Below are 56,902 nucleotides of genomic sequence, written 5' to 3' on the forward strand. Positions count from 1 at the left end.
GGTGCCGCGCCCCGCAGGGCGCCGACGGTTGTGGGGGCGGTCGCGGCGGGAGCCCGCCGGGCGACCGGGCGGGGCGACCAGGTGGCGCCTCGCGTGCTCCAGGGCGGCGACGACGGTCACGGGCCGCGTGAAGCGGTCGTGGACGTGGAAGCCGTCCGGGCGTCGGGTGACCATCCCGGCGTACTCGCCGTCGGCCGTCGCGACCCACAGGTCGTCGTCGGCGCGGCGCAGCACGAGGTCTGGTCCGGGCGTGCCCGCGTCCGCAGGTGCGGTCGCCGGGCGGTCGAGGATGGTGGAAGAAGTGATGTGTCTCTGCTCTCGCTCCGCGCTCGTGGGGCGGAGATCGTCGTCGGCAGCGTCTGCTGCCGGGCGCCGCGGTCGTGCTTCGATGCCGAGGACCGAAGATCGTCGCGGGACCCTGCCCGCGACCTGACGCAGCCCTCAGGCTACACGACGGCGCGGACGAGTGGTCGCCCCGGGCGATGATGGGGGCATGACGACCTCATCCAGCCCTGCCCGGACCGCCCCCCGCACCGCGCGTCGCAGCGTCGCCGTCGTGAACGGCTACGTCGTGCCCGTCGCGTCCGACCCGATCGAGAACGGGACCGTCCTCGTCGAGGACGGGGTCATCACCGCGGTCGGCGCGGACGTCGTCGTGCCCGACGGCGTCCCGACCCTCGACGCGCGCGGCCGCTGGGTGCTGCCCGGCTTCGTCGAGGCGCACGCCCACATGGGCGTGATGGAGGAGGCCGAGGGCTGGGCCGGCAACGACACGAACGAGATGACCGACCCGAACGGCGCGGCGCTGCGCGCGATCGACGCGATCAACGTCGAGGACGAGGGCTTCCGCGACGCGCTGGTCGGGGGCGTGACGAGCGCCGTCGTGAAGCCGGGCTCCGGCAACCCCATCGGCGGGCAGACCGTCGCGATCAAGACGTGGGGCGGCCGCACCGTCGACGAGCAGGTGATCCGCGAGGCGGTCTCCGTGAAGTCGGCGCTCGGCGAGAACCCCAAGCGCGTCTACGGGGACCAGAAGAAGACGCCCTCGACGCGCCTCGGCGTCGCGAAGGTCATCCGCGCCGCGTTCGTCGACGCGCAGAACTACGCGGCCCGGCGTGACGCGGCCGAGGCGAAGGGCGAGCCCTTCGACCGCGACCTCGCGAAGGAGACCCTCGCGCGCGTCCTCGCGGGCGAGCTGTACTGGGACCAGCACACGCACCGCGCCGACGACATCGCGACCGCGCTGCGCCTCGCGGACGAGTTCGGCTACCGGCTCGTGGTGAACCACGGGACCGACGGCGCGGCCGTCGCGGACGTGCTCGCCGAGCGCGACGTGCCGGTGATCTTCGGGCCGCTGTTCACCTCGCGCTCGAAGATCGAGCTGCGCAACCGCGACATCGCGAACCTCGGGGCGCTCGCCCGCGCGGGCGTGCGCGTCGCGATCACGACCGACCACCCCGTCGTGCCGATCAACTTCCTCGTGCACCAGGCGTCGCTCGCGGTCAAGGAGGGCCTCGACCGGGACACCGCCCTGCGCGCCCTCACGGTGAACCCCGCGGCCTTCCTCGGTCTCGACGACCGCGTCGGAGCGCTCGCGCCGGGCCTCGACGGGGACGTCGTCGTGTGGTCGGGCGACCCGCTCGACGTGACGTCGCGCGCGGAGCACGTGCTCATCACCGGCACCGAGGTCTACACCTGGGACGCGACGGCGGCCGACGGGCGCGGCGCGGGCCGCGTCGTCGAGCGCGGCGAGCGCTTCCGGGCCTGACGCCGACGTCGACCCATCCCGCTCGCCCGCCACGCGCGGCGTCGCTAGCGTTCCCCCGAGGGCCGTCGCGCCCGCCGAGGGGGACGTCATGGCTCGGACCACCACCCCGCAGCACCCGGCCCGCCCCGGCACGGGGACCATCACCGCGACGTCGCTCGTCATGCTCAACGTCGCCGCGGTCGTCAGCCTGCGCGGCCTGCCCGCGGAGGCGGAGTACGGGCTCTCCTCCGCGTTCTACTACCTCCTCGCGGCGGTGTGCTTCCTCGCGCCCGTCGCCGTCGTCGCGGCCGAGCTCGCGTCCACGTGGCCCGAGGAGGGCGGCATGTTCCGCTGGGTCGGCGAGGCGTTCGGGAGCCGGTGGGGGTTCCTCGCGATCGCGATGGTCTTCGTCGAGGGCTGCATCTGGTTCCCGACCGTCCTCACGTTCGCCGCCGTCACGCTCGCCTACACCGGGCCCGACGCGCGGTCCGACGAACGGGTCGCGGACGACCGGCTCTTCGTCCTCGCGGTCGTGCTCGTCGTGTTCTGGGCCGCGACGCTCATCGCCCTGCGCGGCGCGTCCGCGTTCGCCCGGACCGCGCGCTGGGGCGGGATCGTCGGGACGCTCGTCCCCGCCGCGCTGCTCGTGGGGCTCGGCGCCGCCTACCTCCTCAGCGGCGAGCCGTCCCGGACCACGCTCTCGTGGGGCGCGTTCGTGCCCGACCTCACGCGCCTCGACAACATCGTGCTCGCCGCCGGGATCTTCCTGTTCTACGCGGGCATCGAGGTCAACGCGGTCCACGTGCGCTCGATCCGGCGGCCGGAGCGCACCTACCCGCTCGCGATCCTCGTCGCCGCGCTCGTGGCCGTCGTCGTGCTGACGCTCGGCACGCTGACGATCGCGGTCGTCGTGCCGCAGCAGGACATCAGCCTCACGACGAGCCTGCTCCAGGCGTTCGACCACCTGCTCGCCTGGGCGGGCATCGGCTGGGCCGGGCCGGTCGTCGCGGCGATGCTCGCGGTCGGCGTCCTCGCCGGTGTGACGACGTGGGTCGCTGGACCTGCCACCGGCCTGCACGCCGTCGCGCGGGCCGGCTTCCTCCCGCGGTGGTTCCACCGGACCAACGACCGCGGCATGGCGACGAACATCCTCCTCGTCCAGGCGCTGGTCGTGACCGTGCTGTCCGTCCTGTTCGTCGTCATGCCCTCCGTGCAGTCCGCGTACCAGCTGCTCAGCCAGCTCACGGTGATCCTCTACCTCGTGGCGTACCTCCTGATGTTCGCCGCGGTCGTCGTGCTGCGCCGCACGCAGCCCGACCGGCCGCGCCCCTACCGGGTGCCGGGAGGCCGCGTCGGGGTCTGGGCGGTCGGCGGGCTCGGGTTCGTCGCGTCGCTGCTCGCGCTCGTCACGAGCCTCGCCCCGCCCGGCCAGGTCGCGGTCGGCAGCCCGACGACGTACGTCGTGCTGCTCGTCGCGCTCGCCGCCCTCTTCGTGGCCCTCCCGCTGCTCCTCTACCGCGCCCGCACCCCCGCCTGGCGGGACGGCTCGTCGTCCTTCGCGCCCTTCACCTGGCAGTCCGCGGACGTCGCCCCTCGCCAGAGCGGTCCCGGCCCGCCGGGATGACGGGTGCGGTTCCCGTGGCGCGAACCCGCGCGGCGGCGGACCATCGGAACATGCCTACCCGACCCGCTCCCCGCCCTCGCAGCGCCGCGACCGGCCCGGTCGTCGGTCTCGTCGTCCTCGTCGGGGCGCTCGCCGCCTGCTCCGGCCCCGGCCCGGGCGACAAGGACGTCGAGTACGACTCGCTCGACGCGCTCCACCGCGCCGCCACGACCGCGGGCCTCACGTGCCTGTCGTTCACGACCGAGAGCACGGACACCGACGACGTCGAGCTGGGCGCGTGCGACGACACGACGCTCCTCGCCGTCTTCGCCGACGGGATCGCCGAGGACGAGTTCCTGACGTTCCTGCCGCGCCAGCCCACCGAGGAGGGGGAGGCCGCCCTCGCCGGGCCGAACTGGGTCGTCCTCGGCGACACCGGCGACCTGCTCGAGACCCAGGCGGGCATCGGCGGGCAGTTCCTCACCGACGAGTGACGCGGCGTCAGCCGCCGCCCGGGCCCGCCATCTGCCGCTGCGCGAACACCAGCCCGTACGGGAGCGCGGTCGCGGCCATGGCCCACGTGTGCGCCTGGCCGGGCTCCTCGCGGAGCTCGACGGTCTGGCCCTGGTCCTCGAGGTCCTGCGCCATCCGGCGCACCGTCGTGAGCGCCTCCTGCGGCGCGTCCGCGCCCGAGTCGAGGAAGACCGGCATCGGGTGCGTGAACGTCATGGTGGGCAGGTAGGTCGTCGGGGTGTTCGCGTCGATCTCCGCCTGCGTCGAGAGCATCGTCCGCTCGGGACCGGGTCCAGGGTTCCCGTAGGGCTCGATCGCGAGGATCGTCCCGTACCGGTCGAGGTTCCGCAGACCCACGTTGAGCGCGCAGAACCCGCCCGACGACATGCCGCCGATCACGCGGTGCTCGCGGTCCGCGAGCGTCGGGTACGTCGCGTCGACGGTGTCCACGACGGTCGTCGTCAGGTACGTCTCGACCTGCTCGCCGCCCGTCGTCGAGTCGAGGCACTCGGTGTCCAGCCCGCCCGGCCCCGTGCCGTTGACCGTGGGCGCGACGACGATCATCGGGTCGACGAGCCCGCGCCGGACGAGCACGTCCATCGTGCGCGGCACCCGTCCGGCGGCGAACCAGCTGCTCGGGTCGTCGGGCGACCCGTGGATGAGGTACACGACCGGGTACCGGGTCGAGCCGTCGGGGTCGAACCCCGGCGGGAGGTACACCCAGGCGTCCTCGTCCGCGATCTGCTCCGCCGCCGTCCCCGGGATCGGGAGCGTCCGCACCTGGCCCCGGTACGCGCCGCCCGGCGCGTCGGCCGACAGGTCGGCCAGACCCAGCGCGACGAGCTGCACCCGGGCGGCCCCCCACGTCGGGACGTATCCGGAGTAGGCGTTGGCACCGACCGCCAGCCCCAGCACGAACGACAGCGCACCGAGCGTCGCGAGAGCCGCCGTCGCGACGCGCGAGCGCCGCCGCCGCCGCGCCTCCTCGCCCCGGGCCTGCCGCTCGCGGAGCGCCCGGGCGCTGCGCCGCGCGCGGACCACGGCCCACGCCACCGTTCCCGCCCCGAGCACCGCGAGCACGACGGCGAGCGGGTAGCTCATGAGGTACGTCTCGGCGGGCTGCAGCTCGCGCAGGACGGCCGCGGGCAGGGCCGGGTCGGTGTCGGGGACGGGGAGGCCGGCCGCCACGGTCAGGACCGGCGCTGGGGCTTCACGAACGGGAAGGCGAGCGTCTCGCGGATCGACGCCCCGATGATCGTCATGTAGATGCGGTCGACGCCGAGCCCGAGACCGCCGGTCGGCGGCATGGCGAACTCGAGCGCCGAGAGGAAGTCCTCGTCGATCTCCATGGCCTCCGGGTCGCCCGCCGCCGCGAGGAGGGACTGCTGCGTGAACCGCTCGCGCTGGTCGATCGGGTCGATGAGCTCCGAGTACGCCGTGCCGAGCTCGGCACCGAACGCGACGAGGTCCCACCGCTCCGCGAGGCGCGGGTCGTGACGGTGCACGCGCGTGAGGGGCGACGTCTCGACCGGGAAGTCGGTGTAGAACGTCGGCTCGACGGTCTGGCCCTCGACGAGACGGTCGTACATCTCGTTGACCACCGCGCCGTGCGTCTCGTCCTCGCCCACCTCGATACCGAGCCGCGCGCACAGGGCGTGCAGCTCCGCGTCGGGGGTGTCCGGGGTGACCTCGGCTCCGACGGCGCGCGAGACCGCGTCGTGCACGGTGACCACCGGCCACTCGCCGTCGAGCCGGACCTCGGTGCCGTCGGGCCGGCGCGACACGGCGTCGCCGTGCACCGCGACCGCCGCCGCGACGACGAGCTCGCGCGTGAGGTGGCGCATCGTCGTGTAGTCGCCGAACGCCTGGTACGCCTCGAGCGACGTGAACTCCGGGTTGTGCGTCGCGTCGGCGCCCTCGTTGCGGAAGTTGCGGCCCAGCTCGAAGACGCGCTCGATCCCGCCGATCGCGAGCTGCTTGAGGAACAGCTCGGGGGCGATGCGCAGGTACAGGTCCATGTCGTAGGCGTTGATGTGCGTGCGGAACGGGCGCGCGTTGGCGCCCCCGTGCACGCGCTGCAGGATCGGCGTCTCGACCTCGATGAAGCCGCGCTCGACGAGCGACGAGCGCAGCGCGTGCACGGCGGCGGAGCGACCGCGGAGCGTCACGGACGACCGCGTGTCGAGCGCGAGGTCGACGTGGCGCAGGCGCATGCGCGTCTCCGGGTCGGCGAGCCCGCGGAACTTGTCCGGCGGCGCCTTGAGCGACTTCGACGCCATGACCCACGACGCCGCGTGCACGGACAGCTCCCCCGTCCGGCTGCGCGCGACGGTCCCCGTGACGCTCACCTGGTCCGCGAGGTCCACGACGCGCCGCCAGAGCGCGAGGTCGGCGGCGCCGTCGGCCGTGAGCATCACCTGGCGCTCGCGGTTCTCCTCGCGCAGGACGGCGAACACCACGCCCCCGAGGTCGCGGAGCCGCACGACGCGCCCCGAGACGGACACGTCGTGCCCGAGCAGCAGCTCGTCGACGTCGGCGAGCCGGTGCGTGCGCGGCACGGCCACGGGGTACGCGGGCATGCCCGCCGCCGCCAGCACGTCGAGCTTCGCCCGGCGGGCGCGCTCCTGGTCGGTGAGCCGGCGGGTCGGGACGTCGAGCGCGAGGAGCTCGTCCTCCTGCTCGCGCACGGCCGAGCCCAGGACGGCGTCGGCCGTCGCGACCTGCTGGTTCCCGGTCCCGCCGCGCGCGCCGGGCCACTGCGGCACGAAGCCCTCGGCCTGCCCCGCCGCGAGCGACACGGACGTGAGCTGGGCGGGGGCGGCGTAGCAGAGGTAGCGCGCGCGCCAGCGGGGCTCGTACTTCTGGTTCGAGCGGTACAGCTGGTCGAGCTGCCACCAGCGCGACGCCACGAGGACGAGGCGGCGCACGAAGCGCTGGAAAGGGCTCGCCGCGACCGACTCGCCCTGCTCGATCAGGCCCCGGAACATCGCGAAGTTGAGCGAGACCCGGTCGATCGCCATGCCCGCGCCCTCGCTCGCGAGCGTCGAGATCATGAGCTCCGTGACGCCCGGGACCGCGTCCGGGGACCGGCGCATGTAGTCGAGCGAGACGCCCTTGCGCCCCCACGGGACGAACGTGAGCAGGCCGCGGGGCTCACCGTCGCGGTCGTGCGCGGTGACGACGAGCACGCGCGGGTCGCGCGGGCTCCCGAGTCGCTCGAGGGCCATCGAGAAGCCGCGCTCGTCCTCGCCGTGCCGCCAGGCGTCGGCGGCCTGCGCCAGCGCCGCGAGCTCGTCGGCCGGGATCTCGCGCTGGCGCCGCAGCCGCACGGTGTACCCCTCGCGCTGCGGCCGCGCGACGGCGTGGCGCACGGACCGCATCGACGGGGACGCGAGGTCGAAGGAACGCGTCTCGACGATCGCCTCGTCCCCCATCGTGAGGACCGCGAGCCCGGCGTCGCGGTAGGCGCGCGCGCCCTTCTCGCTCGCGGAGAGCACGCCCGGCGCCCACCCGTGGCGCCGCGCGTACGCGAGCGTGCGCTCGATCGCGTCGGGCCACGACGCCGGGTCCCCGAGCGGGTCGCCCGCCGCGAGCAGCGCCCCGCTCACCACGCGGTACGACACGGCGGCGCGGCCGTCGCCGGAGAAGATGGCGTCGCGGTCGTCGCGCGTCGCGAAGTACTCCAGCGAGTCGTCGCTCGGGTGCTCCAGGAGCAGACGGCGCACCGCGAGCTCCTCGTCCGGGGAGCGCGCGGCGTCGCGCGGGCCGGTCCGCAGGAACACGAGCACCGCGAGCAGCAGCGCGGCGCCCGCGAGCAGGCCGCCGACGAGCGCGAGCCAGCCCGGCGCGACGCCGTCGATCGCGAACGGCTCCTCGTGGGGGGACAGCCCGACCGAGACGCTCAGCGCCCACCCGAGCCGCGCCGACTGGTCGGCGAGGCTCGACGGCACGACCTGGAGCAGCGCCCACACGACCCCGGTGGCGACCGCCAGCCCGAGCACGAGGACGAGGCCCGCCGACCACCACGCCCCCCGGGCGATGCGCGCGGGGAACGCGCGGCGCGCGGCGACGAGCACCACGACGAGGACGAGGCCGAAGACGCCGCCCGCGTACGCCGTCCAGTGCACGCCGTCGAGCACGCCCGCCGCGGGGTCGACCCGGTCGAGCACGACCGCGAGCAGCATGACGAGAGCGGACGGGAGCTGCCACACCAGGACGACGAACCACAGCGCCGCCCGCTGCCGGCGCAGGAAGCCGCTCGCGACGAGCCCGACCACGACCGCGGAGAACAGCGACGGGTACGACGGGACGTTCGTGACCGACAGGACCTCGGCGACCGGGCGCTCGGCGTGGTGCGCGACGGGGCGCAGGATCAGCGCCACGAGGAGCCACACCGCGTAGACCTGGAGGATGCGGCCGCCCCAGCGCGCGACCGTCTCGGCCCAGGGCGACGCGACGGCGGGCGGCGCTGGGGTGCGCCGTCCGCCGTCCGGGGTGGGCGTCTCGCGCCCGACGGTGGTGGTACCCGTCACGTGGTCTCCTCGGGGTCGTGCAGGGTGCGGGCGGGCGCCGGCGCGGGCTGCGCCGGCGGGTTGACGAGGACGTCGTCGGCGGTCTGCCGCTCCGCCGCGGTACGACGGTCCCACGCGGGCCGCCGCAGCGCGTAGAAGAGGAGCGGCGGGCCGCCGAGCACCACGACGACCCCGGCGACCACGATCGGGTAGGCGGTCTCGGACAGACCGCTGAAGCCGGACGGGCGGACGAACGCGAGCACGAACGCGGCCGCGCACGCGACGAACCCCAGCCCCGCGACGAACCGCATCGCGGGCGTGCGGTAGGTGCGGACGACGTCCGGCTTGGTGCGCCGCAGCCGGATCGCCGCGGCGAACATGAGCATGTACATCACGAGGTAGAGCGCCGCCGCCATGTCCACCAGCGCGATGAACGCGGTGTTGCCGTTCGGCACGAGCACGAAGAGCAGCGCGAGCAGCGTGACGATCCCGCCCTGCACCGCGAGGATGCCGACCTGGACGCCCGCCTTGTTGCGGCGCTGGAGCGCGGGCGGCAGCAGACCGGTCCGGGCCGCGGCGAGCAGGCCGCGCGACGGCCCGGCGATCCACGTGACGACCGACGCGAACGCTCCGAGAGCGATGAGGAGCGAGATGACCGGGGTGCCCCAGCTCATGCCCCAGTGGTCGAAGAACGCCTTGAACGCGAGGTTGATGCCGTCGGTCACGCCGAGCGCGGACTTCGGGACGGCCACGGAGATCGCGAGCGTCGGGAGGATGAAGACACCGAGGATCAGCACGGTCGCGATGGCGATCGAGCGCGGGAAGCCGCGCCCGGGGTTGCGCAGGTCGTTCGCGTGCACCGCGTTGACCTCCATGCCCGCGTACGCGAGCACGTTCGAGACGATGAGCACGATCGACGCGATCCCGGTCCACGGCGGGATGACGGCGGACGCCTCGAGCGTCGTCTCCGAGCGTTCGCCGGTGCCGAGCCAGACCGCGCCGAGCACGATGAGCAGGACGGCGGGCAGGATCGTGCCGAAGATGCCGCTCCACGACCCGACCTTGGCGAACAGGTTCCCGCCGGCGAGCGTGATGAGCGTCGACCCCCAGTACAGGACGAGGATCACGACGGCCGTGTAGAGGCCGTTCTGCGTGAGACCGGGGTCGCCCACGACGAACGACAGGCTCGCCGCGATGAACGCGATCTGCGTCGGGTACCAGACGACGTTCTGGATCCACTGGAGCCAGATCGCGACGAACCCGGCGCGCTCGCCGAACGCCTCGCGCACCCACGTGAAGACGCCGCCCTTCCAGCCGGTCGCGAGCTCGGCCGCGACGAGCGCCGTCGGGACGAGGAAGAGGATGGCCGGGACGATGAAGAGCGTCACCGAGCCGAGCCCGTACGACGCCATCGCCGGCAGCGAGCGCAGCGACGCGACCACCACCACGGTGAGCATCGCGAGCTGCACGACCGACATGAACGTCGTCGCGCCCGCGGCGGGCGCCCCGATGGCGGGCCCCGTGTGGCCCGGCGGCTGCCGGGAGCCGGGCGACCCGTACGGGTGCGGCCGGACGTGCGCCGCCGTCGGCGCGTGCGTGCCGTCGGCCCGGACGTGAGGTCCCGAGCCGCCGGGCGGATCCTGTGCTGCCCCCTGTGCCATGGTCCGTCCTTCCCGCGGTCGCCCGGGTCAGTGGTGGAAGTTGGAGCGCTGGCCCTCGGTCGGCATCGGGCCGGTGAGGGCGTCGAGGAGCGCGACCTCGTCGCGCAGGTCCGCGAGGAACGCGGACGCCAGGTCGTGGCTGAAGCCGTTGCGCACGACGACGCGCTGGACGGTGAGGTCCGTGAGGTCGTCGGGCATGGGGTACGCGGGCACGAGCCAGCCCTTGGTACGCAGCCGCTCCGACAGGTGGTAGAGGTCCCAGTTCTTCGTGTGGCCCTCGCGCAGGCGCCACGCGAACACGGGGATGTCCGAGCCGTCGTTCCACAGCTCGAACGCCGGCATCTTCGCGATCTCGCCGGACAGGTAGAGCGCGACGTCGCGCGACGTGCGCTGCACGGCCTCGTATCCGGTGCGACCGAGGCGCAGGAAGAGGTAGTACTGGAGGAGCACCTGCGCGCCTGGGCGCGAGAAGTTGAGGGCGAACGTCGGCATGTCCCCGCCGAGGTAGCTCACGCGGAACACGAGATCCTCCGGCAGCGACTCCGTGTCGCGCCAGACGACCCATCCGAGGCCCGGGTAGACGAGGCCGTACTTGTGTCCCGAGGTGTTGATCGACGCGACGCGGGGGACGCGGAAGTCCCACTCGAGGTCCGGCTGGAGGAACGGGGCGATCATCGCGCCCGACGCGCCGTCGACGTGGATGGGCACGTCCAGGCCGGTGGACTCCTGGATCCGGTCGAGGGCGGCCGCGATCTGCGTGACCGGCTCGTACATGCCCGTGTAGGTCACGCCCATGATGGCGACGACGCCGATCGTGTTCTCGTCCACGTACGTCTCGAGGTCGTGGCCGTCGAGGACCTTGTGGTCCTCGGAGATCGGGACGTAGCGCGCCTCGACCTCGAAGTAGTTGCAGAACTTCTCCCAGCACACCTGGACCGCGCTCGAGAGCACGAGGTTCGGGCGGTCGGTCGGCTTGCCGGCGGCGCGGCGCGCGTGCTGCCAGCGCCGCTTGAGGGCGAGACCGCCGAGCATGCACGCCTCGGACGAGCCGATGGTCGACGTCCCGATGGTGTGCTCCGGGTCGGGCGCGTGCCACAGGTCGGCGAGCATCGTCCAGCACCGCGTCTCGACGGCCGCCGTCTGCGGGTACTCGTCCTTGTCGATCATGTTCTTGTCGGCGGCCTCGAGGTACAGCCGCGCGGCGTGCTCGTCCATCCACGTGCCGACGAACGTCGCGAGGTTGAGCCGCGCGTTCCCGTCGAGCATCGCCTCGTCGTGGACGATCTGGTACGCAGTCTCCTGGAGGGACTCGTCCTCGGGGAAGCGGAACTTGGGCAGCGCCGTCGCCTCCCCGGGTCTGGCGAAGACCGGGTTGAGCTCGACGACGTCGGGTTCTCCGGTGTGCCTCTCGGCCCGGCGCGTGTTCGTGACCATGTCCGCCCCCTCGGGTTGGTGTGGCCGCGGACCTGCGGCCGCTCTCCCGACGGTACGACCGCGGTCCCGGGACCGCCTCTGGGCGGGTGAGATAGACAACACCTGTTGCTTAAGTGATTGCCTCGGCGTAGCGTCGAAGACGACACAGCGCACGGCACGACGCGGAGGAGGTGGCCGTGGACAAGCGCACCGCCCGCACCGCCGCGGCCCTGCGGACCGCGATCCTCGCGCTCGCCGCGGAGCAGGACGTCACCCGGCTCACGGTGTCCGCCGTCGCGGCCCGCGCCGGGATCAACCGCGTGACGTTCTACGACCACGCGTCGAGCCCGTCCGAGCTCCTCGCGCGCGTGCTCGGCACCGAGCTCGACGCGATCCGCGACCGGTTCTTCGCCGACGTCCGGGCCGCCGAGACGGCCGACGACGTCGCCGCCCGCTCCCGCGAGGTCGTCGACCGCTGGAGCCGCGCGCTCGTCGTGCACGTCGAGGCCCACCTCCCCGTCTACGAGCGCGCGCTGGAGGGCGGTCTCAGCGCGCCGCTGTTCCGGCTGCTCGCGAGCCACGTCACCGGCACGCTCGTCGAGCACCTGCACGCCCACCCGGGCCTCCTCCCGTCGGCTCCGGCCGGCACCGCGACGGGAGCCCCGGCCGGACCCACGACCACAGCGACGGCCGACGACGTCGCGGCGCTCGCGTTCGCGACGTACGTCGGCTTCGGCACGGTCGGCGCGCTCGAGGTGTGGCTCGCCACACCCGCTCCCCGTGACCCCGGCCTGTTCCCGCGGGTCGCCCGAGACGCCCTGCCGGCCTGGTGGACCACGCCGTCGCCCTGACGAGCCGTCCCCTCCGCCGGTCGACCGCGGTCCCCGGGCGGGCAGGTGCGCACCACCCGCGCGACGACGCCCCCGCTCACGAGGCGGGCCGACGCCGCCGTGCCCCGCAAGGAAAGGAGCCCCACCATGGGCAGCACTCCCGGAAGGGTGCAGAACAAGGTCGCGATCGTCACCGGCGGCACCGGCGGAATGGGCGTCACGAACGCGCGCGCCCTCGTCGCCGAGGGCGCGAAGGTCGTCGTCGCGGACCTCGACGACGCGAAGGGCGAGGCGCTGGCACGCGAGCTCGGCCCGGGCGCCCGCTACGTGCACCTCGACGTGACGAGCGAGGACGAGTGGGCGGCCGCCGTCGCGACCACGCTCGACGCGTTCGGGCGCGTCGACGTGCTCGTCAACAACGCGGGCATCGCCAACGGCGGTCCGATCACGGAGTTCGACGTCGCCGCGTGGCGCCGGATCATCGACATCAACCTCACCGGCACGTTCCTCGGCATCCGCGCGGTGTCGCCGATCATGGCGAAGGCCGGCGCGGGGTCGATCATCAACATCTCGTCGGTCGAGGGCATGCGCGGGAGCGCCGGCCTGCACGGCTACGTCGCCTCGAAGTTCGGCGTCCGCGGGCTGACGAAGTCCGTGGCGCTCGACCTCGGCCCGTACGGCGTGCGCGTCAACTCGGTGCACCCCGGGTTCATCTCGACACCCATGACCGCGTCGCTCAACCCGGACGACCTCCTCATCCCGCTCGGTCGCCCCGCGGCGCCCGAAGAGGTCTCGCGGATGATCGTCTTCCTCGCGAGCGACGAGGCGTCGTACTCGACGGGCTCGGAGTTCGTCGTGGACGGCGGCCTCATCGCCGGCGTCCCGTCGAAGAAGGGCCACGGCCAGCTCTGACCCGGCCACGGCGGGCCCGGTCGCGGCGGGCGGGGTCGCTCAGTGCACCGCGGCCGCGCACGCGACGCAGGTCCGCGCCGTCGGGCGTGCCTCCAGCCGCCCGGCGGCGATCTGCTGCCCGCACGCCGCGCAGACGCCGTAGGTCCCGGCGTCCAGCCGGGCGAGGGCGGCGTCGACCTCCTCGACCCGCGCGGCCGCGTCGCGCGCGAGCGCGTCCACCTGGGCGCGCTCGAACGCGATCGTCGCGCCGTCGGGGTCGTGCTCGTCGTCCGCGTTGGAGTCGCGCGACGCCTCGACGATGCCCGCGACCTCGGCGCGCAGCGCCCGCAGGCGCTCGGAGGCCTCCGCGCGCACGGCGAGCAGCCGCTCGCGCGCGAGGCGCGGGTCGAGCGGGTGGCCGGGGCCCTCGGGTGGTGTCGTCATCACCCTCCCCAACGCTCGGGACGGGGTGAAACCGTCCCGGACGGGCACTCCTGCCCATCACCGCGGCATGACAGCGGCGGTCCGCGATGGAAGAGTGGAACCGCCCGGCCACCCCGGGGCCACCGCGCGGACTCGCCCTCGCGGTGGGCGACCGACGGCGAGACCACGGGGGTCGGCATGAGCACGGTCGTCGTCTTCGAGGAGTTCGGCGGGCCCGAGGGCCTGCGGGTCGACGACGAGGAGATCGGCGCTCCCGGCCCCGGCCAGGTGCGCGTCGCGAACCGCGTCGTCGGCGTCAACCCCGCGGACCTCAAGCGGCTCGCGGGCTCGTTCGGTGGCCGCGTCCCCGGCGTGCTGGGCTTCGAGGCGGCCGGCGTGGTCGACGCCGTCGGGCCCGACGTCCCGGACCTCGCCCCCGGCGACGAGGTCGTGTGGCACGGCACGGGGGCGCAGCGCGAGCTCTCGCTCGTCCGCGCCGACCACGTGCGGCGCAAGCCGTCGTCCGTCCCCCTCGACCAGGCCGCGGTGCTGCCCGTCGCCGCGGCGACCGCGTTCTCCGCGCTCGTGCAGGCCGACACGGGCGAGGGCGACGTCGTGCTCGTGCACGGCGCGAGCGGGGGCGTCGGGTCCGCGGCGGTGCAGATCGCGACCGCGCTCGGTACGCGCGTCGTCGGGACGGCCTCGCCCGCGAACCACGACTACGTGCGCGACCTCGGCGCGACCCCGGTCGCGTACGGCCCGGGGCTCGTCGACGCGGTCCGCGCGCTGCCCGACGGCCTGGACAAGGTGAGCGTCGTCGTCGACCTCGTCGGCACGGAGGAGACCGTCGCCGCGACCGTCGCGCTGCTGGGCGAGCACCTCTCCCCCGCCGACGGCGACGAGCCGCCGAGCGCCGTGACCGTCGTCGGCACGGACGCCTCGCGCGCCGCGGGGATCGCCGACAAGGTCGACGCGAAGGGTGCCCTCGACGAGGTGCTCGCGCTCGCTGAGGACGGGCGGCTCCGGGCGGAGATCTCGGCCCGGTTCCCGCTCGCCGAGGCCGCGGAGGCGCTCCGCCTGGTCGCGGCGGGCCACGTGCGGGGGAAGGTCGTCCTCGACGTGGTGTGACGCGCCGCCTCGCTCGGTTGTGACGCTGAGCACAAGCTCGGCCCGCGAGCCGCGGGATTCCGCCGCTCCCGACCGCGCGCACCCCGAATCTCCTTGCGCCCCGCATGCGCCAGAGTGTGGAATCGTTAGCATGCGTAAGCTCCTTGCCGCCACCGCGGCGCTCTCCTGTGCCCTCCTGCTGGCGTCCTGCGCCTCGCCGACCGACCCGGCGAGCGACGACGCGGCGACCACCCCCGCGACCGAGACCACGACCGAGGCGGCCCCCGAGGTCACGCCGACCGTCGTCGCCGTCACCACGACGTGCAGCACCTTCTACGGGGGCGAGTACTCCGCCGAGCGCCTCGTCACCGAGACGACGCCGCTGCTCGCCACGCCCGACGACGAGGACGCCGCCGCCGCGATCTACACGACGCGCGAGCGCATCGCCGCGGTGCAGAACTTCGCCGACCCGGAGCTCCAGGAGAACCTCAACGGGATCAAGGCGCCCTTCGAGGCGGCCGTCCAGGGCGAGACCGTCAGCACGTCGAAGCTCCAGGCGTCGCTCGACGCGTTCCGCGCCCAGTGCGTCGAGGCCGGGTACGCGTTCGCGTCCTGACGCCACGCGCCGCGGTCCGGACGGCCCGTCCCTCGTCGAGGGGCGGGCCGTTCTCGCGTCCCGGGCCGCTCTCGCGCCCGGGCGCCGCTCTCGGTCCGGGCGCCCGGGCGCGCGGCGGGGGGCCGCCGCCCGTGGGACCATCCGACCATGCCCGTCGTCGAGTCCTCGCTCGTGGTCCCCGTCGACCCCGCGACCGCGTTCGCCGTCTCGCAGACGACGGGCGCCGTCCGCCTGCGCTGGGACCCCTTCATCCGCCACCAGCACTTCCTCGACGGAGCGACCGCGCCCGCGAAGGGCGTGCGCACCTTCACCCGGCACCGCAGCGGGCTGTCGATGGTGAGCGAGTACGTCTCGTACAACCCGCCGACCAACGTCGGCATGCGCATGGTCCGCGGGTCGTGGTTCTTCGAGAACCTCGCGGGCGGCTGGCGCTTCGCGCCCGACCCCGCCGGCAGCACGCGCGCGACGTGGCGCTACAGCTTCCGGTGCCGGCCGCTCTGGCTCGCCCCGGTCGCCGAGCGTGTCGGGTCGTGGGTGCTCCAGCGCGACGTCGACCGCCGCATCGCCGGCTTCGCGCGCGGGTGCGCCGACCCCGTCGTGCTCGACGCGGTGCGCGTGCCGCCGGGGATTGACAGCGGCTCAGCCCTTCCCGCACCGTAGTCACACGCACAGGGGAGTATCCCTCGACGACGTCTCGTCAGTCCGGTCGTTCCGCGACGACCCGGGGCGTCGGGCCCGCGGGCCGGGAGAGACCTTCGCTCGGAACACCGACGGAGGTCGTGTCATGGATGTCTCACCTGTCGTGTGGCTCGCGTCGATCGGCGTGATCCTCGGCATGCTGCTCGTGGACCTGGTCGCGCACCGGCGCGCGCACGTCATCGGTGTCCGCGAGGCCGTGGGGTGGTCGGCCGCCTGGGTGCTGCTCGGGGTCGCGTTCGGGGTCCTCGTGTGGCGGTTGTACGGGGCCGACGCCGGCCAGGCGTACTTCGCGGGCTACCTCATCGAGAAGTCCTTGGCCGTGGACAACGTCTTCGTCTGGGCGATCATCTTCAGCTACTTCGCCGTCCCGCGGGAGCTCCAGCACCGCGTCCTGTTCCTCGGCGTCGTCGGCGCGCTCGTGCTCCGCGGGATCTTCATCGCCGCCGGCGCAGCGCTCATCGACAGCCTTGGCTGGATCCTCTACCTCTTCGCCGCCTTCCTCCTGTGGACCGGCTACCGGATGCTGCGGCAGCGGGACGAGCACCTCGACCCCGACCGGTCGCGAGCTCTGCGCCTCTTCCGCCGCTACGTGCCCATGACCGACGCGTTCCACGGCCAGCGGCTCCTCGTGCGCACCGGCGGCGTCGTGCTCGCGACGCCGCTCCTCGCGGTGCTCGTGCTCGTGGAGGTGACGGACCTGGTGTTCGCCGTGGACTCCATCCCCGCGATCTTCGCCGTCACGGACGAGGCGTTCCTCGTCTTCACCGCCAACGCGTTCGCTCTGCTCGGCCTGCGAGCCCTGTACTTCCTGCTTGCCGACCTCATCCATCGGTTCGTCCACCTCAAGACCGGGCTCGCGCTGGTGATGCTGTGGGTCGGCGTCAAGATGCTCCTCAAGATCGACCTGTACGCCATCCCCACGGTGGTCTCGCTGGGTGTGATCGCGACGATCCTCACGTCCGCCGTGGTCGCCAGCCTCGTGGCCACGCGTGGCCAGGCACGCCGGACGCCGCCCGCGCCGGCCGAGCCGCCGTTCCGCCTCGCGACCGTCGAGGAGATGGCGCGCCTCGAGCCGCTGCTCCCCCGCCGGTCCAGGGTCCGGCGGTGAGCCGGTCGACGGTCACGCACGAGCGGACGGGCGGCGCGTCACCCCTGGCCCGACGCGACCGCGCCGCCACCGCCGGCTTCCCACACCTCACGGGTCAGCACGTACCGCCGGAAGACAGCGTCGCCGTGGACTGCCTCGCCGTCAGGGACGAACCCCCACCGGGCGAGCACGCGCTCCGGCCTTCTCGTGAGCGGGAGCTCGACGGTCACGCGCGTGAGGCCGAGGTCGCGGAACCCCCGCCCGAGCAGGGTCCGGGCGATCTCGGCGCCGCGGCCCCAGTGCTCGGGACGGAGCACCAGAGCGAGGTCGGGCACACCGTCCTCCGCCTGGAAGCCTCCCCACCCCGCGAGCACGCCGTCGACGAGCACCGCCCATGGGCCGTACCCGTCCGCGCGCCACTGCGCGTCCTTCTCCCGGACCCAGCGGCGCGCGGCCTCTTCCGAGAAGGTCGCCGCGAGCGGCATGTGGCGCGCGTTCCGCGGTTCGTTGAGCAGCCGGACGACGTCCGGGAGCGGGACCTCACCGAGCCGGACGAACGTGATCTCTGCCTGGCTGACCGTCATCACTCTCCTTCGTCGCCAGCGCGTCCGGCAGCCACGGGACGCACCGCGACGCTCTCATGCGGAGACGGCCCCGGGCCAGCGCCGAGGCTGATGACACGGCGGCACGAGAACGGGGTCGGCGACCGGGATCCCTCGGATCCGGTCGCCGACCCCGTTCCCGGTGGTCGTCGTGGCGTCAGGCGGGGGCGCCCACAGGTGCCTTCGTCGCCGACGGCGCTTCCTCCGGCGTCTCGTCCGTCGCCGTGGCGACGGTGGTCGGCTCGGACGACGCGTCGTCCTCGTCCACGAAGAGGTCCTCGGCCGTCGCGGCCTCGTACTGCTCGAGGTCGAGGATGCCCTCGCGCTTCGCGACGATCGTCGGGACGAGCGCCTGGCCCGCGACGTTGACCGCGGTGCGGCCCATGTCGAGGATCGGGTCGATCGCGAGCAGCAGGCCCACGCCCGCGAGGGGCAGGCCCACGGTCGAGAGCGTGAGGGTCAGCATGACGATCGCGCCGGTGAGGCCCGCGGTCGCGGCGGAGCCGACGACGGACACGAACGCGATGAGCAGGTAGTCGGTGATCGACAGGTCGATGCCGAAGATCTGCGCGACGAAGATCGCGGAGATGGCCGGGTAGATCGAGGCGCAACCGTCCATCTTGGTGGTCGCGGCCAGCGGCACGGCGAACGACGCGTACTCGCTCGGCACGCCGAGGTTGCGCTCGGTGACGCGCTGCGTCACGGGCAGCGTGCCGATCGAGGAGCGGGAGACGAACGCGAGCTGGATCGCGGGCCACGCGCCGCGGAAGTAGCTCGAGATCTTCAGGCCGTTGGTGCGCAGCAGGATCGGGTAGACGACGAACAGCACGACCGCGAGGCCGACGTAGATCGCGACGGCGAACCACGCGAGCGACGCGAGGGACGTCCAGCCGTACGCCGCGATGGCGTAGCCGATGAGGCCGGCGGTGCCGATCGGCGCGAGGCGGATGATCCACCACAGCACCTTCTGCACGATCGCGAGCGCGGAGCGGTTGAACGCGAGGAACGGGTCCGCCTTCTTGCCCGACTTGAGCGCCGCGATGCCGATGACGAGCGCGACGACGAGGATCTGCAGCACGTTGAAGTTCACCGACGTGCTGGCGCTCGCGCCGGCGTCGGTCACCTCGACCTGCGTGCTCGCGCCGAGGCCCAGGACGTTGCCCGGGATGAGGCCGTTGAGGAAGTCGAGCCACGTACCGGTCCGGCCCGGCTCGGAGGCCGCGTCGAGCGAGACCGACGCGCGGTTGCCCGGCTGGAACAGCAGGCCCAGGCCGATGCCCACGGCCACGGAGATCGCGGCGGTGATGGCGAACCACAGGAGCGTCTGACCGGCGAGGCGCGCGGCGTTGGTGACGGTGCGCAGGTTCGCGATCGACGCGACGATCGCGGTGAAGATCAGCGGCGGCACGACCGCCTTGAGCAGCGTCACGAACGACGAGCCGATCGTGTCGAGCGTCGTGGTGAGGCCGTTGGGGACGTCGCCCGCGGCGTCCTGCGGGCCCATGGCGAGCGCGAGGGCACCGAGCCCGACGCCGACCGCGAGACCGAGCAGGATCTGCACGCTGAACGAGGGGAACCGGCGCTTCTTCTTCGCAGGCGCGGCGGCCGGAGCCTGCTTCGCCTGCGGGTCGGCCTGCGGAGAGGCCGTCGAGGGGGTCGAGGACACGGAGGACCTTTCGGGGTGACGCGGGCGCACGAGCGCCCGCTCTCGGGAGAGGGGCTCGGGACGTCGTCGCGGGGCGCCGGCAGCAGCGCGGCCCGGGCGGGGACGCAGGCACGGAGGTGGCCTGCGGCCTGACGGGGGCGCGCCACGCGCGTCAGCGGCTCAGGTCGCGAGGCGACCCGGGGTCCTGACGGGTGTGCGGAGGCGGGAAGGCGTCAGCGGCGACGGGGGGTCAGCGACACAGCGCGCTGGCGACTCGACGGAGGTCGACGTCGCGGCGCTGGGTGAGCTGCCAGGCAGGCACGCTGACGAACACGGAGGTTCTCCCGGAACGGTGGGTTCTCGCTGGACGCGGGCAGACGGACGCCCGCGGCAACCGATCATACCCGCTCGTGGACAACCGTCCGGCGACCCGGCCTATTCCGGGGCGACGGCCAGCGCACGGCGGGTACCGGGGAGTCAGGCGTTCGGCGCGTCGAGGAAGGCGTGCATGAGCGGGCCTGCGGTGACGGCGCCACCCTCTCCCGTCTCGACGAACACCGCGACCGCGAGGTCCCCCTGCGTCGCGATCATCCACGCGTGGGACTGGCTGCCGTCGCCGTACTGCGCGGTGCCCGTCTTCGCGCCGGGCTCGCCCGGCAGGTCCTGGAGGATCGACGCCGAGCCGTCCGTGACGACGCCACGCATGAGCTCGCGCAGCGTCGCCGCCTCCTGCTCGGTGAGGGTCGAGGCGGGCTGCTCCTCGGCGACGGTCTGGACGTCCGGGTGGACGAGGACCGGGGCGACGGTGCGCCCGGCGGCGACGCTCGCGGCGACCGTCGCCATCGCGAGCGGCGACGCCTGGACCTTGCCCTGCCCGATCATCGACGCGGCGTGCTCGGTGCCCTGCGAGTCCGTCGGGACGTCGCCGAAGAAGGCGGGCGCACCGAGCTCGGACTCGACGCCCAGGCCGAGCGAGGCGGCGGCGTCGTGCAGCGCCTGCTGCGACACGGCCTCCCGCTGCCCGATCATCGCCGTGTTGCACGAGTTCGCGAACGCCGTCCGCAGCGGCACGTCGCCGAGCGCGGCCGTCGGGTACCCGGGCACGTTCTGGAACTCGCGGCCCTCGACGGTCAGCGTGGGCGGGCAGGAGACGGTCGTGTCCGGGGTGAGGCCCGCGCGCAGCATCGCGAGCGTCGTCGCGACCTTGAACGTCGACCCGGGCGCGTACTGGCCCGTCGTGGCGGTCGAGAGCCCCTCGCCCGCGGTCGAGCTCGCCGCCGCGAGCACCGAGCCCGACGAGGGCTGGATCGCGACGATCGCGCTCGGCCCCTGCCCGGCGAGCACGGTCTCGGCGGCGACCTGCATGTCCGGGCGCAGCGTCGTGCTCAGGGGCACGCCGTCCACCGGCTCGACGGAGAACACCTCGGTCGGCTCCGCGTCCGCGTCCGCCTCGCCCGGCACGACCTCGATCGACAGGCCCGGCACGCCGCGCAGCTGCTCGTCGTACTGCCGCTGGAGGCCCGAGATGCCGACCTGGTCGCCCGCGGCGACCGCGCCCTCGGACTCCTCGACGATCTCCGCCGTCGCGTCGCCCACGCGCCCGAGCAGGGGGCGCGCGAACTCGCGCGTCGGGGCGAGGGGGATCTCGTCGTCGATCACCGCGACGCCCTCGATGCCGCGCGCCGCGTCGACGTCGACGCCCGCAGTGTCCTCCGTGCGGACGGTGATGGCCTCGACGAACGCCTTCTCGCCGGCGCCCGCGACCCGCTGCGCGTACTCCTCCGGGTCCAGGCCGACGACGCTCGCGAGCGCCCGGGCCGCGCCGTCCCACTGGGCCGAGCCCACGCGCGTCTTGTCGACGCCGATCCGGAAGACGGGACGGTCCTGGACGATGGGGACGCCGTCGGCGCCGAGGATGCCCGCCCGGACCGCCGGCACACGGCTCACCGCGAGCCGGCCGCCCTGGCCGAGCTCGGGGACGAGGACGTCCGGCTCCCACACGACGTCCCAGGCGCCCGGGCCGTCCTCGCCCTCCCCCGGCTCCGCGAACGTGAGCTCGGCCGTGGTGGTGTACTCCCAGGCCTGGTCGCCCCCGACCTCCCAGCGGTAGGCGAGCGTCGCCGTCGCGCGGTCCCCCGCGTCGTCGCCCTCCTCGTCGACGTCCACCGACTCCACCTCGACCGTGCGCTCGTACGGCGCGAGCGGCTCGAGCACCGCCTCCAGGTGCCCCTGGACGTCTTTCGCGGCGCCGTTGCGGAACTCCAGCGCGCTCACGTCTCCCGCCGCGATGGCGTCGGCGAGCGCGGCCGCGGCGTCGGACGCCTCCGGGCGCTCGGGGGTGCACGCCGCGAGGGGCAGGGCGAGGACGGGGACGAGCGCCGCGGCCGTCGTCCAGCGGGCGGTCCTCCCGCGCCACCGGCCGTGCGTGCCGGACCGACCGTGGTCGTGCGCGACGCTGCTCACTCGTTGCTCCCCTGCTCCGTGCCGTTCGGGACGAGACGGACGCTACCCGACGGCACCGACGTGCCCGGCACCGACGGCCGGACCGGCCCGGTTCGTCCGCCGCTTCTTCACCTCCCGCGTCCCGCGGAGCCGCACCACGGCTCCCTCCTCCGCTCGCGCGCCCCGGTCCGCGGCAGGTGCGCAGAGGTGGGCGCGGGTGCTCGCCACGATCCCGCGGTGATCCTGCGCCTTTCCTGAGGAACCGGTGCGCCAGAGTTGAGGAGGACTCCGTACTTTTCGAGTCATGAGCCTCCACACCCCCGAGACGACCCCCGCCCCGCGCCGCGACAAGCGCCGCGCCTTCGCCGCGTTCGGGCTCGCAGCCCTCGCCGTCGGCGGCATCGGAGCGGCGCTCACCAGCGCCGCCTGGACCGACAACGCGTTCTTCACGGCGCCCGCGACGGCCGCGACCTTCGACCTCCAGGGGTCGCTGGACGGGACCACCTGGAAGGACTCGGCCGACCCGGACGCGATCGAGCTCGTCGTGCCGTCCGACGCCCTGGCCGACCTCCTGCCCGGCCAGACCCGCACGATCGACCTGTGGGTGCGCAACGAGAGCTCGGTCCGCGCCACGCTCACGTCCAGCGTCCGCTTCGCGTCGGGCTCGACCTTCACCACGAACCCCTCCGCGTCCGTCTCCGGTCTCGCCACGACCCTCGACGCCGCCGGCGGCACCTCCAGCGACCAGTTCCGGCTCACCGTCACGGCGCCGAGCGACTGGGCGCCGTCGAACCAGGGGGCCACCGGGACGCTCGTCGTCACGGTCTCCGCCACCGCGACGGCCTGACCCGGCGTCGTCGGACCCAGGAGGAGGAGAACCACCGATGCAGGTACTGCGGCGCGGCGCCGTCCTCGTCCTGTGGGTCCTCGCCGCCTTCGGGCTGGTGTGCGGGGCGGTGTGGGGCGCGACCGCGGTCGGCCTCATCAAGCCCCTCGTCGTGATCTCCGGCTCGATGGAGCCGGGGATCATGACGGGCGACCTCCTGGTCGCCCGGCCCGTCCCGGCGGCCGACGTGGCCGTCGGGGACGTGGTCAGCCTGCCGAGCGCGCTGACCGACGACCTCGTGACCCACCGGGTCGAGGCCGTCGAGCAGACGGGCGACGACCGCTACACGGTCAGCATGAAGGGCGACAACAACGCCTTCGCGGACGCCCTGGACTACACCGTCTCGGGCGACGTCTGGAAGCCCGCGGTCCAGCTCGCCGGCTGGGGCACCGCGATCGTGCGCCTGACGACGCCCGCCGTGGCGGTCCCCCTCCTCGTCGGACTGCTCGGCCTGCTCGGCCTCACCCTGCTCGTCCCGCCCGCACCGCGGCGGGAGCCGGTCCGCCGATGACCGGCCGGAGGACCGGCGGGCCGGCCGGGCAGCCGGCCGGGCGCCGCACGGTGAGCCTGCTCCTGGCGGTCCTGGCCCTCGTGACGGCGTCGTGGTGGGGGGTCGCGCACGCGGCCGTCGAGCCCACGACGGCCGCGTGGACGGACCAGGCCCGGGCCGCCGCGCCCGTCTCCGCCGGCCGGTGGCAGACGACGACGGCCGGCACGTGCGTCGCGCGCGGCGAGGGACGCACCGTCCTCTCCGGCTGCACGGTCCGCGGGATCTCGTTCGAGACGTGGGGCGAGCCGGGGAGCCAGGTCCGCAACTACTACGTGGCCTTCACGGTGCCCGCGGGCACGCGGTCGGTGTCCTTCGACGTCGACCTCCGCGCCGCGACCGGGCAGGACACCTCGTGGGAGTGGAGCGGCGCCCACGTCGTCGCCGGGGGCCAGTTCACCCCGCAGCAGGGCTGGACGTGCTCCGACCTGCCGCGCGTGCGCGGGGACGGCGCCGACTGGCAGAGCCCGATCTACTTCCAGGTCGCCGAGCAGGGCGGCGGAGGCGCGTCGGCCTGCCCGTGACGGGCACCCGCCTGGGGAGGACGTCAGTCCGGCACGACCGGGCTGATCACGTACCAGAGGCGCACGGACTCGTCACCGCCCGGCCCCGGCTCGTGGCTGATCTGCACCGACGTCTCGACGTCGCCGTTCGACCCGTTGATGCCGGTACGGGCCCGCGTCCCGCCCGCGCGCGACGCGTCGAGCGACGCGGGCAGGTCGTCGAGCCAGCGGTCGACCTGCGACCGGGGGAACCCCAGCACCTGCGCGTCGGCGACGAGCTGGTCGTGCACGGCCTGCCCGCCGGAGAGCGTGCGGAACACGTTGATCGCGCTCACGTACCCGCGCCGGGGCTGGATCGTCAGCTCCTCGGCCGTCGTGGTCCACGTGCCGTCGGGGAGCGTCAGCTCGACCTCGGCCGCGCCGTCCGGCACCTGCACGACGGCCATCGACTCGCCCAGCCCGACGGACTCCGCGGTGATCGGCCTGCTCACGTCCCAGCGCACGGTCTCGCCCCTCTCGATGTCGTCGATCGTCGTCGTGCCCGTCGTGCTCCCGCCGCCCTCGACGTCCCCGCCGCCCGGGGCGGTCGTCCCGCCCGGTCCGGTGGCCGCGTCGTCCGGGTCGCCGAACGTGACCGTGCACCCCGTCAGCACGAGAGACCCGGCGAGCGCGCCCGCGAGCAGGACCGCGACGCCGCGCCTCCGCGGCGACCCGGGCGCGCGACGGAACCCTCGGCTCACTGGTCCACGTCCACGTCCCACTCGGTCAGTCTGTCAAGGATGCGCCCGATGCGGGCGGGGTTCGTGAGCCGGTAGTCGGCGATCCGGTCGGAGACGTCGGTGCCGATGATCTGCGCCGCCTGGTCCGGGTGCTGCGTGACGAGCTGCTGGTAGGCGGGCAGCGTGTCGTTCGAGATGTACTCCCAGCGGGTCGCCTGGTCGGCGATGTTGCCGCCCGGCAGCGGCGTCTGGACCGTCACGGTGCCCTGGACGGGGTTGTCGAACGTGATGCCCGTGAACGGGATCCCGAGGTGCTCCGGCCCGGGCGTCTCGACGTTCACCGTGAAGGGGTCGTGCTGCGCGTACGTGCCCGCGCCGGGGATGGACGGCTCGCCGACGAGCGTCATGAGGTACGTGAACGCCTCGCCCGTGACCGGGTGGTCGCGCATGGTCTGCCAGTCGTCCGCGATGACCTGGTTCTGCTCGCGCCACAGGAGTGCGGTGTTGCCGTCCGCGAGCGCCTGCGCGTCGCCCGCGCGGCCGGCCTCGACGTCCGCCCACGCCTGGTACGCGGGCCCGTCGATGACACCGGCCTCGAGCAGCCGCTCCATCTCCTCCAGCCCGCCGTTCAGGTACGCCTCGTGCATGACGGCCTGGTCCACGAAGATCTCGCGCTGCATCGACAGGAACTGGTTCTCGTAGAAGCCGAGCTCGGCGTCCGACATGGTCGCGATCGCCTCGAGCGCCGCCCGGTCGACACCGGGCGGCAGCGCCCGGGCGCCGCTCGCGACGCCCTGCGCGAGCTGCCGCATCATGTCGAGGTCGAAGAACCCCGCGGCGAACGACGGACCGATCATCGCGGCCATGCCGGCCCACTGCATCCACGGGTTGTCCAGGTAGAGCTCGCCGTAGTACGTGTAGACGTCCTCGATGATCTCGCGGTTGGCCGACGCCCCCGCGGACGGGTCCCAGTCGGCGAAGTCGAACCCCGCCTCGCCTGCCGCGACGCGCGTCCAGTGCGTGACGGCGAGCTCCGCGAAGCCCGGGGAGTCGGGGTCGACGCCGAGGCGCACCATCTGGTCGTAGAGCGCCGCGACCTGCGCGTCCGTCGCGTTCTCGAGCCACGCGGCGCGCTCGTCCGCGTCCATCGCGGCGTACTCGCCCGGCGTCGGGGTGGGGACGGCCTGCTGCGGTCCGCCCGGACCCGACGAGGACGGACCGCCCGGGCCGGCGAGGGCGCCGCCGTCGGCGCTCGCGGACTCCTGCTGGTCGGCGTCCGTGGCGAGGCGGTCTGCCGCGGCGTCGAGGAGGCTCGCGGTGCCGGTGAGCGAGGGGCCGAGCGTGGTGGCCCACTCGCTGCGGAACTGCGCGGCGTCGGGCCCGTCCCACCGGGTCGCGGCGTCGACGACGGCCGCGACCTGCGCGCGGTGGGTCCGCAGCGCGTCGGCGCCGGAGCGCAGACCCGACGCGAGCGCGCGCAGCGCACGGACGTCGGCGCCCCACATCCCGCTCATGCCGTCCCCTCCCGCCCCTGCGCGTCCCCTCACGCGCACGCGTCGACACCTTCGTCCCCGACGGTCGCACGCCGACGGTACGCGGCCGGGTCCGCCGCCGCGATGGGGACAACTGCCCATGCGCGCGGGAGGCGGCAGTGCGGCCGCGCGCCTCAGCTCAGGCGGCGCTCGAGCCGGACCACCACCGTGTCGCCGACATCCTTGCCGAGACGCTTGCGCACGCCCGCGTTGAGCGACAGCATCAGCCCGCCCGACCCGGTCGGCATGAGCCCGACGTCGCGCAGCGCGACGTCGTCGACGGTCGCGTCCACCCGGACCGAGCGCAGCGACCCGAAGAGCTCGCGCGCCCCGGGCACCTCGACGCAGGGCCACGTGTCGCCCTTGACGTCGACGCCGACGGGCGCGGTGAACGTGTGGTCGAGGGTGACGGGCTCGAACGGCATGGCGGTGCTCCGGTGGGTCGTGCGGTCGTGGTCGGGGGTCTGACCGGTCGACGGCCGAGAACTCGTCGGTCGTCGTGGGGCCGAGATTCACGCGCCCCGCACGCACGCGCCCATGCGCTCGACCGCCTCCGTGAGCACGTCGACGCCCGTCGCGAGGTTGAGGCGCACGTGCCCCTGCCCGCCGGGGCCGAACCGGCGCCCGTCCTCCAGCGCGACGCGCGCGCGGTCGAGGAACCACCCCCGGGGGTCCGCGCCCGCCGGGCCGGGGAGCCCGCGCGCGTCGAGCCACGCGAGGTACGTCGCCTCGCCGGGCCGGTAGCGCACCGCGGGCAGGTGCTCCGCGAGCAGGTCGGCGAGGAGCCACGCGTTGCGCTCGACGCCGGCGAGGACGTCGTCGAGCCACGCCTCGCCGTGGTCGAGCGCCGCGACGTGCGCGAGCACCGACACGTGCTGGACGCCGTGGCTCGCCTCCTCGGGGATGCGCCGCAGGTCGTCGGCGGCGTCCGGGCCGGCGACGGCCGCCGCGGCCTTGAGGCCGGGCAGGTTCCACGCCTTCGACGCGGAGACGATCGCGACGGCCGAGCCCGCGCCGGGGACGGTGAGGAGCGGCGTGTGGGTCGTCGCCGGGCGCCCGTCGAGACCGGGCCGCGTGAGGGGCGCGTGGATCTCGTCCGCCACGACGCGCACCCCGTACCGTTCGGCGAGCGCCAGCCCGGCCGCCAGCTCCGCGCGCGTGTGCGCGGTCCCCGTCGGGTTCTGCGGGTTGCACACGAGCCAGACGGCGCGGCGCCCGCTCCCGGGCCCGTCGCCGTTCGCGGCGACGCCGGTCGCGTCGGCGAACGCCCGCTCCAGCGTGTCGAGGTCGAGCCGCCCGCCGGCGCCGAGCGGCGCGTCGACGACGCGTCGCCCCTCGTTCGCGGTGAAGCCGTAGAACGGCGGGTACACGGGCGGGTTGACGACGACCGCGTCGCCCGGGGACGTGAGGACGCGCAGCACCTCGACGATCGCGACCATGACGTCGGGCAGCGTGCGCGACGTCGCCGCGTCGAGGGTCCAGCCCCAGCGGCGCTCCGCGAAGCGCGCGTACGCCTCGCCGTAGGTGGTGCCGACGTCGTACCCGGTGTCGCCGGAGCGCAGGGCGGCCGTCACCGCCTCGACGACCGCGTCGCACGGTGCGACGTCCATCTCGGCGACGAACAGCGGCAGCACGTCGGGCGCGAAGGTGCGCCACTTCACCGACGTCCGACGGCGCAGCTCGTCGAGCGTGAGGACGTCCAACGGTGTGCGCATGGTGCCTCTCCTTCGGTGCGGCCGGCGACCGCCCGGCGGCAGGCCGGCGGGGCTGCTCCCGGACGGCCGGCTCGGCCCACCCTAGGCGGGCTCGGGCTCCGTCGCCGCGGGCGCGCCCTCCTCGGCCGCGGCGTTCGCGGGGCTCGTCGCGAGCACGACGCACCCGCCGACGGCGGCCAGCGTCGCCACGGCGGCGGGCACCGCCCAGCCCGACCGCACGACGTCGCCGAGCACGGCGAGGCCGACGATCCCCGGCGCGAGCACCTCGATCACGGAGACCGTCGCCGCCACCGTCCCGACGGCGCCGCGCTCCAGGGCGCGCAGGTACGCGAGCGCGCCCGCGACGCCGCCGAGCACGATCGCGAGGGCGAGCGGCTGGAGCACGGTGTCGAGCAGGTCGCCGGACGCGTGCGCGCCGCGCGCCGCCACCGCGGCGACCGAGTAGCCGAGGCCGCCGAGGACGGCGAGCAGCACGGGGTGCCCGCGCCGGTACGCGACGGCGGTGCCGACCGCCACGACCGCGGCGGCGACGTTGACCCAGGTCGTGAACCCGGCCGGCGGGTGCGTCGCGGGCTGCTCCCCCGCCGCGAGCGCCAGCACCACGAGCCCCGCCACGACGACGCCGATCATCACGAGGTCCGTGCGCCGCAGCGTCGCGCCGAGCACCAGACGGGCGAGCAGCACGACGGCGACGAGCGACGCCGCGACGACGGCCTGGACCACGAACAGCGGCAGGTGGTCGAGGGCGAGGAGGGAGAGGAGCCACGCGACGCCGTCGACCACGAGCCCGCCGACGACGAGCGGCTGGGCCACGGCCGCGAGGCCGTGGGCGCGACGCGTGGCGACGGCCTGCATGATCGTGCTCACCGCGTACAGGAGGCTCGCGGCCACGGCGGCGAGCAGCGCGAGGATCACGAGGCGTCCCCGGGACCGTGGCCCGCCGCGGGCGTGACGCGGGCCGCGCTCGCGGGCGCGCTGGGCCGGTCGGTCGGGGCGGGCACGTTCCGATCATCCGCCACGGCGACGCGCACCGCGCGGGCGGGACCTCGGCCCTCCGGACGTCCGGGCGAGGCGGTCAGGCGCCGCCGCGGGCGGCTGCGGCGGTCAGGCCTCGTCGCGCGCGGGTGCCGCGTCCCGGCGGCCGCGCGCGTGGGCGGGGCGCTCGTCGTCGTGCACCCAGCGCCAGACGCGCGTCACGACGAACCACACGACCGCTGCCGCGACGACCGCGATGACCACCTTCTGCAGGACGCCCGCGTACTCCTCGACGACGTGCCACTGCTCGCCGAGCGCGTACCCGGCGTAGACGAAGATCGTGTTCCACACCGCGCTGCCCGCGGTGGTGAGCGCGGTGAACTTCCACAGGGGCATGCGCTCGACGCCCGCGGGGATCGAGATGAGGCTGCGGAAGATCGGGATGAAGCGGCCGAAGAACACCGTCGCGCTGCCGTGCCGCAGGAAGAACTGCTCGGTGCGGTCGACGTCCTCGACCTTGACGAGCGGGAGGCGCTCCGCGATCCAGCGCGTGCGCTCGCGCCCGATGATCGCGCCCACCGCGTAGAGCGCGAGGGCGCCGACGACGGACCCCGCCGTCGTCCACAGGATCGCCTCGACGAGCCCGAAGCTGCCCTGGCTCGCCGTGAAGCCCGCGAGCGGCAGGATGATCTCGCTCGGCAGGGGCGGGAAGAGGTTCTCGAGCGCGATGGCGATCGCGGCCCCGACCGGGCCCAGCGTCTCCATGAGGTCGACCGCCCAGCCGGCGACGCCGTCGAGGGCGGGCTCCGCCGTCGTGGCGGCGGGCACGGCGGCCGTCAGGGCGGCGGAGAGTCCGGAGGGCATGGGTCACGAGCCTAGGTGAGCGGTCCGTGGCGCGAGCGCCGATGCGGCCCGGAGGGTGTGGAGGTCTCGTGCGGAGGCGCGGGACGCGCGGGGAGGCCGGCCGGATCAGCCGCGGACGAGCTCGTCCAGGCGACGGATCGGGCCCCAGGCGCCCGACTCGCTGTTCGACAGCACGACCACCGTCACGCCCGGCGCCCCCGCCGGCGGGAGCGCGTCGGCGCCGTCCAGCGCGTCCGCCGCGTCCGGGTAGTGGCGCAGGATCGCGCTCGCCCCCGTGTTGATGCCGTCCTTGTAGACCGAGCGCACGGACCCGTCCCCCAGCAGCTCGAACTCGAGCCCGAAGCCGTAGTGCACGCTCGGGGCGGGCTCGGCCCCGTCCGTGTCGTCCGCGCCGTCGTCGTGCAGCACCTGCGGGGTGAGGAACGCGCGCGTCAGGTCGGGCGGCAGGAGCTCGCCGGCACGCAGCGCCGTCCAGAACCGGGCGAGGTCGCGCGCCGTGGCGTGCGCGCCGCCGTCGGGCGAGCCGACGGGCGGGTAGGAGTAGACGTTCTGCCGCCACCCGGTGACGGGGCCCTCGTCGTCCGGTCCCTCGTGCACGGGCTCCCAGCCCTCCGCGACGTCCGGCTCGGCCTCGTCCATGCGGAAGAACCCGGAGCGGTCCATGCCCGCCCGCGCGAGCACGTGCTCGCGGACGTGCTCGCGGTACGGGGTCCCGGTGACGGACTCCAGCGCGAGGCCCGCGAGGACGTAGCCGACGTTGCAGTATCGGCACCCTCGCCGGGCGCGAAGTTCGGCTCCTTGTGGACGAACCCGGGTAGGAAGTCCGCCGTGCGCGTCACGGAGTAGCTCGGCCGGTCGACCCACAGCTCCTCGTACGACTCCCCCGCCTCCTCGTCGGCGTCGTCCGCGATGCCCGACGTGTGGGTCAGCAGGTGCCGGATCGTCACCTCGGGCGGGATCGTCGTGCCCGCGAGGTCCACGTGGTCGTGGACGCGGTCGTCGAGCCCGAGGCGGCCGTCGCCCACGAGCTGGAGCACCGCGACGGCGGTGAACAGCTTGGTGACGGACGCGACGTCGAACCGCGTGCTCGTGCGGACCGGGACGCCCCAGCGGCGCGACGCGACGCCGTAGGCGCGTTCGAGGAGCACCTCGCCGTGGCGTTCGACCCGCACGACGCCGGAGAAGTCGTCGGCGTCCGCGGCGGAGCGCAGGTGCGTGTCGAGGGCGGTGAGAGCGGCGTCGTCGAGCGCGGTCATGGCCCCGACCGTAGGCGGGCCAGGGTGCTCCCGGCCAGGGGATTGTTCCGGAGAGCCGTACGTCGTCACGGGTGGGAGCGCTGTCACGGTACCGTCGCCGCATGGCGACCTCGACGACGACCCCCGCGCTCGGCGTGATCCTCCCGCGCGAGCTCCCCGCCGACCTCATCGTGCCGTTCGCGCGTCGTGCCGAGGAGGTCGGGCTCGACGAGCTGTGGGTCGTCGAGGACCTCACGTTCCACGGCGGGATCGCGCAGGCCGCGACGGTCCTCGCCGCGACGGAGCGCCTCACCGTCGGCATCGGGATCCTGCCCGCCGCGACGCGCGCGCCGTCGACCGCCGCGATGGAGGCCGGCACGCTCGCCGCTTTGCACCCCGGCCGCCTGCACCTCGGGCTCGGGCACGGCATGCCCGCGTGGATGCGGCAGATCGGCGTGTGGCCCGCGAGCCCGCTCGCGATGCTCGAGGAGACCACCGCGACCGTGCGCGCGCTGCTGCACGGCGAGCGCGTCAGCGTCGCGGGCCGCTACGTCTCCGTCGACGACGTCGCGCTCCACGCCCCGCCCGCCTCGCCGCCGCCCGTGCTCGCGGGCGTGCGCGGCCCGCGGTCGCTCGAGGTCTCCGGCCGCGTCGCGGACGGGACCATCCTCGACATGCCCGTGACCCCCGAGTACCTCGCCGTCGCGCGCGCCGCGATCGACGCCGGGCGCGCGAGCGCCGGCGACGCGGCCCCGCCCGCGCACCGCGTCGTCGCCTTCTCCGTCGGCGCCGTGCACGACGACGTCGCGACCGCCCGCGCGATCGTCCGGCCCTACCTCGCGGTGCTCGGCGAGGCCGACTGGTCCGCCCAGATCGACCCGCTGCCCTTCGCCGACGACTTCCGCGCCCTGCGCGACGCGAGCGCCACCCCCGACGACTTCGCCGCCGCGATGCCCGACGCGTGGGTCGACGCGCTCGCCGTCGTCGGGGCGCCCGAGACCTTCCGCGCGCGGCTCGCCGAGCTCGGCGCGGGCGGGGTGTCGAGCGTCGTCCTCGTCGCCACGACGGCCGACCCCGCCCGGCCGGACGACCCGTTCAGCGCGCTCGACGCGCTCGCGGCGGTGACCTGCCCCGCCGCCTGACGGGAACCGTCGACCTGCGAGACCGCGCCGGAGAGCCGACCATGGGCAGGTGAGCGAGCACGCACCCACCTACACCGAGACGTGGCCCCTGCTGAGCCCGGGAGACCGCCGTCGGCTCGAGGAGCTCGACGACCTCGAGACCGACATCCTCCGCCAGCTCTCCGAGGCGTTCGCCGACGAGGTGGACGCCCCCACGCTCGGCGAGCTCCAGGTCGAGCGGCTGCGGGTCTACCGCGACGCGCAGGCCCGCGCGGAGCGGCAGCGGTCGCGCTCCTGACCGCTCAGTAGCGCCAGGCGCGCATGTCCTCCTGGTACGTGCGCTGGACCGTCGGGGACAGCAGGGTCGACGGCGGCAGGTCGCGGGGCGGGTTGTCGGCCGGGAGGCGCGTGGTCGCCGCGAGGGACGTGGCGTCGTGGAAGCGCAGCCCGTCCGGGAGGGGCGTGCGCGCGAAGGGGCCCGGCACCGCGTCGGCCGGTCCGCCCGGGAGCGAGAGCGCGAAGCCCCACTCCCCGAAGGAGGGGACGTTGACGGTCAGCGGCACGACGGTGCGCCCGGGCGCCGCAGCGCGGACCGTCGAGACCACCTGCCAGAACGCGTCGGGCGTGAAGTACGACGACGTCGCCTGCGTCGCGAACGCGCCGCCGGGCCGCAGGTGCGCGGCGACCATGCCGTAGAACTCCTGCGAGTAGAGCTTGGCGACGCGCTCGGAGGAGGGGTCGACGAGGTCGACGAGCACGACGTCGAACGTCTGCGCCGTGTCCTCGACCCAGCGGAACGCGTCGGCGTTGACGACCGTGACGCGCGGGTCGTCGAGCGCGTGGTCGTTCACGGCGGTGAGGAGCCGGTTCTCGCGGGCGAGATCCGTGACGGCGGGGTCGAGGTCGACGAGCGTGACCTCCTGGACCGAGCCGTAGCGCAGGACCTCGCGCGCGAGGAGACCGTCGCCCCCGCCGAGGATCGCGACGGACGCGGGCGCCGCGACGGACGTCATCGCCGCGTGCGCGAGCGTCTCGTGGTACCGCGCCTCGTCGACGGAGGAGAACTGCAGCTGGTTGTCGAGGTAGAGCCGCGTGTCACCCTGGTACGCGGTGACGACGACCTGCTGGTAGGCGCTGCGTTCCTGCGCGACGACCGGGTCCTGGTACATCCCCGCGCTGATGCGCGCCTCGAGCCACGACGACGCCGCGAACCCGGCGAGGAGCACGACGAGCGTGACGCCCGCGAGCACCGACCACCGCGGCGGGTGGCCCATGCGCGCGAGCATGAACGCCGCGACGGCGACGTTGAGCACCGCGACCGCGAACGCGGTGCGCACGAGGCCGAGGTAAGGGAGCAGCAGGAACGGGAACAGCAGGGAGGCGGCGAGCGCCCCGAAGTAGTCGAGCGCGAGCACCTTCGACAGCAGGGAGACGGAGCCCTCGCTCCCCCGTTCCTTGAGCACCGCGACGAGGAGCGGGATCTCGACGCCGATCGCCGTCCCGATCGCGAGCGACAGCACGACGAACACGACCCACGCGAGCTCGGTGGCGGCGTACGCCCAGAACAGCGCGAGCACCGACGTCCCGCCGAGGAGCGAGAGCACGAGCTCGTTGCGCACGAAGCTCAGCCCCGCGGTGCGCTGCAGGCGCGGCGCGAGGAGCGAGCCGAGGCCCATGCCGAACAGCGTCAGCCCGGTCGCGACGGAGAACGCGACGACCGAGTCGCCGAACAGGTACGACGCCGCGGTCCCGAGGATGAGCTCGTAGACGAGCCCGCCCACGGCCACGAGGAGCGCGGCGGCGAACACCGTCGGCCGGTCGAGGTGGCGCGCTCCCGACCGCCCGGCGGACGGGCCGGGGTCCGCCGCCACGTCGCCCCCGGGCGGGCCTCCGGGCGGGACCTCCTGCTGGTCGAGCACGGTCAGGAGCTGATCGTCCCCGCGATGATGAGGCCGATCGCCACCGCGAGGCCCGCGATCATCACGCCGAACGCGACGTTGTGCTCGTCGACGAGCTCGCGGTGCAGGTTGAGCCGGAACACCTTGTTCGCGACCACGAGCGTGACGAGCAGCAGGACGATGCCGAGCACCGAGTAGAGGACGGTCGAGAAGAAGGACCAGAGGAACGCCAGCGGGGCGGCGGCAGAGATCACGGGGTCTCCCGGGGTCGGGTCGTGGGACGGGCGGACGGGTGCAGGGGTTCGGGGGCGGGACGACCGGGCGCGGGGCGGGTCACTTGCCGAGCCCTCCGCCGCCCCCGCCGTAGACGGTGCGCCGCACGCACGTGCCGTCGTCGGTCGTGCCGACCTGGCCGGTGGTGGGCGACGTCGTGACGACGGAGCGGGGCGTGCACGACGCGCTGCCCGAGGCGGCGCGAGCCGCGCACGACCCGAGACCGAGCAGCACGACCGCCGCGACCGCGAAGGCGACGAACCGCCCGCCGGGGACCGTGCGCGGCGCGACGCGGCGGCCGAACAGGCGCTTCTGCTCGGCGCTGTCGAGACGGCGCCCGTGGTAGACGGACGTGACGGGGCCGAGCGGTCCGGTCGTGCGCTCGATCGACACGATCGCCCCGTGGGCCGAGAGGTCGACGTACTCGACCTCCTGCCCGACGGCGAACGGCTCGGCGAACTGCCCCTCGACGTGCTCGACGCGCCCCGTCCCGTGCTCGCGCACCGTGAGCGTGTGCTGCCGCCCCTCGAGAGTCAGCCCGAGGGTCCGGCCGGTCCGCAGGCCCGAGAGGTCGACGACGGGCGGCCACGGCTCCGTCGGTCGCAGGAGCGTCACGTCGCGCGTGTCGTGGTCGTACTCGACCCAGACGTCGGAGCCGTCGTGGGCGAGGAGCTGCCACTCCTCCCACGTGAACGTGGAGCCGCCGTGCACGGTCGAGAGCACGGCGACGGCGCGCGGCGTCGCGCGCTGCGGCGGGGCGCCCACGAGGTCCTCGCCGACGCGCATCGCGAGCCGCGGGCGGGGCGTCCGGCTCACGCGAGGCTCCGCACGGCGACCTCGGTGGCGCCGAGCTCCTCGGCGAGGAGCGCGCGCACGTCGTCCGTGAACGTGGCCGACGCCGGGGCGCGGCACGTCGTGAGGGTCACGTAGGCGGTGCCGTCCTCAGGCCAGGTGTGCACGGCGAGGTGCGACTCCGCGAGCAGCAGCACGACGCTCGTGCCCTGCGGCTCGAAGCGGTGGGACACCTCCCCCAGCGGCGTCATCCCGGCCTCGCGGACGATCGCGTCGAGGCAGCGGCGGACGGTCGGCTCGTCGTCGAGCAGCGCCGGGTCCGCGCCCGTCACGTCGAACACGTGGACGAGGTTGCGCTGCACGTCCACGCCCCTGTCGATGTCGGTCCTGTCGGCCGGCGCGGGCGAGCGCCCGCGGTCCGGTGGCCGCCGTCGGGCCGCGCACACCCTAGCCGACCTGCGGCGTCGGCCGACGGGCGGACCCGCCGCGCGAGACCGGCCGTCCGCCCGCACGGGCGGACGCCGTCCAGGGGGCGGGCGACGGCCGTTCGCCTACGATGCGCGGATGGATGCCGAGTGGTTCGTCGACGCCACGGCGCAGTGCGCCGTGGGTCGGCAGGCGCGCGAGGTCGCGTGGGAGCGGACGCCGCTGGGCCCGCCCGGCGAGTGGCCCGAGGCGCTGCGGCACGCCGTCCACCTGTGCTTCTCGACGCAGTTCCCCGTGATGCTGGTGTGGGGGCCCGACCTCACGCTGATCTACAACGACGGCTACGAGGAGATGCTCGGCACCACCAAGCACGCCGGCGCGCTCGGCGCCCCGGCGGCGGAGGTGTGGGCGGAGATCTGGGACGAGGTCGGGCCCCTGTTCGACGAGGTCCTGCGCACCGGGCGCGCGTCGTCGGACCGCGACCTGCACCTCGTCATGAACCGCTCGGGCTACGACGAGGAGACGTTCTTCACGTTCTCCTACAGCCCGCTCCGGGACGACGACGGCCGCATCGCGGGCGTGCTCGACATCTCGACGGAGACGACGCTGGCAGTCGTCAACCAGCGCCGCCTCGCGATGCTCGGGGAGCTCCAGGGCGCGCTCCCGACGACGTTCACCGACCTGGCGACGTTCGGCCGCCCGGTGCTCGACGTGCTGGCCGGGAGCCCCGACGTCGCACGCGCCGCCTTCTACGACGTGCGGGGCGGGCGACCCCGGGAGGTCGGGTCGGTCGGCCCGGGGCCGAGCGCCGCGGAGACCCGCCTCGTCGAGCGGGTGTTCCGGACCCGGCAGCGCATCGTCTCGCAGGGCCTCGTGGTCAAGCCGCTGCGCGACGCCCTGCGCGGCGGCGTGGCCGGGATCCTCGTGCTCCGGGCGAGCCCGATGCGCCCCTGGGACCGCGACTACGCGCGATACCTCGCCGGTCTGGCCGCGACGGTCGGGGCGGCGCTGCGCGACGCCGTGCGCCTGCGGACCACGATGGACGCGCTGCGGCTGCGTGCCGAGCGCTCGGAGGAGCAGACCGCGCAGATGCGCGAGGTCGCGCTCGCGCTCCAGCAGGCGGTGCTCACCGAGCCGCCCGAGCCGGACCACCTCCAGGTCTCCGTGCACTACCAGCCCGCCGCGCTCGACCGCGACATCGGCGGCGACTGGTACGACGGGTTCGTGACGCCCGACGGCGCGACGACCCTCGTCGTGGGCGACGTCGTCGGCCACGACCTCGCGGCGGCGGTGATGATGGGGCAGCTGCGCGGGCTCGTGCGCGCGATCGGCTACGACAGCGGCGAGTCGCCGGCGCACGTCCTCGAGCGCGTGGACGCGGCGGTGCAGGGGCTCGCGCTGGGGAGCGGCGCGATCGCGACGCTGGTCGTCGCGCGCATCGAGCAGACCGCGGAGCAGGTTCGCCGCGGGGCGCGGACGGTGCGGTGGACGAGCGCGGGGCACCTGCCGCCCATGCTCGTCCGCGCAGACGGCCGCGTCGACACGCTGACGCGGCGCAACGACCTGCCGCTGGGGCTCTCGCCGGGTACCGCGCGCACCGAGCACACGGTCGAGGTCTACCCGGGCGACACGCTCGTGCTGTACACCGACGGGCTCGTGGAGCGTCGCGGCCACAACCTCCGCGACGACCTGGTCGACCTCGCCCGCGCGCTGGAGGGCACGCACCGCGGGCCCATCGAGGAGGTCGTCGAGGCGGCGCTCACCCGGATGCTGCCGGGGCCGGGCGAGGACGACGTCGCGCTCGTCGTGCTCCGGGCGGGCCCTGCGGACGTCCCGGTCGCCGACCGGGCCGGGGCCCCGGCCGAGCGTGGCGCGCCCGTGGCCTGACCGCGGCGCGGCGGGTCCCGGGGTCTCACGAGGGGTACGACGAGACGTACGGCGAGGGGTCGCCCCCCGCCCGTGACGGGCGAGGGACGACCCCGGGGTCGGTGCCGCGCGGCGGCGCCGACCTGCCGTCAGCCGCAGGTGGTCGCGGCGTACGGCGCGACGACCTCCGTGCTGACCTGCTCGCCGTCGACCGTCGCCGTGGCGGTGACGGTCGCCTCGCCCGCCTCGGCGGACGGGGCGCGCACCGCGAACGACTGGTACGCGTTCGCCCCCGGGGCGACGGCGGTGACCGCCCTGGTCCCGAACGGCGTGGCGAGCGTGACGTCCACGGGGACGTCCTCGCCGTTCGTCGCGCGCACGGCCACGTAGGCCTTGCCCGCGAGGCAGCGGGTCTCGGCCGTCACGGTCACGTCGAGCGCCGGCTCCTCGCCGTCGTCGCCGGCGTAGACCTGGGCGACCTCGGCGTCGGACAGCGCGCGGTCGAAGACGCGGACGTCGTCGATCGTGCCGGCCCAGTAGTCGACGGGGTTGCCGCTCCACTGCCCGCGCCCGATCGTCAGCGGACCGGACGGCGTGGTGCCGCCGCACACGTCGGACTGGCCGACGAGGTCACCGTTGACGTAGAGCTTGAGCTTCTGGTCGGCCGCGTCGCGGACGCCCACGACGTGGTACCAGTCGCCCAGCACGGGCTGCACGACGTACTCCGCGCGCGGCTCGCCGTCGTAGGAGAAGGCCCACCGACCGCCCCCGCCGTACTGGAGGTAGAACGCGCTCGAGCCCGTGACCGAGTCCTGGCCGACGATCGTCGACCACGCGCCCCCGGGCGTCTTGTCGAGCTGGACCCACGCCGACACGGTGTAGGAGCCGGTCGTGTCGACCACGGGGCCCTCGGTCGCGAACGACTGGTTCGTGCCGTCGAGCCGGATCGCGGACCCGGTCTCGCCGTGCCCGGCGACCCACGTGCCGGTGCCCGACGCCGCGTGGTCGCCCACGCCGTCGGCCGCCGTCGTGCCCTGGCCCTCGTCGAACGACCAGCGGCCCGTGCCGGTCAGCCCCGGGGTGCCCGGGTCGACGGGCGCGGAGCCCTGCACCGCCGCGGCGACGACCCGCTCGTTGACGTCCTTGACGCGCGCGGCGTCCATCTTGAGCACGCGGCGGTCGTACGTCCAGAAGCCGTTCAGCTCGTTCTCGACGTCGGAGATCTCCGTGTACACCGAGCCCGACAGGTAGCACTGCGCAGGCCGCACGAGCTTCTCCGTGTTCTGCACGTACGCGTCGGTCAGGGCCTCGCTGTTCGCGACCCCGCCGTACGGGTTCGCCGAGACGCCCGGCCACATGTGGCCCGGGACGCTCATCGAGAAGCCGCCGTGCTCGCCGTCGATCGCGGCGCGCGTCGCGTCCGGCTTCGGCAGGGCCGGGCCGGTGTACTGGTGCCAGTCGATGATGTCGCCCGTCTTCGAGTCGCCCTTCGACGCGCAGCAGTTGTAGCCCGAGTGCGTGTTGAGGATCCGGCTCGGGTCGTAGGCGTCGATCGTGTTCCCGATCCGCGCCGTGTCGGCCAGGTTCCACTCGCCCCAGCCCTCGTTGAACGTCACCCAGCCGACGATCGACGGCACCGAGCGGTGCTGGTCGATGATCGTCCTCATCTCCTGCTCCCAGAAGACGCGCGACGCCGGGTCCGTGTCGCCGTTGTCGAACCACCCGCTCGGGATGTCCTGCCACACCATGAGACCCAGCGTGTCGGCGTGGTGGTACCAGCGGGCCGGCTCGACCTTGATGTGCTTGCGCACCGTGTTGAAGCCCAGGTCCTTGTGCGCCTGGAGGTCGAACACGTACGCCTCGTCGGACGCGGGCGTGTAGATGCCGTCCGGCCAGTAGCCCTGGTCGAGCGTCGACATGAGGAAGGTCTTCTCGCCGTTCAGCAGGATTCGCTGGACGCCGTCCACCTCGGACACCTCGATCGAGCGCATGCCCGCGTAGGACGCGACGGTGTCGGTCGAGTCCCCGTCGGTGAGCGTGACGTCGACGTCGTAGAGGTACGGGTCGTCGGGCGACCACAGGTGCGCGTCCGGGATCTCGACCGCGAGCAGCTCGTTCGCGGCGCCGGTCGCCGTCCCGACCTCGGCACCCTCCGCGTCCCGCACGACGGCGGTGACCTCGGCCGCGTCGGACGCGGAGGCCGACTGCGCGGTCACCGCGAGGACGCCGGCCTCGACGTCGGGCGTCGTGACGACGGCGTCGATCGCCGCGGCCGGGACGGGCTCCATCCACACCGTCTGCCAGATGCCCGACGTCGGGGTGTAGAAGATGCCGCCCGGGTTGAGCGTCTGCTTGCCGACGGCCTGGTTGCTGCCGTCCGTGGTGTCGACGACGCGCACGACGAGTTCCTGCTCCGTGCCCGCGACGAGCGCGTCGGTGACGTCGAACGAGAACGCGTCGTAGCCGCCGCGGTGCGTGCCGACCTCCTGGCCGTTCACGTACGCCGTCGCGACGTAGTCGACCGCGCCGAAGTTCAGGCGCAGCCGGTTGTCGCTCCCGACCGCCCAGTCCTGCGGGACCTCGAACGTCCGGCGGTAGAACATGTCGTCCTCGCGCCGCTCGATGCCCGACAGCGCGGACTCGACCGCGTACGGGACGACGATCTCCTCGTCGAGGTCGCGGCCGCTCGGCACGGCGTCGTCGGACTCCGCCGTCTCGAACTGCCAGACGCCGTTGAGGTTCTGCCACGCGTCGCGCGTGAGCTGCGGGCGCGGGTACTCCGGCAGGGGGTTGGTGGGGTCGAAGTCGTCGGCCCACGGGGTCTGGATCCGGAACTCGGAGCCGTTGGTCACCGGCAGGTTGAGCGACCCGACCTTCTCGCCGCCGACCGTCAGGTCGCCCTCGCCGTCGTAGACGAGACGTGCGGTCGACGCGCGGTCGACGGGCTCGGCGAGCGTGATGCCGAGGACGTCGCCCTGCGCCGCGACCTGTGCGACGGGCCAGGCGAGCTGGTCGACCTGGACCTTGAGGTGGTCGACGAGGCTCTCGTCGACACCGCCCGCGGCCCCCTGGAACGCCACGTTGAGGCTCGTGCCGTCGCTCTCGAGCGTGGCCTGCGCGGGGAAGACGACGAAGTCGTCGGGGTACGTGAAGGCGTCGGTCGGCACGATCTCACGGTCCTGCGAAGGGCTCTGCCACCGCAACCGGAGGTGCGCGCCACCCGTGTTCTGGAACATCTCCATGCGGAACGCGTACTCCTGACCCGCCTGGAGCTGGACCGGGGCGGACGTCTGCTCGACGTCCCAGTCGTCGACCCAGTGGTCGATGACGAGCTGGTCGTCGATCCACAGCCGGAAGCCGTTGTCGCCGATCGCGGAGAACGTGTACGCCTCGCTGTAGTCGGGCGTGATCTGCCCCGTCCAGCGCGCGGACGTGCGCTCGCCGCGACCGGTCAGCTCGGCGAACGTCGGGACGAGATTGGGAAACTCGATCCGCTGGTCGGGGATCGTGGCCTTGAGGTCGGTGAGCGGCCAGCCGGGGCCGCCGGACAGGAAGTACTCGCCCTTGAGCCCGTTGTCGAGGGCGAGGTCCTGGGCTGCGACGTCCTGCGTGGCCTCGTCGGTCGGGGCCGACGGCGTCGCGGTCGCCCCCGCCGCCGTCGCCACGGCCAGGGGCACCGTGAGCGCGGCGGCCAGTGCCGCCGCCAGGATCCTCGCCGGTCTGCCCCGTGGGGGTGCTACCGCTGTCATGGACTGCATCCGTGCTTCCTCCTCGTCGAGTGAATCCAGGGACTGCACGACGCGGCGGCGAACCGGGCACCGATGCTCCGGCGGTCGCCCTCCTTGGCGCACCGCACAACGTCTCCCCAGAATCAAACAACTTCCACCAGAAAAAGACAACAGGTCACAGCACAGAACAGGGGACCGCGGCCCTGGCGCGCGTCGGGGTGTGGACGGGCGGCGCTGGAGCGACGCGGGCGGCGTCGCGTGCGTCGCATCGCGCCTGCGGAAGAGGCCGGAGCACGGGAGCGCCCGGCACGCAAGACCCTCGGCCGGAGACCGAGGGCTGCGAAGGGGTCAGCGGTGGATGAGCGACGTCCAGTCGGGCGGCACGCGGTCGGCGGGGCCCGGCGACCCCTGCTCGGGCGGCCGGGACAGCGGCGCGGCGAGGTGCGGACCCTCGAGCACCTGCTCGGTCTCGAAGTCCCAGTACCACTCCTCGCCCGGCTCGAACGAGCGCATGACCCGGTGGCCGGTCTGGTCGTAGTGCGCCGTCGCGTGCTGCGCGGGCGACGTGTCGCAGCACCCCACGTGCCCGCACGTCGCGCACCGGCGCAGGTGCACCCACCAGCCGCCGGCCTCGTCGCACTCGGCGCACCCGGTGCCGCTCGGCGGCACCTCGACGCGCACGGCCGTCGCGAGCGCGGCCGCGAGCGCAGGGTCGTCGAGACCCTCGCCGTTGACGTTCGGGGCGCGGTCCGTCGTCACCGGGCCCCCGCCCCGGCGGCCCGGACGACCGGCGCCCACGCCTCGGGGTCGAGAGCAGGTGCGGGCTCGGCCGCAGCCCAGGCGCGGCAGTCGTCGATCGTCGCGGAGAGCAGCGCGCGCAGGCGCTCGTCCGGGTCGCTCACGCACGCCTCGGCGATGCCCTGCACGGCCGCGGAGATGATGCTCGGTGCGGCGTCGCGCACGAACCGCGTGGGCCGCAGGCGCGCGCCCTCGCAGAACCGCTGCGCCCACCGAGCGGTGCGCGGGCAGCTCGCGAGCGCGTCGGCCGACTCGGCGCTCAGCGTGCCCGCGGGGCGGTCGTCGAGGACGTCGAGCATCTTCTCGGCGCCGATGATCGCCACCGCGAGGGTCTGCTGCCGGTCCGCCGGGGCGATCGGCAGCGCCGTCACGGCGGCGCGCAGCGCGATGCGCACGTCCCAGTGCGGGTCGTCGCTCGTCAACCCGATGACGGACGGGATGAGCGGCGCGAGCTTCGGGCGCTCCGGGTCGACCGTGAGGTCGTTCACGGCGCGCGCGAGCATCGCGAGCAGCGGGTGCGTGCACCGTGGATGGTCGCTCCAGCGCTCTCCCGCGAGATACGACGCGAGCTCCATGAAGCACGCACCCTTCTTCGGGTTGCGGTGCTTGCCACGGCCCAGCATCGGCAGCATGTCGTAGGTGTCGGTCACGAGGTCACCCCCACAGCGGGTCCGGTCCTGCGTCCAGTCTGCGCCGGGGTCCTCCTGTTGGCAACGGGAGGAGTGACGCGGGTCACGTTCGTCGCTCGGTCCGGCCGTCCTCCTCCCGCGTGCGCCTGCCGGACCTCCGTCAGGGCAGTCAGAGCGCGTGCAGCTCCGGGACACGCCACGTGCCGTCGAGGACTTCCGCGCGAGGGCGGTAGAGGCGGACGAGAAAGTTCCACCGCTCCGGGACCGGGATCGTGTTCGGCGCGTCTCCCACCTCGGTGCGCGGGGCGAATCGCACGGTGACCCCGCCGTCCGGGTCGGGCACGGCCGTGACGCTGTTGACGCTGTAGACACCCTCGGGGTTCGGCTCGAAGAAGCCCTTCTCGTCGTAGACCGAGACCGACCAGAACGCGTCGACCGGGACGTCGCGCAGCGTGAGCGCGTACCGGCCGGGCGGCACGCCCGGGTCGACACCGACGTACGACGCCTCCGTCGTGGGCAGCCCGCCCCAGCCCGCCGCGGTCCCCACCAGGTGCCGCACCGGGTCGACCTGCTCCCGGGTGCCGAACATGCCGTCGAACCTGCGCAGGCCCGCGGCGAGCGCCAGCAGCGCGTCCCGGGTCGCGTCCATGCTCACCGCGTCGTAGTCGGGAGACACGAACGGATCCGCCGAGCCGGCACGCAGCACGACGCCGTCCTGCACCGCGGCGACGGCCTCGAGGTCGGCCGGGTCGGCGGGGTCCACGAGCGTGCGGACCGCCACGACGGCGTAGCGCGTGCCCACGCCCGTCGCGTCGAGACGATGCTCGCCCGGGGCGTGCAGGACGTCCGCCACGAAGTGGTCGTTGTCGACGACCATCGCTGACAGGTACCGGTCCCCGGCGTCGGGCAGAGTCAGTGCGGCACCGGCGGACAGGTCCACGACGGCGAAGCTGTAGAGCGTGTCCCGGTTCAGACGCACGACCGTCTGCCGGTCCACGGGCGCAGGCTCCCGGTTGTGGAAGAACTGGTTGACCCCGCCCGCGTCCCGCTGCAGCGCGGCGAACATCCTGTCGGTCTCGGCGCGCACGAAGTTGTCGGCGTCGACGTGCTCGGTCATCGCTGTCCTCCCTGGTCTGTCCGCCCCGGCGGACCACGCTGGTTCGCCCACCCAAGCACCTGTCCCCCCGACGAGCGAGCGCAGCGTGGGGCCCCCGGCGTCGGCCGCCTCGGGACCGGTGCCTTAGGCGCCGGGGACCGCCTCAGACCTCTCGACACCCGGATCCTCGTGCGCCTAAGGCACCCCCCGACGAACGGTGCGCGGTCGACCGATGCGACGACCCGGTGCTCAGGACGACTGTGAGTGTCGGACAGGCAGGGAGCCTGGGAGACGGGGACGACCATGAGCACGCACATCGATCCGACGTTCGACGCGGACCTGGAGTACCGCGCGGAGCGTCTGCGGGCGGACCTGCGGCACGACGAGCCCGCGCTGCTGCACTGGTGGCGCGGCCGTCGTCGTCGCCACGACCAGCCCGCGCGATGACCGCGCCGCCCGACGCCGCCGACGAGGTACCTCTCGCCGGCGGCGTCGTCGTGTCCGTCGGGGTGACCCGGTCGGCGCCGGGCGGTCAATCGGCTGGTCACGTGTCGGTGCCCGCTGCGAGGATGGGAACCGTGCCCCGACCCTCCACGCGCGCGCCCTTCGTGGCCCGCGCGGCCGAGCTCGACGTGCTCGCCGCGGCGGTCGAGCGCGCGCGCCGCGGCGAGCCGGGCGTCGTGCTCGTCGGCGCGGACGCGGGGGTGGGCAAGACGCGCCTGCTCACCCGCGCGGCGGAGCTCGCGGCCGGGACGGGCGCGACGGTGGTGTGGAGCCACTGCGTCGACCTCGGCGAGGTCGGCCTCCCCTACCTCCCCTTCTCCGAGGCGCTCACGACCCTGCGCGCCCAGCACCCCGCCGTCGACGAGACGGTCGCCGCCCGTCCCGCGCTCGCGCGCCTGCTCGACGCCGGCACCCCGTCCGACGACGAGCAGAGCCAGGGCGAGCGCCTCCAGCTCTTCGAGAGCGTCGCCGCCGCGATCGCGGCGTCCGGGACGCCCGAGGCGCCGCTCGTGCTCGTCGTCGAGGACCTGCACTGGGCGGACCCGTCGAGCCGCGACGTCCTGCGCTTCGTGGTCGCCCGTCTGCGCGCGGAGCACGTCCTCGTCGTCGCGAGCTACCGCGCGGACGACCTGCACCGCCGCCACCCCCTGCGCCCGGTGCTCGCGGAGCTGCTGCGCCACCCGCGCGTCGAGCACGTGCAGCTCTCGCCCTTCACCGAGCGCGAGCTGCGGGAGTTCACCACGGCGCTCGCCGGCAGCCCGCTGCCGCCCGCGGCGTTCGAGTCCGTGCGCACGCGCTCCGAGGGGAACGCCTACTTCGCCGAGGAGCTCGTCGAGTCCGGCCTGGGAGACGAGCTGCCGTGGTCCCTCGCGGACGTGCTGCGCGCCCGCCTGGAAGGGCTCGACCCGGCCGTCCAGCACCTCGTGCGCGTCGCGTCGGTCTCGGGGCGCCAGGTGAGCGAGCCGCTCCTGCGCGCCGCGCTGGCGCGGGACACCGACGACGGCGAGCCCGCGGACCGGTCGTCCGGGCGCCCGTTCGACGCCGCGCTGCGCGAGGCGATCGCGCACCACGTCCTCGCGGTCGAGGGCGACGGCGCCCGCGACACGGTCGTGTTCCGGCACGCACTGCTCGCCGAGGCGGTCGCGTCCGACCTGCTCCCGGGCGAGCGCGTCGGCGTGCACCGCGCGTACCTCGCCGCGCTCGACGACGACCCGACGCTCGGGTCCCCCGCCCTGCGGGCCCACCACGCGCTCGCCGCGCACGACCTCCCGGCCGCGCTCACGGCGTCGCGCGCCGCGGCGCGCAAGGCGGCGCGCGTCCTCGCGCCCGCGGAGGAGCTGCGGCACCTCGAGCAGGTGCTCGCGCTGTGGCAGGCCGTGCCCGACGCCGCGGCCCTCCTCGGGGAGGACCGCGTCACCGTCGCGCTCGCCGCCGCCGGGGCCGCGAGCCGCGCGGGCGAGCCGGACCGCGCCGTCGCGCTGGCGCGCCGCGTCGTCGAGGGCACCGCCGACGACCCGATGCGGCAGGCGTCGCTGCGGCACGTGCTGTCCCGGTACCTGCTCGGCACGGAGGACGTCGAGGAGACCCTTGCGCACACCGAGGCGGCGCTCGCCGTCCTGCCGACCGAGCCGCCGTCGCTCGACCGCGCGTGGACGCTGGCCATGCGGGCGCGCGCCGCCATGAACGCCGACCTCGACGAGCTCGCCGCCGAGGTCGCGGCCGAGGCGATCGACGTCGCGCACCGCCTCGACGCGCCCGACGTGGAGGCCGACGTGCTGACCACGATGGCGATCCTCGAGGTCGCGGACGACGACCGCGCCGCGGTGCTGCTCGCCCAGGCGCGCGAGCGCGCGGTCGAGGCGGGCGACATCCTCACGGAGCTGCGCTGCTGGTACAACATCGCCGCGAACCGCTACTACGCGGGCCGCATCGACGAGGCCCTCCAGGTCACGGAGGACGGCCTCGACCGCGCGCGGGCGACGGGACTCGGGTGGAGCGCGTACGGCGTCGAGCTGCGCCTGTTCCGCGACCTCGTCCGGTACGTGCTCGGCGACCTCACCCCCACGGACACCGCGGGCGAGACCATGCCCGAGGGCTCCGCGCCGCAGCTCTCGTGCGTCCAGCTCTACGCCGCCGTCGCGCGCGGCGACGCGGACGCGATCGCGCGGGGCGCCGCGCTGCGCCGCGACTGGTTCCGGGACGGGCAGATCGCGCTCATCTCGGGCGGGTGCTCGATCGACGCCCTCACGTGGGCCGGACGCCGCGACGAGGCGGTGGCGCTCGCCGTCGAGCTCGTCGACCACCTGGGCCGCACGTGGAGCGACTACTTCCTGGGCCGCATCTGGATCTCCGCCCTCGCGCTCGCCGCCCTCGCCGACGCCGCGGACGCCGCCCGCCTCCAGGGCGCCGCCGGGGCGGCCACGGTCCGCGAGCTCGTCGCCCGCGGGGCCGAGCTGCTCGACGCCGCCCGCACGACCGCCGAGCGCGGCCGCCCTCGGGGGGGCCGGCTCGGGCCGGAGGGCCGCGCGTGGCTCGCGCGCGCCGCGGCGGAGCACTCGCGCCTCACCGGCACGGACGACCCCGCGCTGTGGGAGGAGACGACGCGCCTCTTCGACTACGGCTACCGGTACGAGGTGGCGCGGTCCCGGTTCCGGTGGGCGCAGGCCCTGCTCGGTGCGGGCGACCGCAACGCCGCCGAGATCGAGGCCGCGCAGGCGCTCGAGGAGGCCGAGGCCATGGGCGCGGCGCCGCTCGCCGAGGCGGTCCGTGCGCTCGGCAGGCGCGGTCGCCTCGACCTGCCCGGCGTCCGCCGGTCCACGACGGCCGTCCTCACCGAGCGCGAGGAGGAGGTCCTGCTGCTCGTCGCGCAGGGCCTGACCAACCGGCAGATCGGCGAGCGCCTGTTCATCTCGGGGAAGACGGTGAGCGTGCACGTGTCGAACGTCCTCGCCAAGCTCGGGGCGTCGGGGCGCGCCGAGGCCGTCTCGCTCGCGCACCAGCGCGGGCTGCTCGAGGTCTGACGCGTGGACCCGTCGCCCGGGGCGCTCGTGCTCGTGCGGCACGGGCAGAGCACGTTCAACGCGGGCGACCGCTTCACCGGGCTGCTCGACGTGCCGCTCTCCGACCTCGGGGTCGCCGAGGCGCGACGCGCGTCGCGGCTCCTCGCGGACGCCGTCGCGCGCGAGCCCGCGCTCGCCCCGCGGCGCGTCGTGACCTCGCCGCTCGTGCGCGCGTCCGCGACGGCCGCCGTCGTGGCCGAGGCCCTGCCCGGGCCGCCGCCGCTCGCGGTCGAGTGGCGGCTCGTCGAGCGTCACTACGGCGCGTTCACCGACAAGCTGCGCGACGTCGTCCGCCGCGACTACGGCGAGGCCGCCTACTGGCGCTACCGCCGGTCGTACCTGCACCGGCCGCCGCCGCTCGTCGACGACGACCCGGCGCGCGCCCTCGTCGACGACACGCTCCTGCGCCTGCCCGACGCCGCGCGCGCCACCCTGCGGCCGGACGCCGAGTCCCTCGCGGACGTCGTCGAGCGCCTGCGCCCCTTCTGGGCCGCCACCCGTGCTCGGCTCGTGCACGGGGAGGCGGTGCTCGTCGTCGGGCACGGCAACTCGCTGCGCGCCCTGTCCGTGCTCGTCGACGACCTCACGCCCGAGGAGGTCCAGGACCTCGACGTGCCCACCGGCCACCCGCTCGTCCACCGCTTCACGACCGGGCCCGACGGCGCGCTCGTCCCCGAGGTCCGCGGCGGCACCTACCTCGACGCGCAGGGCGCCGAGCACGCGGTCACGGACCTCCGGGCGCGCGGGGGCACCTGACGGGCGACCGAGGCTCGCCCACCGCCCGTCGGGACGGTCCGACGACGTTCCCTTCTGTCCGATTTCACCCCCGACGCCGCGCCGGGTGGGGCGGGTTGCGATGTTTGACCAGGCTCGTCCCGGTGATACTGGACCATGACCGACGCCCAGGCGATCCACGAGCTCGTCCAGGCGGGGCTCGCCGAGCCGGCGTCGGACGAGTCGTTCGACCGCTTCGCGCGGCTCGTGCACCGGCAGCTCGGGGTGGCGTCGGCGCTCGTCACGCTGGTCCTCGACGACGAGGCGGTGCTGCCCGGCGCGCACGGTCTGCCCGAGCCGTACCAGTCGGCGCGCCGGACCCCGCGCAGCCACACGTTCTGCCAGTTCGTGGCGAGCGAGGCGCGCCCGCTCGTGGTCGAGGACGCGCGCACCGTCCCGCACCTGGCCACGCTGCGGGCCGTCGACGACATCGGCGTGGTCGCCTACGCGGGCTTCCCGATCTTCGACCCGCAGGGCCGGGCGGTCGGGTCGCTCTGCGCGTTCGACCCGCGCCCCCGCACCTGGTCGGACGACGAGCTGGCGACGCTCGCGGACCTGGCGTCCGCGTGCACGTCCGAGCTCCGGCTGCGCCTGGCGCGAGCCCGCGCGAGGCGCATGCAGCGTGTCGCGCTCGCGGCGAACAAGCGGTCGCGCCTGCTCCTGGAGCTGTCCGAGTCGTTCGCCGCCGCGACGTCCGTCCGCGACGTCGCCGAGCGGCTGGCCGCCGTCGGGGCGGCCATCGGCGCGCGCTACGCCGGGCTCGCGCTGCTCGACGGCGGCGGCACCCGCCTCGAGTTCACGACGCTGGACCACCTGGAGCCGGGGGTCCCGGCGTCGTTCCGCCGCATGCGCGTGGACGCGGACCGCGCCGCGTCGACCGCGGCACGGACGCGCGAGCCCTTGTTCTTCCGTGACCACGTGCAGTACGGCGAGCGGTTCCCCGAGGCCGCGTCGCTCATCGCACCCGACACGGTCGAGGCGCGCTCGTTCGTGCCCGTCCTCGCGGACGACCGCCTCCTGGGGGTCGTGGCCCTCGCGTGGGACACGGTCCGCGAGTTCGACGACGACGCCGTGAAGACGGAGACGACGATCGCCTCGTACGTCGCGCACGCGGTCGAGCGCGTCCGGCTGCTCGAGGAGCGCCACCGCGTCGCGGCGACCCTCCAGGCAGCGATGCTCACCGAGCTGCCGCCGGTGCGCGGCGCGGAGCTCGCCGCGACCTACGCGTCCGCGACCCGCACCGACCAGGTCGGCGGCGACTGGTACGACGCGGTGGTGCTCGACGACGACGCGTGCGTGCTCATGATCGGCGACGTCACCGGGCACGACATGCGTGCCGCGGCGCAGATGGGCCAGCTCCGGTCGATGCTGCGGACGTTCGCCTGGTGCCAGGACGAGCCGCCCGCCGTGCTGCTGCGGCTGCTCGACCGCGCGAACCGGGGGCTCGCGCTGCACTCCAGCGCGACGGCCGTCGTCGTGCGGCTCGACCGCACCCCGCAGGGGTTCGACCTCACGTGGTCGAACGCCGGGCACCCCGCACCGCTCGTCCTGCGCGCCGACGGGACGGTCGACACGCTCGAGTCCGCGCCCGACCTCATGCTGGGGGTGCTGCCGAGCACGTCGCGGTACGACCACCGCACGCGCCTCGCGCCGGGCGACACGCTGCTCCTCTACACCGACGGCCTCGTCGAGCGCCGCGGCACGTCGTTCGCCGAGCGCCTCGCCGGCCTGCGGGGCGTCCTCGGCGAGCACGCGGGGACCGCGACGTCGGCCCTCCCGGACGCGCTCGTCCGGCGCCTCGTCGCCGACCAGCGGGACGACGTCGCGGTCCTCGCCCTGCGCGTGCGGCACACGGTCTCGCGGGCACCGGCGCCCGGGCGCCCGTCGGTGCTGACGCGGCCGGTCGAGCACACGTCGGCGGCGATCGGCCCCGCGCGGCGGTGGGTCGACGACGTGCTCGAGAGCTGCGACGTGTCGCCTGCGGTGCGCCGCGTCGCGATGCTCCTGACGAGCGAGATCCTCACGAACGCGGTGCAGCACGGCACGGCTCCGGTCCGGGCCGTGCTCGAGGTCGGGCACCGGGTGGTGCGGGTCGGCGTCGAGGACGGGTCGACCGCGCTGCCGAGACTGCGCTCGCCGCGGCCGGAGGAGACGGGCGGCCGGGGAGTGCAGTTCCTGGAACGGTGCGCGTCGCGCTGGGGCGTCGACCTCCACGACGACCCGTCCGACGGCGGAGCGGTCAAGACCGTGTGGTTCGAGCTGGACCTCGACGACTGAGCCGGACGGTCGTCCGGTGCCCCTGTGCGGTGTCGGAGGGCGGCGGTAGCGTGTGTGAGGTGGGCCACTCCCCCCGGGCACCGCGCGCGATCCCGTGACCCCTCGTGCACGTCGAGACGACCGAGTCCTGAGAGGCAGCACCATGACCGACCTCGCCACCCCCGCGACCCTGCGCGGCGACGCCACCCCGACCGCCGCCGGGACCGCCCCCACGACCACCGCGGGAACCTCCGCTGGGACCGCCCCTGCCCCGCTGCCCGACCGCGAGCACCTGGACGCCGTCCTCGACGGCCACCGGCGCGAGCTCACCGGCTACTGCTACCGCATGCTCGGGTCCTCGTTCGAGGCCGACGACGCCGTGCAGGAGACGTTCCTGCGCGCGTGGCGGTCCTACGACCGCTTCGAGGGCCGCTCGGCCCTGCGCTCGTGGCTGTACCGCATCGCGACGAACGTGTGCTTCGACGCGCTCGGCGCGCGCAAGCGGCGCGAGCGCCCGATGGGCCTGGGCGGACCGCAGGCCCCGGAGCTGGAGAACCTGGGCCAGGTGCTGCCGGAGGAGACGTGGGTCGAGCCCGTCCCCGACGACCGGGTGCTGCCGCACGACGGCGACCCGGCTCAGGTCGCGGTGGGGCGCGAGACCATCCGCCTCGCGTTCGTCGCGGCCCTCCAGTTCCTGCCGCCGCGGCAGCGCGCGGTGCTGCTGCTGCGCGAGGTGCTGCGCTGGCAGGCGAGCGAGGTCGCGGAGCTCCTCGACACGACGGTGGCGTCGGTGAACAGCGCGCTCCAGCGCGCCCGCGCCACCCTGGCGGCGCGCGCGCACTGGGACAGCTCGGGGCTGGGCGACGAGTCGGGGTCCGCCGCGCCGGTCGCGGCGAACACGGGTCTCGGCGACGAGGAGAAGCTCCTGCTCGAGCGCTACCTCGACGCGTTCGAGCGCTACGACATGGACGCGCTCGTCGCGATCCTCCACGAGGACGCGACGCTGTCGATGCCGCCGTACCCGCTGTGGATGCGTGGCCCGGCGGACATCGTCACGTGGATGACGGGTCCGGGTCACGAGTGCGAGGGCTCGCGCATGGTCCCGGTCGCGGTGAACGGCACGTTCGGGTTCGGCCAGTACCGCCGCGCGGCCGGCGGCGGTCACGAGCCGTGGGCGCTCCAGGTCGTCGAGACGGAGGGCGGCCGCGTCACGGCCATCAACGCGTTCCTCGACACGGCCTCGTGGTTTCCGCTGTTCGGGCTCCCGGAGCGCCTCGACGACTGACGCGTCGCGGGTCAGCCGAACGTCTCGAGGAGCGTGCTCCGCTCGGCGTCGGTGAGGTTCGTCGCGACGAGCGTGCCGTGGACCCCGTGGAACCGCTCGCCGACGCGGTCGAGGTCGCCGTCCTCGGTGACGACGAACAGCGCCGACGTCCCGGGCGTCACGCCCTCGCGGATGCGGTCGAGCTGGTCCTTGTCGATCCCGACGGCCTCCATCGCCTTCGTCGACGCGCCGATCGCCGCCCCGGCCGCGGCACCGAGCACGGGCACGAAGAACAGCGACCCGAGCAGCAGGCCCCAGAAGGCGCCCCAGCCCGTGCCGCGCCACTCGTCCTGGTGGCCGTGGCGCGTCGTCGGCTTGGCCGCGCCCTCCGGCCACGACACGACGGCGGTGTCGACGATCTTGACGGCGTGCTCGGACGCCGAGTCGTGCAGGATCCGGGACGCCGCGTCGGCGCCCTCGGGGGAGTCGAACTTCCAGACGGTGAAGGTGGCCATCGTTCTCTCCGTTCTCTCAGCCGATCGGTCGCCGGCCCCCGCACCGCACGTTCAGCGTGCGGCGCGCTCGGCCTCGTCGCCGTGCACGACGAGCGCCCACAGGACGAAGACGTCGAGCACGATCGTGATGAGCGACCACCATGGCGTGACCTGCAGGGTCGTGAACTGCGCGATCGCGTTGATGACGACGAGCACGATCGCGACCATGCGCGCCCAGCCCTTGCCGGACAGCAGCGCGAAGCCGGTGAGGACGAGCAGCAACCCGATGACGAGGTGGATCCACCCCCACGTCGACACGTCGAGGACGACGATGCCCGCGTCGGAGACACCGACGAGGCTGTTCGGGGAGAACACGGCGACCAGGCCGCTGATGGCGTTGAAGAAGCCGATCGTGACGAGCACGATGCCGGCGAACCAGACCCAGCCGACCCATGCCGTCACCTGTGACGAGCGTGCCATGCCATCCTCCTGAGAACCGTGGAGCCTCGACCGGACGAGCGTGCGGATCGATCGTGGCACCGGCCGCACGCTTCGGCATCCGGAAGGTCGGCGCGTCCGGGGGCCGCTGCCCGGCGGCGCCGCTAGGTTCGTGGCCATGACGACGCCGACCCCCACCGACGACCCGTGGTCGGGCGTCCCGGACGCCGGCACGCGCCCGGTCCAGCACGACTCGCGGCGCCCGCCGCGGTGGGTGCCGCGCGCCCTCGCGATGGCCGTCGTCGCGGTCTTCGTCGGCATCTTCGCCTGGTACGCCCTCGGTCAGCTCAAGGCGCTGGGCGTCAACATCCTCATCGCGTTCTTCGTCGCGCTCGCGCTCGAGCCGATCGTCGTGTGGCTCGTGCGGCACGGCTGGCGCCGGGGCGCGGCCGCCGCCGTGGCGCTCCTGGGGTCGCTCGTCGGGATCCTCGTCGTGCTGGCGCTGTTCGGGAACCTGTTCGTCCAGCAGCTCGTGCAGCTCGTCCAGTCGATCCCCGCCCTGTACGCGAGCGTCCAGGAATTCGTCTCGGACCGCTTCGACGTCGTCATCCCGGACTCCGACGACCTCCTCAAGCAGGTCATCAACGACTTCGGCGACGACGTCGCGTCCGGCGCCATCATCGTGACGACGACGATCCTCGGCGGCGTCTTCGCGAGCCTGACGATCCTCCTCGTCACCTACTACCTCCTCGCGGCGGGCCCGCGGTTCCGCGCGGCCGTGTGCCGCTGGCTCACGCCGAACCGGCAGGAGGAGGTGCTGCGCCTCTGGGAGATCACCCAGGTCAAGGTGTCGGACTTCATCAACTCGCGCATCGTGCTCGCCGCGCTGTCGAGCGTGTTCACGTTCGTCTTCCTGCTGATCCTCCAGACGCCGTACGCCCTGCCCCTCGCGGTGTTCACGGGCGTCGTCTCGCAGTTCGTCCCCACGATCGGGACCTACATCGGCGGCGCCCTGCCCGTCGCCGTCGCGCTCACGTCGCAGGGGCTGCCGCAGGCCCTGGGCGTGCTCGCGTTCATCATCGGGTACCAGCAGCTCGAGAACCTGTACTTCTCCCCCAAGGTCTCCGCCCGGGCGCTGGAGATGAACCCGGCGGTGAGCTTCGTCGTCGTGCTCGCGTTCGGCGCGGTGTTCGGCGCGCTGGGCGCGTTCCTCGCCCTGCCCATCGCCGCGACGATCCAGGCCGTCGGGAACACCTACCTCCAGCGGCACGAGCTCATCGAGTCGCACATGCTCCACGACCCGGACTCCGAGGGCCACACGCCGGGCAAGGGCAAGAGCAGCGGGAAGGGCGGCGGGAAGGGCGAGGACGACGAGGGTCGCACCGCCCGCCGCCGACGCCGCAACCGCGAGGCGTACCTCGAGGCCGAGCGCACGGTCGACGAGCGGCGCGCCGAGGGCATCGACTGAGCGCAGCGCTCCGCTCCCGGGGGGAACGGCGCGGGCTCGCGGGCCGGGGAGCGCTCAGGCGTTCTCGTCGAAGGCCGCGCGGAGCTTGGCCTCCTCGTCGGCGGAGAGGTTCGTCTGCACGAGCTCGCCGTGGATCCCCTCGGCCTGCAGCGCCTCGTGCACGCGGTCGACGACAGCGCCCGACGTGAGGACGAACAGCGCGGACGTGCCCGGGGTGACCTTGCTGCGCACGGAGTCGATGAAGTCGTCGTCGATGCCGACGTCCGTCAGCGCGCCGGCGATGGCTCCGGACGCCGCGCCGATCGCCGCGCCGAGGAGCGGGACGAAGAACAGGAGCCCGAACAGCAGGCCCCAGAACGTGCCGCCGAGCGCCCCGACGGCGGTCGTGTTGTTCCCCTGGCGGGTCTTCGGCTTCTTCTTGCCCTCCTCCCAGGACACGGTGGCCGCGTCCTGCACCTGGATGAGCTCCTGCTTCTGGAGGGCGAGGAGCGCGTCCTCGGCGCGCTGGGCGCCCTCGGGGGTGTCGAACTTCCACACGGTGAGCGTTGCCACGTCAGACCTCGATCCGGATCGTTCGTTCGGCGGGGGCGCGCCGTCGCGCCCCGTGACGCGTCGAACGTATCCCCGCCTCCCGGGTCGCGCGCGGCGAGCGCGAGGACCCCACGGGGGCCGGGGCGCGGCGCCGCGGCTCCGGATGCGGTGCGGTCGGGTGCGTGGTTCTCTTCCCGTGTGTCCGACGCGCCGGCAGCCGCCACGACGTCGGGTCGCCTCCTGCGGTCCGTGGTGCCGGCCCTCGTCGTCGGGGTCGTCAGCGCCCTGACGCTGCTCGCGCTCTCCGAGCTCGCGACGTGGATCCAGCACCTCGTGTGGGACCGGCTGCCGGAGGCGTGGGGGATCGCGAGCACACGCACGTGGTGGACCGTCCTCGTGCTCACCGTCACCGGGCTGCTCGTGGGCGCCACCGTCCGGTGGGCCCCGGGGCACGCCGGCATCGACCCGGCGACGACGGAGCTCGTCTCCGAGCCGCTCCCCCTGCGCGCCCTGCCCGGTCTCGCGCTCGCCCTCGTCCTCGGCCTCGCCGGCGGGGTGAGCCTCGGGCCCGAGAACCCGATCATCGCCCTCAACGTCGCGCTCGCCGCGTGGTTCCTCTGCCGCCCGCGGTTCGGCGTGCCCGTCGCGGGTGCCGTCGGTCTGGCGCTGGCCGGAACCATCGGCGCGATGTTCGCCACCCCCGTCGCCGCCGCGCTCGTCCTCACGGAGAGCTTCGCGGAGCGCGGCGGGCAGAGCGGTCCCCTCTTCGACCGGCTGTTCGCGCCGCTGGCCGCGGCCGGGGCAGGCGCCGTCACCATGACGGCGGTCGGGGCCCCGACGTTCTCCGTCGACCTGCCCGACTACCCCGGTCCGGCCCTCGGCGACGTCGCGAGCAGCGTGCTGATCGGCGCCGTCGCGGCCCTCGTGACGGCGCTCGCGGTGGTCGCCCTCCCGGTCGTGCACAGGCTGTTCCACCACCTCCGCAGCCCCGTGCTGGCGCTCGGCGCGGGCGGTCTCGTCCTCGGTCTGCTCGGGCTCCTCGGCGGGCCGCTCACGCTGTTCAAGGGCCTCGACGAGATGAAGGAGCTCGCGCAGCAGGCGGACACGTTCGCCTGGTCCACGATCCTGCTCATGGCCGTCGTCAAGGTCGCGGCCCTCGTCGTCGCGGCGGCCGCCGGGTTCCGCGGCGGCCGCATCTTCCCGGCGGTGTTCATCGGCGTCGCGCTGGGCCTCTCGGCGTCGTCCCTCGTGCCCGCCGTCCCGCCCGCGATCGCCGTCTCCGCCGGCGTGCTGGGCGCCGTCCTCGTCGTGGCGCGCGACGGCTGGCTCGCGCTCTTCATGGCGGCCGTGACGGTCGGCGACGTCCACCTGCTCCCGGTGCTCTGCGTGGCCGTCCTGCCGCTGTGGCTCGTCGCCCGCTCGATGCGGCCCCTGCGTGTGGAGGTCCCCCCGGGCACCCCCGAGTTCCCCGCGCTCGCCCCGGCGGCCGACCCGACGACGACCGGGGACGGCGACCGCAGGGCGCGGTGACCGCCGCCGGCGTCGTCAGCCGCGGGTCGTCGCCTCGCGGATCCGCTTGTCCTCCTGACGGCGGTCCCACCACCGGGTGAGGACGAGCCACCCGAGGAGCCAGCCGCCGAGCGCGCTGATCAGCCAGACGACGACCGTCACCCCGATCCACGTGGAGGCCCCGGAGATCTCCAGGCCGTCGCCCACGAGCGTCGCGATCCACAGCGCGAGGAACGTCGACACGAGGCCGATGCCGCCGAGCACCGCGGACGCGTACTTGCGCGCGATGTTGAACACGAAGGGCGCGAGCACCCCCTGGGCCACCGCGAACACGAGGACGGCGACCGTGAAACCGGAGGTGTGCACCGTGACGCCGTCGAAGACGTTCGCGGCGACGAGGAGGCCCACGGCGGCGAGGACCACGTTGATCGCGAAGCTCAGCAGGAACCGGATCATGCCGCAACCGTCCCGCCGCGCGGGAGGTTCCGCAACCGCTGGTGCGGCGCGGGAGCCCCGCCCGTGCGACCTGCCCGGGAGGTCGGGACACCTGCCCCTGGGGCCCGGGACGCCGCCCGGCCGACGCTGCGGAGGCCGTCGCACCGCGCGACGGACCCCGGCCGCGGGACGCGGCCCCGAACGGAAGGTCGTCCCATGCAGGACAGCTCGCTCACCACGCCGTCGGCGGTCGCCGACGGCACGCCCCGCCGCACCCGCGGCACGACGCCCCGCGCGTGGGCCTGGACCGGGGTCGTCGCCGGCGTCCTCGGTCTCGTCTCGATCCAGTCCTCGATGGCGCTCGGCGTCAACTGGGAGGAGACCGCGGGCGACGCGGACGCGATCGTCGCCGACCTCTCCGGCCGCACGGGCACGCAGATCGTGTTCCACACCGCGACGATCGCGTGCGCGCTGCTCGTGCTCGTCTTCGCCGCCGGGCTCAAGCGGCGGCTCGACGGGCAGGCGCCCGCCGGGTCGATCCTCCCGACGGTCGCGGGCTGGGGGCTCGTGCTCGTCTCCGTCGCCGGGCTGCTCGGCTCGGGCCTCGACACGCAGTTCCTGTTCGGCCTCGGCGACACGGCGCTCGTCGTCCCGGAGTCGGGCGCGTTCTACAGCGACTGGGTCGCGACGATCCCGTGGCTGTGGGTCGGGGCGGGCGTCGCGGGCGTCGCGCTCGGCGTCGCGGCGCTGCGGCACGCGGCCGCGCCGCGCTGGCTC

At 74.5% G+C, this 56,902-nt stretch carries 49 protein-coding genes and 1 pseudogene (1 of these 50 running past the window's edge); 23 read left to right on the top strand and 27 right to left on the bottom strand.

Annotated features, from left to right (window positions below; translation table 11 throughout):
- Window positions 1-493 precede the first annotated feature (493 nt).
- The 3 genes from ABIE39_RS11045 to ABIE39_RS11055 all read left to right on the top strand — a co-directional run bounded on the left by ABIE39_RS11045 (window position 494) and on the right by ABIE39_RS11055 (window position 3,844).
- Window positions 494-1,768: an amidohydrolase family protein gene (locus ABIE39_RS11045; protein ID WP_175008801.1), complete on the top strand. Its 1,275-nt coding sequence runs from the start codon at window positions 494-496 to the stop codon at window positions 1,766-1,768.
- 88 nt (window positions 1,769-1,856) lie between these two features.
- Window positions 1,857-3,371 carry a glutamine/gamma-aminobutyrate antiporter GadC gene (gene gadC / locus ABIE39_RS11050; protein WP_354051747.1) on the top strand — a complete coding sequence of 505 codons (1,515 nt, stop codon included), beginning with the start codon at window positions 1,857-1,859 and terminating at the stop codon, window positions 3,369-3,371.
- A gap of 50 nt (window positions 3,372-3,421) precedes the next feature.
- The gene (locus ABIE39_RS11055; protein ID WP_175008803.1) at window positions 3,422-3,844 is read left to right on the top strand and encodes a hypothetical protein; all 423 of its coding nucleotides are present in this window, start codon (window positions 3,422-3,424) and stop codon (window positions 3,842-3,844) included.
- Between the two features lie 7 nt (window positions 3,845-3,851).
- Here ABIE39_RS11055 and ABIE39_RS11060 read toward each other — a convergent pair whose 3' ends face one another.
- The 4 genes from ABIE39_RS11060 to gad are packed head-to-tail and all read right to left on the bottom strand — an operon-like array spanning window position 3,852 to window position 11,469.
- Window positions 3,852-5,051 (bottom strand): alpha/beta hydrolase, encoded by a 1,200-nt coding sequence (locus ABIE39_RS11060; RefSeq protein ID WP_354051749.1) that lies wholly within the window; start codon window positions 5,049-5,051, stop codon window positions 3,852-3,854.
- 2 nt (window positions 5,052-5,053) lie between these two features.
- The gene (gene lysX, locus ABIE39_RS11065) at window positions 5,054-8,395 is read right to left on the bottom strand and encodes a bifunctional lysylphosphatidylglycerol synthetase/lysine--tRNA ligase LysX (RefSeq protein ID WP_354051751.1); all 3,342 of its coding nucleotides are present in this window, start codon (window positions 8,393-8,395) and stop codon (window positions 5,054-5,056) included.
- Window positions 8,392-10,035: a glutamate/gamma-aminobutyrate antiporter GadC gene (gene gadC / locus ABIE39_RS11070; protein ID WP_175008806.1), complete on the bottom strand. Its 1,644-nt coding sequence runs from the start codon at window positions 10,033-10,035 to the stop codon at window positions 8,392-8,394. Before gadC (ABIE39_RS11070) ends, lysX begins: the two co-directional genes overlap by 4 nt.
- 27 nt (window positions 10,036-10,062) lie before the next feature.
- Window positions 10,063-11,469, bottom strand: coding sequence for a glutamate decarboxylase (gene gad / locus ABIE39_RS11075; protein WP_074804711.1), 1,407 nt, complete (start codon window positions 11,467-11,469; stop codon window positions 10,063-10,065).
- A gap of 176 nt (window positions 11,470-11,645) precedes the next feature.
- On the opposite strand from gad, the gene ABIE39_RS11080 reads away from it, so the two are divergent.
- Entirely contained in the window at window positions 11,646-12,299 is a 654-nt protein-coding gene (locus tag ABIE39_RS11080; protein WP_354051753.1) for a TetR/AcrR family transcriptional regulator, read from the top strand.
- 126 nt (window positions 12,300-12,425) lie between these two features.
- Complete coding sequence (locus ABIE39_RS11085) at window positions 12,426-13,190, top strand: glucose 1-dehydrogenase (protein ID WP_175008808.1); 765 nt, start codon at window positions 12,426-12,428, stop codon at window positions 13,188-13,190.
- Window positions 13,191-13,229: 39 nt separating this feature from the next.
- Here ABIE39_RS11085 and ABIE39_RS11090 read toward each other — a convergent pair whose 3' ends face one another.
- Window positions 13,230-13,613 carry a TraR/DksA C4-type zinc finger protein gene (locus ABIE39_RS11090; protein ID WP_175008809.1) on the bottom strand — a complete coding sequence of 128 codons (384 nt, stop codon included), beginning with the start codon at window positions 13,611-13,613 and terminating at the stop codon, window positions 13,230-13,232.
- A gap of 177 nt (window positions 13,614-13,790) precedes the next feature.
- Here ABIE39_RS11090 and ABIE39_RS11095 point away from each other — a divergent pair, with 177 nt between their 5' ends.
- The 4 genes from ABIE39_RS11095 (at window position 13,791) to ABIE39_RS11110 (ending at window position 17,122) form a co-directional block, all read left to right on the top strand.
- The gene (locus tag ABIE39_RS11095) at window positions 13,791-14,720 is read left to right on the top strand and encodes a quinone oxidoreductase family protein (RefSeq protein WP_354051754.1); all 930 of its coding nucleotides are present in this window, start codon (window positions 13,791-13,793) and stop codon (window positions 14,718-14,720) included.
- A gap of 130 nt (window positions 14,721-14,850) precedes the next feature.
- Complete coding sequence (locus tag ABIE39_RS11100; protein ID WP_074804699.1) at window positions 14,851-15,315, top strand: hypothetical protein; 465 nt, start codon at window positions 14,851-14,853, stop codon at window positions 15,313-15,315.
- Window positions 15,316-15,462: 147 nt separating this feature from the next.
- Window positions 15,463-15,975, top strand: a complete 513-nt coding sequence (locus ABIE39_RS11105; protein ID WP_175008811.1) for an SRPBCC family protein — start codon at window positions 15,463-15,465, stop codon at window positions 15,973-15,975.
- A 124-nt stretch (window positions 15,976-16,099) separates the two neighbouring features.
- Window positions 16,100-17,122 (top strand): TerC/Alx family metal homeostasis membrane protein, encoded by a 1,023-nt coding sequence (locus tag ABIE39_RS11110; RefSeq protein ID WP_175008812.1) that lies wholly within the window; start codon window positions 16,100-16,102, stop codon window positions 17,120-17,122.
- A gap of 38 nt (window positions 17,123-17,160) precedes the next feature.
- Here the strand turns inward: ABIE39_RS11110 and ABIE39_RS11115 are convergent, their stop codons facing one another.
- The 3 genes from ABIE39_RS11115 to ABIE39_RS11125 all read right to left on the bottom strand — a co-directional run bounded on the left by ABIE39_RS11115 (window position 17,161) and on the right by ABIE39_RS11125 (window position 21,811).
- Entirely contained in the window at window positions 17,161-17,685 is a 525-nt protein-coding gene (locus tag ABIE39_RS11115) for a GNAT family N-acetyltransferase (protein ID WP_175008813.1), read from the bottom strand.
- 175 nt (window positions 17,686-17,860) lie between these two features.
- The gene (locus tag ABIE39_RS11120) at window positions 17,861-19,207 is read right to left on the bottom strand and encodes a dicarboxylate/amino acid:cation symporter (RefSeq protein ID WP_502914859.1); all 1,347 of its coding nucleotides are present in this window, start codon (window positions 19,205-19,207) and stop codon (window positions 17,861-17,863) included.
- A 618-nt stretch (window positions 19,208-19,825) separates the two neighbouring features.
- Complete coding sequence (locus tag ABIE39_RS11125; protein ID WP_354051755.1) at window positions 19,826-21,811, bottom strand: penicillin-binding transpeptidase domain-containing protein; 1,986 nt, start codon at window positions 21,809-21,811, stop codon at window positions 19,826-19,828.
- Window positions 21,812-22,094: 283 nt separating this feature from the next.
- Here ABIE39_RS11125 and ABIE39_RS11130 point away from each other — a divergent pair, with 283 nt between their 5' ends.
- The 3 genes from ABIE39_RS11130 to ABIE39_RS11140 are packed head-to-tail and all read left to right on the top strand — an operon-like array spanning window position 22,095 to window position 23,747.
- On the top strand, window positions 22,095-22,637 hold the full coding sequence (locus tag ABIE39_RS11130; protein WP_175008815.1) for a hypothetical protein: 543 nt from the start codon (window positions 22,095-22,097) through the stop codon (window positions 22,635-22,637).
- 37 nt (window positions 22,638-22,674) lie between these two features.
- Window positions 22,675-23,187, top strand: coding sequence for a signal peptidase I (locus ABIE39_RS11135; RefSeq protein ID WP_175008816.1), 513 nt, complete (start codon window positions 22,675-22,677; stop codon window positions 23,185-23,187).
- Complete coding sequence (locus ABIE39_RS11140) at window positions 23,184-23,747, top strand: hypothetical protein (RefSeq protein ID WP_209827922.1); 564 nt, start codon at window positions 23,184-23,186, stop codon at window positions 23,745-23,747. Before ABIE39_RS11135 ends, ABIE39_RS11140 begins: the two co-directional genes overlap by 4 nt.
- A 23-nt stretch (window positions 23,748-23,770) precedes the next feature.
- On the opposite strand, the gene ABIE39_RS11145 is transcribed toward ABIE39_RS11140, so the two are convergent.
- From ABIE39_RS11145 to ABIE39_RS11175, 7 genes and pseudogenes are all read right to left on the bottom strand, one after another.
- Complete coding sequence (locus ABIE39_RS11145) at window positions 23,771-24,466, bottom strand: hypothetical protein (RefSeq protein ID WP_175008818.1); 696 nt, start codon at window positions 24,464-24,466, stop codon at window positions 23,771-23,773.
- On the bottom strand, window positions 24,463-25,959 hold the full coding sequence (locus tag ABIE39_RS11150) for a WXG100 family type VII secretion target (protein WP_175008819.1): 1,497 nt from the start codon (window positions 25,957-25,959) through the stop codon (window positions 24,463-24,465). Before ABIE39_RS11150 ends, ABIE39_RS11145 begins: the two co-directional genes overlap by 4 nt.
- A 152-nt stretch (window positions 25,960-26,111) precedes the next feature.
- The gene (locus ABIE39_RS11155) at window positions 26,112-26,402 is read right to left on the bottom strand and encodes a DUF1905 domain-containing protein (RefSeq protein ID WP_175008820.1); all 291 of its coding nucleotides are present in this window, start codon (window positions 26,400-26,402) and stop codon (window positions 26,112-26,114) included.
- Window positions 26,403-26,489: 87 nt separating this feature from the next.
- Window positions 26,490-27,692 (bottom strand): MalY/PatB family protein, encoded by a 1,203-nt coding sequence (locus ABIE39_RS11160; protein WP_354051758.1) that lies wholly within the window; start codon window positions 27,690-27,692, stop codon window positions 26,490-26,492.
- Window positions 27,693-27,773: 81 nt separating this feature from the next.
- Window positions 27,774-28,607: a hypothetical protein gene (locus ABIE39_RS11165; RefSeq protein ID WP_354051760.1), complete on the bottom strand. Its 834-nt coding sequence runs from the start codon at window positions 28,605-28,607 to the stop codon at window positions 27,774-27,776.
- Window positions 28,608-28,796: 189 nt separating this feature from the next.
- On the bottom strand, window positions 28,797-29,531 hold the full coding sequence (locus ABIE39_RS11170) for a VTT domain-containing protein (protein ID WP_175008823.1): 735 nt from the start codon (window positions 29,529-29,531) through the stop codon (window positions 28,797-28,799).
- Window positions 29,532-29,636: 105 nt separating this feature from the next.
- Window positions 29,637-30,787 (bottom strand): annotated as a pseudogene (locus tag ABIE39_RS11175) (serine hydrolase domain-containing protein).
- 101 nt (window positions 30,788-30,888) lie between these two features.
- Here ABIE39_RS11175 and ABIE39_RS11180 point away from each other — a divergent pair.
- Together ABIE39_RS11180 and ABIE39_RS11185 are read left to right on the top strand one after the other, a co-directional pair.
- A complete protein-coding gene (locus tag ABIE39_RS11180; RefSeq protein ID WP_354051762.1) occupies window positions 30,889-31,908 on the top strand; it encodes an LLM class flavin-dependent oxidoreductase in 1,020 nt (339 codons plus the stop codon).
- Window positions 31,909-31,957: 49 nt separating this feature from the next.
- A complete protein-coding gene (locus tag ABIE39_RS11185) occupies window positions 31,958-32,185 on the top strand; it encodes a hypothetical protein (RefSeq protein ID WP_257416695.1) in 228 nt (75 codons plus the stop codon).
- Window positions 32,186-32,189: 4 nt separating this feature from the next.
- Here the strand turns inward: ABIE39_RS11185 and ABIE39_RS11190 are convergent, their stop codons facing one another.
- The 4 genes from ABIE39_RS11190 to speD all read right to left on the bottom strand — a co-directional run bounded on the left by ABIE39_RS11190 (window position 32,190) and on the right by speD (window position 35,218).
- On the bottom strand, window positions 32,190-33,806 hold the full coding sequence (locus ABIE39_RS11190) for a polyamine aminopropyltransferase (protein WP_354051763.1): 1,617 nt from the start codon (window positions 33,804-33,806) through the stop codon (window positions 32,190-32,192).
- A gap of 2 nt (window positions 33,807-33,808) precedes the next feature.
- Entirely contained in the window at window positions 33,809-34,039 is a 231-nt protein-coding gene (locus ABIE39_RS11195; RefSeq protein WP_034656213.1) for a DUF350 domain-containing protein, read from the bottom strand.
- A gap of 79 nt (window positions 34,040-34,118) precedes the next feature.
- Window positions 34,119-34,874, bottom strand: coding sequence for a DUF4178 domain-containing protein (locus ABIE39_RS11200; RefSeq protein ID WP_137279957.1), 756 nt, complete (start codon window positions 34,872-34,874; stop codon window positions 34,119-34,121).
- The gene (speD, locus tag ABIE39_RS11205; protein ID WP_170982059.1) at window positions 34,871-35,218 is read right to left on the bottom strand and encodes an adenosylmethionine decarboxylase; all 348 of its coding nucleotides are present in this window, start codon (window positions 35,216-35,218) and stop codon (window positions 34,871-34,873) included. Before speD ends, ABIE39_RS11200 begins: the two co-directional genes overlap by 4 nt.
- A gap of 196 nt (window positions 35,219-35,414) precedes the next feature.
- On the opposite strand from speD, the gene ABIE39_RS11210 reads away from it, so the two are divergent.
- Window positions 35,415-37,163, top strand: coding sequence for a SpoIIE family protein phosphatase (locus ABIE39_RS11210; RefSeq protein ID WP_354051765.1), 1,749 nt, complete (start codon window positions 35,415-35,417; stop codon window positions 37,161-37,163).
- Window positions 37,164-37,291: 128 nt separating this feature from the next.
- Here ABIE39_RS11210 and ABIE39_RS11215 read toward each other — a convergent pair whose 3' ends face one another.
- From ABIE39_RS11215 to ABIE39_RS11230, 4 genes are all read right to left on the bottom strand, one after another.
- Window positions 37,292-40,807, bottom strand: coding sequence for a LamG-like jellyroll fold domain-containing protein (locus ABIE39_RS11215; protein WP_354051766.1), 3,516 nt, complete (start codon window positions 40,805-40,807; stop codon window positions 37,292-37,294).
- A gap of 411 nt (window positions 40,808-41,218) precedes the next feature.
- On the bottom strand, window positions 41,219-41,551 hold the full coding sequence (locus tag ABIE39_RS11220; protein WP_085388573.1) for a UBP-type zinc finger domain-containing protein: 333 nt from the start codon (window positions 41,549-41,551) through the stop codon (window positions 41,219-41,221).
- Between the two features lie 74 nt (window positions 41,552-41,625).
- Complete coding sequence (locus ABIE39_RS11225; protein ID WP_240696626.1) at window positions 41,626-42,318, bottom strand: hypothetical protein; 693 nt, start codon at window positions 42,316-42,318, stop codon at window positions 41,626-41,628.
- Between the two features lie 148 nt (window positions 42,319-42,466).
- The gene (locus tag ABIE39_RS11230; RefSeq protein WP_034656204.1) at window positions 42,467-43,414 is read right to left on the bottom strand and encodes a DUF1214 domain-containing protein; all 948 of its coding nucleotides are present in this window, start codon (window positions 43,412-43,414) and stop codon (window positions 42,467-42,469) included.
- A 282-nt stretch (window positions 43,415-43,696) separates the two neighbouring features.
- Here ABIE39_RS11230 and ABIE39_RS11235 point away from each other — a divergent pair, with 282 nt between their 5' ends.
- From ABIE39_RS11235 to ABIE39_RS11255, 5 genes are all read left to right on the top strand, one after another.
- On the top strand, window positions 43,697-43,840 hold the full coding sequence (locus ABIE39_RS11235; protein ID WP_157464311.1) for a hypothetical protein: 144 nt from the start codon (window positions 43,697-43,699) through the stop codon (window positions 43,838-43,840).
- A 131-nt stretch (window positions 43,841-43,971) separates the two neighbouring features.
- A complete protein-coding gene (locus ABIE39_RS11240; protein ID WP_354051769.1) occupies window positions 43,972-46,917 on the top strand; it encodes a helix-turn-helix transcriptional regulator in 2,946 nt (981 codons plus the stop codon).
- A gap of 3 nt (window positions 46,918-46,920) precedes the next feature.
- On the top strand, window positions 46,921-47,712 hold the full coding sequence (locus tag ABIE39_RS11245) for a 2,3-bisphosphoglycerate-dependent phosphoglycerate mutase (protein ID WP_354051771.1): 792 nt from the start codon (window positions 46,921-46,923) through the stop codon (window positions 47,710-47,712).
- A 135-nt stretch (window positions 47,713-47,847) separates the two neighbouring features.
- Window positions 47,848-50,007, top strand: coding sequence for a SpoIIE family protein phosphatase (locus tag ABIE39_RS11250; protein ID WP_175008831.1), 2,160 nt, complete (start codon window positions 47,848-47,850; stop codon window positions 50,005-50,007).
- 142 nt (window positions 50,008-50,149) lie between these two features.
- Window positions 50,150-51,271, top strand: coding sequence for a sigma-70 family RNA polymerase sigma factor (locus ABIE39_RS11255; RefSeq protein WP_354051772.1), 1,122 nt, complete (start codon window positions 50,150-50,152; stop codon window positions 51,269-51,271).
- A gap of 11 nt (window positions 51,272-51,282) precedes the next feature.
- Here ABIE39_RS11255 and ABIE39_RS11260 read toward each other — a convergent pair whose 3' ends face one another.
- Window positions 51,283-51,765, bottom strand: coding sequence for a DUF1269 domain-containing protein (locus ABIE39_RS11260; protein ID WP_175008833.1), 483 nt, complete (start codon window positions 51,763-51,765; stop codon window positions 51,283-51,285).
- Between the two features lie 51 nt (window positions 51,766-51,816).
- Window positions 51,817-52,224 carry a DUF7144 family membrane protein gene (locus tag ABIE39_RS11265; RefSeq protein ID WP_175008834.1) on the bottom strand — a complete coding sequence of 136 codons (408 nt, stop codon included), beginning with the start codon at window positions 52,222-52,224 and terminating at the stop codon, window positions 51,817-51,819.
- Window positions 52,225-52,360: 136 nt separating this feature from the next.
- Here ABIE39_RS11265 and ABIE39_RS11270 point away from each other — a divergent pair, with 136 nt between their 5' ends.
- A complete protein-coding gene (locus tag ABIE39_RS11270; RefSeq protein WP_354051774.1) occupies window positions 52,361-53,650 on the top strand; it encodes an AI-2E family transporter in 1,290 nt (429 codons plus the stop codon).
- Between the two features lie 54 nt (window positions 53,651-53,704).
- On the opposite strand, the gene ABIE39_RS11275 is transcribed toward ABIE39_RS11270, so the two are convergent.
- On the bottom strand, window positions 53,705-54,202 hold the full coding sequence (locus ABIE39_RS11275; RefSeq protein ID WP_043656289.1) for a DUF1269 domain-containing protein: 498 nt from the start codon (window positions 54,200-54,202) through the stop codon (window positions 53,705-53,707).
- 177 nt (window positions 54,203-54,379) lie between these two features.
- Here ABIE39_RS11275 and ABIE39_RS11280 point away from each other — a divergent pair, with 177 nt between their 5' ends.
- The gene (locus tag ABIE39_RS11280; RefSeq protein WP_354051776.1) at window positions 54,380-55,711 is read left to right on the top strand and encodes an ion channel protein; all 1,332 of its coding nucleotides are present in this window, start codon (window positions 54,380-54,382) and stop codon (window positions 55,709-55,711) included.
- A 15-nt stretch (window positions 55,712-55,726) separates the two neighbouring features.
- Here the strand turns inward: ABIE39_RS11280 and ABIE39_RS11285 are convergent, their stop codons facing one another.
- Window positions 55,727-56,146 carry a phage holin family protein gene (locus tag ABIE39_RS11285; protein ID WP_354051778.1) on the bottom strand — a complete coding sequence of 140 codons (420 nt, stop codon included), beginning with the start codon at window positions 56,144-56,146 and terminating at the stop codon, window positions 55,727-55,729.
- A 195-nt stretch (window positions 56,147-56,341) separates the two neighbouring features.
- Here ABIE39_RS11285 and ABIE39_RS11290 point away from each other — a divergent pair, with 195 nt between their 5' ends.
- Window positions 56,342-56,902, top strand: partial view of a hypothetical protein gene (locus ABIE39_RS11290; RefSeq protein WP_354051779.1) — the 5' portion only. The gene runs 135 nt beyond the window's last position; 561 of the gene's 696 nt are visible here — the first part of the coding sequence; it begins with the start codon at window positions 56,342-56,344; its stop codon lies beyond the right edge, outside the window.

Origin of the sequence: Cellulosimicrobium sp. 4261 (genome assembly GCF_040546915.1) — a bacterium.
In the GTDB taxonomy this organism is placed as follows: domain Bacteria; phylum Actinomycetota; class Actinomycetes; order Actinomycetales; family Cellulomonadaceae; genus Cellulosimicrobium; species Cellulosimicrobium cinnabarinum.

Bases quoted from the DNA above. Each gene is read 5' to 3' on its own strand.
- ABIE39_RS11090 (WP_175008809.1), bottom strand. From the start codon at position 13,613: ATGACGACACCACCCGAGGGCCCCGGCCACCCGCTCGACCCGCGCCTC.
- ABIE39_RS11235 (WP_157464311.1), top strand. From the start codon at position 43,697: ATGAGCACGCACATCGATCCGACGTTCGACGCGGACCTGGAGTACCGC.
- gadC (WP_354051747.1), top strand. From the start codon at position 1,857: ATGGCTCGGACCACCACCCCGCAGCACCCGGCCCGCCCCGGCACGGGG.
- ABIE39_RS11045 (WP_175008801.1), top strand. From the start codon at position 494: ATGACGACCTCATCCAGCCCTGCCCGGACCGCCCCCCGCACCGCGCGT.
- ABIE39_RS11135 (WP_175008816.1), top strand. From the start codon at position 22,675: ATGCAGGTACTGCGGCGCGGCGCCGTCCTCGTCCTGTGGGTCCTCGCC.
- ABIE39_RS11105 (WP_175008811.1), top strand. From the start codon at position 15,463: ATGCCCGTCGTCGAGTCCTCGCTCGTGGTCCCCGTCGACCCCGCGACC.
- ABIE39_RS11130 (WP_175008815.1), top strand. From the start codon at position 22,095: ATGAGCCTCCACACCCCCGAGACGACCCCCGCCCCGCGCCGCGACAAG.
- ABIE39_RS11260 (WP_175008833.1), bottom strand. From the start codon at position 51,765: ATGGCCACCTTCACCGTCTGGAAGTTCGACTCCCCCGAGGGCGCCGAC.
- ABIE39_RS11150 (WP_175008819.1), bottom strand. From the start codon at position 25,959: ATGAGCGGGATGTGGGGCGCCGACGTCCGTGCGCTGCGCGCGCTCGCG.
- ABIE39_RS11120 (WP_502914859.1), bottom strand. From the start codon at position 19,207: ATGGGCCCGCAGGACGCCGCGGGCGACGTCCCCAACGGCCTCACCACG.
- ABIE39_RS11085 (WP_175008808.1), top strand. From the start codon at position 12,426: ATGGGCAGCACTCCCGGAAGGGTGCAGAACAAGGTCGCGATCGTCACC.
- ABIE39_RS11210 (WP_354051765.1), top strand. From the start codon at position 35,415: ATGGATGCCGAGTGGTTCGTCGACGCCACGGCGCAGTGCGCCGTGGGT.
- ABIE39_RS11170 (WP_175008823.1), bottom strand. From the start codon at position 29,531: ATGCCCTCCGGACTCTCCGCCGCCCTGACGGCCGCCGTGCCCGCCGCC.
- ABIE39_RS11140 (WP_209827922.1), top strand. From the start codon at position 23,184: ATGACCGGCCGGAGGACCGGCGGGCCGGCCGGGCAGCCGGCCGGGCGC.
- ABIE39_RS11055 (WP_175008803.1), top strand. From the start codon at position 3,422: ATGCCTACCCGACCCGCTCCCCGCCCTCGCAGCGCCGCGACCGGCCCG.
- ABIE39_RS11160 (WP_354051758.1), bottom strand. From the start codon at position 27,692: ATGCGCACACCGTTGGACGTCCTCACGCTCGACGAGCTGCGCCGTCGG.
- ABIE39_RS11255 (WP_354051772.1), top strand. From the start codon at position 50,150: ATGACCGACCTCGCCACCCCCGCGACCCTGCGCGGCGACGCCACCCCG.
- ABIE39_RS11110 (WP_175008812.1), top strand. From the start codon at position 16,100: ATGGATGTCTCACCTGTCGTGTGGCTCGCGTCGATCGGCGTGATCCTC.
- gadC (WP_175008806.1), bottom strand. From the start codon at position 10,035: ATGGCACAGGGGGCAGCACAGGATCCGCCCGGCGGCTCGGGACCTCAC.
- ABIE39_RS11115 (WP_175008813.1), bottom strand. From the start codon at position 17,685: ATGACGGTCAGCCAGGCAGAGATCACGTTCGTCCGGCTCGGTGAGGTC.
- ABIE39_RS11100 (WP_074804699.1), top strand. From the start codon at position 14,851: ATGCGTAAGCTCCTTGCCGCCACCGCGGCGCTCTCCTGTGCCCTCCTG.
- ABIE39_RS11230 (WP_034656204.1), bottom strand. From the start codon at position 43,414: ATGACCGAGCACGTCGACGCCGACAACTTCGTGCGCGCCGAGACCGAC.
- ABIE39_RS11250 (WP_175008831.1), top strand. From the start codon at position 47,848: ATGACCGACGCCCAGGCGATCCACGAGCTCGTCCAGGCGGGGCTCGCC.
- ABIE39_RS11180 (WP_354051762.1), top strand. From the start codon at position 30,889: ATGGCGACCTCGACGACGACCCCCGCGCTCGGCGTGATCCTCCCGCGC.
- ABIE39_RS11265 (WP_175008834.1), bottom strand. From the start codon at position 52,224: ATGGCACGCTCGTCACAGGTGACGGCATGGGTCGGCTGGGTCTGGTTC.
- ABIE39_RS11155 (WP_175008820.1), bottom strand. From the start codon at position 26,402: ATGCCGTTCGAGCCCGTCACCCTCGACCACACGTTCACCGCGCCCGTC.
- ABIE39_RS11095 (WP_354051754.1), top strand. From the start codon at position 13,791: ATGAGCACGGTCGTCGTCTTCGAGGAGTTCGGCGGGCCCGAGGGCCTG.
- gad (WP_074804711.1), bottom strand. From the start codon at position 11,469: ATGGTCACGAACACGCGCCGGGCCGAGAGGCACACCGGAGAACCCGAC.
- ABIE39_RS11285 (WP_354051778.1), bottom strand. From the start codon at position 56,146: ATGATCCGGTTCCTGCTGAGCTTCGCGATCAACGTGGTCCTCGCCGCC.
- ABIE39_RS11270 (WP_354051774.1), top strand. From the start codon at position 52,361: ATGACGACGCCGACCCCCACCGACGACCCGTGGTCGGGCGTCCCGGAC.